The organism is Pseudomonas sp. PA-6-3C, from assembly GCF_021605825.1.
Taxonomy (GTDB): Bacteria; Pseudomonadota; Gammaproteobacteria; order Pseudomonadales; family Pseudomonadaceae; genus Aquipseudomonas; species Aquipseudomonas edaphica.
Genome location: NZ_WKDV01000004.1, coordinates 114273 through 171130, shown reverse-complemented (window position 1 = coordinate 171130; position 56858 = coordinate 114273). Strand labels below are relative to the sequence as shown.

The 56858-nt window shown below is 60.7% G+C and carries 50 protein-coding genes and 2 tRNA genes (1 of these 52 only partly in view); 27 read left to right on the top strand and 25 right to left on the bottom strand.

Annotation, left to right across the window (positions count from 1 at the left end; all coding sequences use genetic code 11):
• On the top strand, positions 1-41 hold the 3' end of the coding sequence (locus tag GIW48_RS05075) for a DUF6124 family protein (RefSeq protein ID WP_170040770.1). The gene continues 223 nt to the left of window position 1, outside the view; only the last 41 of its 264 coding nucleotides appear in the window; its start codon lies off the left edge, out of view; its stop codon occupies positions 39-41.
• 170 nt (positions 42-211) lie between these two features.
• On the opposite strand, the gene nagE is transcribed toward GIW48_RS05075, so the two are convergent.
• The 7 genes from nagE to GIW48_RS05040 form a co-directional block, all read right to left on the bottom strand.
• Positions 212-1909 carry an N-acetylglucosamine-specific PTS transporter subunit IIBC gene (gene nagE, locus GIW48_RS05070; RefSeq protein ID WP_138449454.1) on the bottom strand — a complete coding sequence of 566 codons (1698 nt, stop codon included), beginning with the start codon at positions 1907-1909 and terminating at the stop codon, positions 212-214.
• A gap of 26 nt (positions 1910-1935) precedes the next feature.
• Complete coding sequence (ptsP, locus tag GIW48_RS05065) at positions 1936-4446, bottom strand: phosphoenolpyruvate--protein phosphotransferase (protein WP_236460755.1); 2511 nt, start codon at positions 4444-4446, stop codon at positions 1936-1938.
• Between the two features lie 29 nt (positions 4447-4475).
• Positions 4476-5486, bottom strand: coding sequence for an SIS domain-containing protein (locus GIW48_RS05060; protein ID WP_419789490.1), 1011 nt, complete (start codon positions 5484-5486; stop codon positions 4476-4478).
• Positions 5479-6585: an N-acetylglucosamine-6-phosphate deacetylase gene (nagA, locus tag GIW48_RS05055; RefSeq protein ID WP_138449460.1), complete on the bottom strand. Its 1107-nt coding sequence runs from the start codon at positions 6583-6585 to the stop codon at positions 5479-5481. The genes GIW48_RS05060 and nagA overlap by 8 nt, the downstream gene beginning before the upstream one ends.
• Positions 6586-6595: 10 nt before the next feature.
• Positions 6596-7354 (bottom strand): GntR family transcriptional regulator, encoded by a 759-nt coding sequence (locus GIW48_RS05050; protein WP_099549346.1) that lies wholly within the window; start codon positions 7352-7354, stop codon positions 6596-6598.
• Positions 7355-7625: 271 nt separating this feature from the next.
• Positions 7626-8129: a L,D-transpeptidase family protein gene (locus GIW48_RS05045; protein ID WP_099485500.1), complete on the bottom strand. Its 504-nt coding sequence runs from the start codon at positions 8127-8129 to the stop codon at positions 7626-7628.
• Positions 8130-8165: 36 nt separating this feature from the next.
• A complete protein-coding gene (locus tag GIW48_RS05040) occupies positions 8166-8714 on the bottom strand; it encodes an NUDIX hydrolase (RefSeq protein WP_017139715.1) in 549 nt (182 codons plus the stop codon).
• Between the two features lie 146 nt (positions 8715-8860).
• Here GIW48_RS05040 and GIW48_RS05035 point away from each other — a divergent pair, with 146 nt between their 5' ends.
• The 5 genes from GIW48_RS05035 to purT all read left to right on the top strand — a co-directional run bounded on the left by GIW48_RS05035 (position 8861) and on the right by purT (position 12103).
• Complete coding sequence (locus GIW48_RS05035; protein WP_017139716.1) at positions 8861-9463, top strand: CoA pyrophosphatase; 603 nt, start codon at positions 8861-8863, stop codon at positions 9461-9463.
• Between the two features lie 35 nt (positions 9464-9498).
• Positions 9499-10023, top strand: a complete 525-nt coding sequence (locus GIW48_RS05030) for a gamma carbonic anhydrase family protein (RefSeq protein WP_017139717.1) — start codon at positions 9499-9501, stop codon at positions 10021-10023.
• Entirely contained in the window at positions 10020-10235 is a 216-nt protein-coding gene (locus GIW48_RS05025) for a DUF1289 domain-containing protein (protein WP_017139718.1), read from the top strand. The genes GIW48_RS05030 and GIW48_RS05025 overlap by 4 nt, the downstream gene beginning before the upstream one ends.
• Before the next feature lie 149 nt (positions 10236-10384).
• On the top strand, positions 10385-10852 hold the full coding sequence (locus tag GIW48_RS05020) for a VUT family protein (RefSeq protein ID WP_056858699.1): 468 nt from the start codon (positions 10385-10387) through the stop codon (positions 10850-10852).
• Between the two features lie 69 nt (positions 10853-10921).
• Positions 10922-12103: a formate-dependent phosphoribosylglycinamide formyltransferase gene (gene purT / locus GIW48_RS05015; RefSeq protein ID WP_236460759.1), complete on the top strand. Its 1182-nt coding sequence runs from the start codon at positions 10922-10924 to the stop codon at positions 12101-12103.
• Between the two features lie 120 nt (positions 12104-12223).
• Here purT and GIW48_RS05010 read toward each other — a convergent pair whose 3' ends face one another.
• The 3 genes from GIW48_RS05010 to GIW48_RS05000 all read right to left on the bottom strand — a co-directional run bounded on the left by GIW48_RS05010 (position 12224) and on the right by GIW48_RS05000 (position 15987).
• Positions 12224-13534, bottom strand: a complete 1311-nt coding sequence (locus GIW48_RS05010; RefSeq protein ID WP_017139721.1) for an MFS transporter — start codon at positions 13532-13534, stop codon at positions 12224-12226.
• A gap of 389 nt (positions 13535-13923) precedes the next feature.
• Positions 13924-15162 carry a transporter associated domain-containing protein gene (locus tag GIW48_RS05005; RefSeq protein WP_170039940.1) on the bottom strand — a complete coding sequence of 413 codons (1239 nt, stop codon included), beginning with the start codon at positions 15160-15162 and terminating at the stop codon, positions 13924-13926.
• A 12-nt stretch (positions 15163-15174) separates the two neighbouring features.
• Positions 15175-15987 carry a cytochrome C assembly family protein gene (locus GIW48_RS05000; RefSeq protein ID WP_017139723.1) on the bottom strand — a complete coding sequence of 271 codons (813 nt, stop codon included), beginning with the start codon at positions 15985-15987 and terminating at the stop codon, positions 15175-15177.
• A 233-nt stretch (positions 15988-16220) separates the two neighbouring features.
• Between GIW48_RS05000 and ffh the strand changes: the two genes are divergently transcribed.
• The 6 genes from ffh to GIW48_RS04970 all read left to right on the top strand — a co-directional run bounded on the left by ffh (position 16221) and on the right by GIW48_RS04970 (position 20290).
• Positions 16221-17597, top strand: coding sequence for a signal recognition particle protein (ffh, locus tag GIW48_RS04995; protein ID WP_017139724.1), 1377 nt, complete (start codon positions 16221-16223; stop codon positions 17595-17597).
• Between the two features lie 252 nt (positions 17598-17849).
• Positions 17850-18101 (top strand): 30S ribosomal protein S16, encoded by a 252-nt coding sequence (gene rpsP / locus GIW48_RS04990; RefSeq protein ID WP_003175899.1) that lies wholly within the window; start codon positions 17850-17852, stop codon positions 18099-18101.
• A 5-nt stretch (positions 18102-18106) separates the two neighbouring features.
• Positions 18107-18643 carry a ribosome maturation factor RimM gene (gene rimM, locus GIW48_RS04985; RefSeq protein ID WP_003175898.1) on the top strand — a complete coding sequence of 179 codons (537 nt, stop codon included), beginning with the start codon at positions 18107-18109 and terminating at the stop codon, positions 18641-18643.
• Complete coding sequence (gene trmD, locus GIW48_RS04980; RefSeq protein WP_170875847.1) at positions 18625-19398, top strand: tRNA (guanosine(37)-N1)-methyltransferase TrmD; 774 nt, start codon at positions 18625-18627, stop codon at positions 19396-19398. Before rimM ends, trmD begins: the two co-directional genes overlap by 19 nt.
• Positions 19399-19443: 45 nt before the next feature.
• On the top strand, positions 19444-19794 hold the full coding sequence (rplS, locus tag GIW48_RS04975) for a 50S ribosomal protein L19 (RefSeq protein WP_003175895.1): 351 nt from the start codon (positions 19444-19446) through the stop codon (positions 19792-19794).
• 82 nt (positions 19795-19876) lie between these two features.
• Positions 19877-20290, top strand: coding sequence for an acyl-CoA thioesterase (locus GIW48_RS04970; protein WP_016977715.1), 414 nt, complete (start codon positions 19877-19879; stop codon positions 20288-20290).
• A gap of 1 nt (position 20291) precedes the next feature.
• Here GIW48_RS04970 and GIW48_RS04965 read toward each other — a convergent pair whose 3' ends face one another.
• Positions 20292-22100, bottom strand: a complete 1809-nt coding sequence (locus GIW48_RS04965; protein ID WP_099549351.1) for a cation:proton antiporter — start codon at positions 22098-22100, stop codon at positions 20292-20294.
• Positions 22101-22207: 107 nt separating this feature from the next.
• Here GIW48_RS04965 and xerD point away from each other — a divergent pair, with 107 nt between their 5' ends.
• From xerD to GIW48_RS04935, 6 genes are all read left to right on the top strand, one after another.
• Entirely contained in the window at positions 22208-23104 is an 897-nt protein-coding gene (xerD, locus tag GIW48_RS04960) for a site-specific tyrosine recombinase XerD (RefSeq protein ID WP_099549352.1), read from the top strand.
• Between the two features lie 140 nt (positions 23105-23244).
• Complete coding sequence (locus tag GIW48_RS04955; protein ID WP_017139728.1) at positions 23245-23976, top strand: thioredoxin fold domain-containing protein; 732 nt, start codon at positions 23245-23247, stop codon at positions 23974-23976.
• A 129-nt stretch (positions 23977-24105) separates the two neighbouring features.
• A complete protein-coding gene (locus GIW48_RS04950) occupies positions 24106-25410 on the top strand; it encodes a homoserine dehydrogenase (RefSeq protein ID WP_017139729.1) in 1305 nt (434 codons plus the stop codon).
• 66 nt (positions 25411-25476) lie between these two features.
• A complete protein-coding gene (gene thrC / locus GIW48_RS04945; RefSeq protein ID WP_236460761.1) occupies positions 25477-26886 on the top strand; it encodes a threonine synthase in 1410 nt (469 codons plus the stop codon).
• A gap of 111 nt (positions 26887-26997) precedes the next feature.
• Positions 26998-30576 (top strand): transporter substrate-binding domain-containing protein, encoded by a 3579-nt coding sequence (locus tag GIW48_RS04940; protein WP_236460763.1) that lies wholly within the window; start codon positions 26998-27000, stop codon positions 30574-30576.
• 233 nt (positions 30577-30809) lie between these two features.
• Positions 30810-32054, top strand: coding sequence for an EAL domain-containing response regulator (locus GIW48_RS04935; protein WP_236460764.1), 1245 nt, complete (start codon positions 30810-30812; stop codon positions 32052-32054).
• Here GIW48_RS04935 and GIW48_RS04930 read toward each other — a convergent pair.
• Positions 32023-32685 carry a response regulator transcription factor gene (locus GIW48_RS04930; protein WP_017139733.1) on the bottom strand — a complete coding sequence of 221 codons (663 nt, stop codon included), beginning with the start codon at positions 32683-32685 and terminating at the stop codon, positions 32023-32025. The two genes, GIW48_RS04935 and GIW48_RS04930, sit on opposite strands and share 32 nt — an antisense overlap.
• Positions 32686-32892: 207 nt before the next feature.
• Between GIW48_RS04930 and GIW48_RS04925 the strand changes: the two genes are divergently transcribed.
• The gene (locus tag GIW48_RS04925) at positions 32893-33177 is read left to right on the top strand and encodes a DUF3509 domain-containing protein (protein ID WP_026013896.1); all 285 of its coding nucleotides are present in this window, start codon (positions 32893-32895) and stop codon (positions 33175-33177) included.
• Between the two features lie 196 nt (positions 33178-33373).
• Here the strand turns inward: GIW48_RS04925 and GIW48_RS04920 are convergent, their stop codons facing one another.
• A complete protein-coding gene (locus GIW48_RS04920; RefSeq protein ID WP_236460765.1) occupies positions 33374-34246 on the bottom strand; it encodes a TIGR02285 family protein in 873 nt (290 codons plus the stop codon).
• Positions 34246-35445: a CaiB/BaiF CoA transferase family protein gene (locus GIW48_RS04915; RefSeq protein ID WP_099549356.1), complete on the bottom strand. Its 1200-nt coding sequence runs from the start codon at positions 35443-35445 to the stop codon at positions 34246-34248. The genes GIW48_RS04920 and GIW48_RS04915 overlap by 1 nt, the downstream gene beginning before the upstream one ends.
• 148 nt (positions 35446-35593) lie before the next feature.
• On the opposite strand from GIW48_RS04915, the gene GIW48_RS04910 reads away from it, so the two are divergent.
• Both GIW48_RS04910 and recJ read left to right on the top strand, forming a co-directional pair.
• Positions 35594-36136, top strand: coding sequence for a YaeQ family protein (locus GIW48_RS04910; protein WP_099549357.1), 543 nt, complete (start codon positions 35594-35596; stop codon positions 36134-36136).
• 209 nt (positions 36137-36345) lie between these two features.
• Positions 36346-38055 carry a single-stranded-DNA-specific exonuclease RecJ gene (gene recJ, locus GIW48_RS04905; protein WP_236460766.1) on the top strand — a complete coding sequence of 570 codons (1710 nt, stop codon included), beginning with the start codon at positions 36346-36348 and terminating at the stop codon, positions 38053-38055.
• Positions 38056-38219: 164 nt separating this feature from the next.
• On the opposite strand, the gene GIW48_RS04900 is transcribed toward recJ, so the two are convergent.
• The 4 genes from GIW48_RS04900 to GIW48_RS04885 form a co-directional block, all read right to left on the bottom strand.
• Entirely contained in the window at positions 38220-39506 is a 1287-nt protein-coding gene (locus GIW48_RS04900; RefSeq protein WP_138452077.1) for a virulence factor family protein, read from the bottom strand.
• Complete coding sequence (gene mprF, locus GIW48_RS04895; RefSeq protein ID WP_017139740.1) at positions 39506-42148, bottom strand: bifunctional lysylphosphatidylglycerol flippase/synthetase MprF; 2643 nt, start codon at positions 42146-42148, stop codon at positions 39506-39508. The genes GIW48_RS04900 and mprF overlap by 1 nt, the downstream gene beginning before the upstream one ends.
• Before the next feature lie 280 nt (positions 42149-42428).
• Positions 42429-42505 (bottom strand) — tRNA-Met (locus tag GIW48_RS04890).
• Between the two features lie 207 nt (positions 42506-42712).
• Positions 42713-42789, bottom strand: a tRNA-Met gene (locus GIW48_RS04885).
• A 280-nt stretch (positions 42790-43069) separates the two neighbouring features.
• Here GIW48_RS04885 and dinB point away from each other — a divergent pair.
• Entirely contained in the window at positions 43070-44128 is a 1059-nt protein-coding gene (dinB, locus tag GIW48_RS04880) for a DNA polymerase IV (protein WP_099549358.1), read from the top strand.
• Positions 44129-44260: 132 nt separating this feature from the next.
• Here dinB and GIW48_RS04875 read toward each other — a convergent pair whose 3' ends face one another.
• The 4 genes from GIW48_RS04875 to GIW48_RS04860 form a co-directional block, all read right to left on the bottom strand.
• The gene (locus tag GIW48_RS04875) at positions 44261-45214 is read right to left on the bottom strand and encodes a hypothetical protein (RefSeq protein ID WP_017139742.1); all 954 of its coding nucleotides are present in this window, start codon (positions 45212-45214) and stop codon (positions 44261-44263) included.
• A 20-nt stretch (positions 45215-45234) separates the two neighbouring features.
• Positions 45235-46950 carry a proline--tRNA ligase gene (locus tag GIW48_RS04870; RefSeq protein ID WP_017139743.1) on the bottom strand — a complete coding sequence of 572 codons (1716 nt, stop codon included), beginning with the start codon at positions 46948-46950 and terminating at the stop codon, positions 45235-45237.
• Positions 46951-47222: 272 nt separating this feature from the next.
• Complete coding sequence (locus tag GIW48_RS04865) at positions 47223-48755, bottom strand: AmpG family muropeptide MFS transporter (RefSeq protein WP_017139744.1); 1533 nt, start codon at positions 48753-48755, stop codon at positions 47223-47225.
• 43 nt (positions 48756-48798) lie between these two features.
• Positions 48799-49161, bottom strand: a complete 363-nt coding sequence (locus GIW48_RS04860; RefSeq protein ID WP_099549362.1) for an MGMT family protein — start codon at positions 49159-49161, stop codon at positions 48799-48801.
• A 148-nt stretch (positions 49162-49309) separates the two neighbouring features.
• Between GIW48_RS04860 and GIW48_RS04855 the strand changes: the two genes are divergently transcribed.
• The 5 genes from GIW48_RS04855 to groL all read left to right on the top strand — a co-directional run bounded on the left by GIW48_RS04855 (position 49310) and on the right by groL (position 53957).
• Positions 49310-50317 (top strand): DUF481 domain-containing protein, encoded by a 1008-nt coding sequence (locus GIW48_RS04855; RefSeq protein WP_017139746.1) that lies wholly within the window; start codon positions 49310-49312, stop codon positions 50315-50317.
• 125 nt (positions 50318-50442) lie between these two features.
• Complete coding sequence (locus GIW48_RS04850; RefSeq protein ID WP_138813989.1) at positions 50443-51174, top strand: HugZ family pyridoxamine 5'-phosphate oxidase; 732 nt, start codon at positions 50443-50445, stop codon at positions 51172-51174.
• Between the two features lie 66 nt (positions 51175-51240).
• Entirely contained in the window at positions 51241-51717 is a 477-nt protein-coding gene (locus tag GIW48_RS04845; RefSeq protein ID WP_236446496.1) for an FxsA family protein, read from the top strand.
• Positions 51718-51964: 247 nt separating this feature from the next.
• Positions 51965-52261: a co-chaperone GroES gene (locus GIW48_RS04840; protein WP_017139748.1), complete on the top strand. Its 297-nt coding sequence runs from the start codon at positions 51965-51967 to the stop codon at positions 52259-52261.
• A gap of 49 nt (positions 52262-52310) precedes the next feature.
• Entirely contained in the window at positions 52311-53957 is a 1647-nt protein-coding gene (gene groL / locus GIW48_RS04835; protein ID WP_017139749.1) for a chaperonin GroEL, read from the top strand.
• A 194-nt stretch (positions 53958-54151) separates the two neighbouring features.
• Here the strand turns inward: groL and GIW48_RS04830 are convergent, their stop codons facing one another.
• The 3 genes from GIW48_RS04830 to GIW48_RS04820 form a co-directional block, all read right to left on the bottom strand.
• Positions 54152-54529, bottom strand: a complete 378-nt coding sequence (locus GIW48_RS04830; RefSeq protein ID WP_138454142.1) for a hypothetical protein — start codon at positions 54527-54529, stop codon at positions 54152-54154.
• A gap of 321 nt (positions 54530-54850) precedes the next feature.
• Entirely contained in the window at positions 54851-56146 is a 1296-nt protein-coding gene (locus GIW48_RS04825; RefSeq protein WP_236460396.1) for a sensor histidine kinase, read from the bottom strand.
• Complete coding sequence (locus tag GIW48_RS04820; RefSeq protein ID WP_017139751.1) at positions 56139-56834, bottom strand: response regulator transcription factor; 696 nt, start codon at positions 56832-56834, stop codon at positions 56139-56141. The genes GIW48_RS04825 and GIW48_RS04820 overlap by 8 nt, the downstream gene beginning before the upstream one ends.
• Positions 56835-56858 lie beyond the last annotated feature (24 nt).

Sequence of the window (56858 nt, the reverse complement as noted above, 5' to 3'; positions counted from 1 at the left end):
ACCGGGTGTTGGATCTATTTGAGGTGCCTGATCAGAAGTAATCAGGCGCCTGTAAGGGCCAATCGCAGGCAAGCCAGCTCCCACATTGATCGTTCCCACGCTCCGCGTGGGAATGCATCCTGTGACGCTCCGCGTCACCCTTGTGCAGGGCGACGGCTTGGACGCGGAGCGTCCGGGGCGGCATTCCCACGCAGAGCGTGGGAACGATCGGTCAGGCGTTGATTGGGCGGGTAACCAGCCGCTCCAGCGCTTCGCCCAATCCAGTGGCCTTGTCACCAATCAACAAATGCCAAACCCCGCTGTCCAGCTGGCTCACACCCTGGCAACCCAGCGCAGTCAGGTCCGCTTCAGACAGCACCGAATCATCCCCCAGTTCCACCCGCAATCGGGTCATCGCCACCGCTTCCAGCTGGCGCACATTCGTGCGGCCGCCTAAAGCATTCAGCCACTTCTCGGCCTCTTGCACATTCACCGCGACCGGTTTATCCACAGGCTGGGCGGCCACCGGCGCACTGGCAACAAACGACGGCATCGCCAGGCGGATCTCATCCGCAATGCTGTCGGCCATCGGCCCTACGACCACCTGCAAGCTCCCGCCGTTACCCGGCCGAACCACGGCCATCGCGCCCAGTGCTTTCAACTGCGCATCCACCGCCTTGTTACGATCCACCATGTCCAGGCGCAGACGAGTCGTGCACGCGCCGACACTCAGCAAATTCTCTGCACCGCCGAGTGCACGGATGTAGGCACTGGCCCGCTGGTTATCGGTCATCACCTCAGCCTGCACCACCTGGATGTCTTCGCGCCCCGGTGTCTTCAGGTTGAACCGACGAATGCAATAGTTGAACACGCTGTAGTAGATCACCGCGTAAGCCAACCCGACCGGGAATACCAGCCAGCCGTTGGTGGATTTGCCCCAACCGAGCACCATGTCGATAAAGCCACCGGAGAAGGTAAAGCCCAGGTGGATATTCAGCATATTGGTCACGGCCATCGACAGGCCGGTGAGCACCGCGTGGATCAGGTACAAAAATGGTGCGAGGAACATAAACGCGAATTCGATCGGCTCAGTCACGCCGGTCAAAAACGAGGTCAGCGCCATCGACAGGAAAATCCCGCCCATGACCTTGCGGCGTTCCGGCAGTGCATTGCGGTACATCGCCAAACACGCGGCGGGCAGGCCGAACAGCATGACCGGGAACATGCCGGTCATGAACTGGCCGCCTTTCGGGTCGCCGGCAAAATAACGGGTCAGGTCGCCGGTGACGATGGCGCCGGTGGTTGGGTCGGTAAAGCTGCCGAACACAAACCACGCCATGTTGTTGAGGATATGGTGCAGGCCGGTGACGATCAGCAGGCGGTTGAACACGCCAAACACGAATGCGCCAAAGCTGCCGCTTTCCATCAGCAGCACGCCGAAACTGTTGATGCCGTGCTGGATCGGCGGCCAGATCAGGCCGAAGATCACGCCCAGAGCGACCGCCGAAAACCCGGTGACAATCGGCACAAACCGTCGCCCACCAAAGAAGGCCAGGTACTCCGGCAGCTTGATGTCCTTGAAGCGGTTATACAGCCCACCGGCCATCAAGCCGCTGGCGATACCGGCGAGCATGCCCATGTTGATGGTGGTGTCCATCACCTTGAGCGTGGAAATCATCACCAGGTAACCAATCGCCCCGGCCAAACCTGCCGTGCCGTTATTGTCGCGGGCAAAACCGACGGCAATACCGATGGCGAAGATCAGCGCCAGGTTGGCGAAGATTGCTTGCCCGGCATCGTGCATCACCGCGATGTTCAAAAGGTCGGTGTCGCCCAGACGCAGCAAGAGGCCGGCGATCGGCAGAATCGCGATCGGCAGCATCAGTGCGCGGCCGAGGCGTTGCAGGCCTTCGATGAAATGTTGGTACATGGCGTGTCTCCCTATTCTTGTTGTTTTCAGCTCAGCGGCCAGTGGTGTTGACAGGCTTGGCGAACGGCCTTGGCGCTGCTCAGGTCGAGCAGGCCTTGGCTCAATTGCCGGCATTGCGCCGCGTCCAGGTGACGGACGCGGTCCTTGATTTCTCCGATTTGCGGCGGGCTTACCGACAGTTCACTCACACCCAGGCCAACCAACACCGGCGTGGCCAGCGGGTCGGACGCCAGGGCGCCGCACACACCCACCCAGCGCCCATGCTTGGCGGCGCTGGCGCAGGTTTGCGCGATCAAGCGCAGCAGCGCCGGGTGCAAGGCATCCACCCGTGCGGCGAGGCCCGCGTGGTCGCGGTCCATGGCCAGGGTGTACTGGGACAGGTCATTGGTGCCGATGGATAAAAAGTCCGCGTGTTTGGCGAGTTGCTCAGCCATCAGCGCGGCGGCGGGCACTTCGATCATCACGCCCAGTTCCGGACGCTGGGTCAGCTCCAGCTCCGCGCAGAGTTCATCCAGGCGCTGGCGGATCTGCAGCAGTTCATCCACCTCGCTGACCATCGGCAGCAGGATGCGGCAACGCGCCAGCGGAGACACTTGCAGCAGCGCGCGCAGTTGCTGGTCGAGCACGTCCGGGCGCACCTGCGCCAGGCGAATGCCGCGCAGGCCCAGCACCGGGTTGGCTTCGACGGGCAGCGGCAGGTAGTCGAGCTGTTTGTCGCCGCCCACGTCGATGGTGCGGATGATCACCGACTTGTCGCCCATGGCATCCAGCACGGCCTGGTAGGCCTGGCGTTGCTCTTGCTCATCCGGCGCGGTGCGGCGGTCGACAAACAGGAATTCGGTGCGCAGCAGGCCTACACCATCGGCGCCGTTTTCAAACGCCACTTGGGCCTCGGCACTGGAGGCGACATTGGCCGCCACTTCAATGCTCACGCCATCGCGGGTGTGCGCCGCTTGCCGGGCTTGGGCCTGCTGTTGCTGACGGCGCAGTTTCTGCGCATCGCGAATCTGGTGCACTTCGGCGTGGCGCGCCTCGCTGGGTGCCAGTTCCAGGCGACCGTTGGCCGCGTCCAGCACCACGCGTTGGCCTTGGGGCACGTCGAGCACTTCGGCGCCCAGCGCGACCACGCACGGCAAGCCTTTGCCTCGGGCCAAAATCGCGACGTGAGACGTAGCGCCGCCTTCGGCCATGCAAATACCCACGGCGTTTTGTGCGCTCAGTTGCAGCAGGTCGGAGGGGGTCAGTTCATGGGCGCTGACAATCGCGCCGGCCGGCAATTCGAAGTGCCAGGCTTCCCCCAACAGCGCACGCAGTACTCGCTGTTGCAGATCGCGCAGGTCGTTGGCGCGCTCGGCAAACAGCGGTTTACCCAGGGCCAGCAACACCGCGCATTGCGCCTGGATCGCATCGCGCCAGGCGTGGGTAGCGGCGCTGCCTTGCTCGATGGCACGGGTGGCGGCATCCAGCAGCGTGGGGTCTTCCAACAGCGCAAGGTGGGCGGCGAAGATGTCTTCTTCTTCGACGTTCTTGCGTTGGCGTGCGTGTGTCAGGGTGCTGCGGATTTCTCCGCGCACTTGCTCCAGCGCGGTGTCCAGGCGTTGCAGTTGTTCGTCGGCGATATGCTTGCCCGTGTCTTGCGGCAGTTCGATACCGGTGAGGCGAAACAGCGGCCCGCAGACCAGGCCGGGCGCGGCGCACACGCCTTGCAACACACCGGCTTCGGTGTTCGCCCGACGCGGTGTCACGGCTACCGGCGCGTGGTGTTCTTCACTCACAGCAACCGACAGTGCGGCCACCAACGCCTGCAACGCCGCCTCGCAATCCTTGCCGCGACAGGTGATGCGCACTTCATCACCTTCACCAATGCCCAACCCCATCAAGCCAATCAGGCTGTCGCACGGCGCCGACTTACCGGCGAAGTGCAACTCTGCATGGCTGCTGAAACCTTGCGCGGTCTTACGCACCAGCGCGGCGGGGCGTGCATGCAAACCGCCACGGTGGGTAATGCGCACGCTGGCGCGCACTTCGGTGACAGAGTTATCCACAGCCGCCTGCAACGGCGCTACCGAACGCGCGGCAATGTGCAGCAACGGCTCACCCACCTTGACGGTTTTTCCTGCAACCGGCCGTAGCTCAAAACCCTCGCCATTAGTCAGGATAATCAGGCTGACCAGGCTTTTGCACTGGCGCGCAATGCGATCCAGATCAAACTGCACCAGTGCCTGGCCCTGGCTCACCCGTGCGCCTTCCTTCACCAGCAGGGCAAAGCCTTCGCCGTTCAATTCCACGGTGTCGATGCCCACATGCATCAACATTTCGGCGCCGTTGTCGGCACGAATCGTCAGTGCATGCCCGGTGCGGGCGACGTGGATGATCACGCCATCACAGGGGGCGTGCAGGCAATCGTTCAGTGGGTCGATGGCAATACCGTCGCCCATGGCGCCACTGGCGAACACTTCATCGGGAACGTTGCCCAGGGTCAGCACCGGGCCACTGAGTGGGGCGCTTAGGGTCAATTCATTATTGTTGTAGGACATGGGCACGGTACTCATCAGGAAAACGCGACTCAGTGAGTGCGGGTAACTTTGCTCAGGTGGCGCGGCTGGTCCGGGTCCATGCCCCGGGCCTCCGCCAGGCCTGCGGCCATCACGTAGAAGCTTTGGATCGCCAGGATCGGGTCCAGGCTTGGGTGTTCGGCGCGGCTCAGGGTCAGGTCGCGTTCGACGATATCGTCCGGCGCGGCCAGCAAAACGCGGGCGCCGCGTTGACGCATATCGGCGGCCAGGCTCAGCAAACCGGCTTGTTCGGCGCCGCGTGGGGCGAACACCAGCAGTGGGTAGTTTTCATCGATCAAGGCCATCGGCCCGTGGCGCACTTCGGCGCTGCTGAAGGCTTCGGCCTGGATCGCCGAGGTTTCCTTGAGCTTGAGCGCGGCTTCCTGGGCGATGGCAAAACCGGCGCCACGGCCAATTACAATCAGGCGTTGGCTGCTGCGCAGGGCTTCGATGGCTGGCGTCCAGTCCTGGGTGGCGGCTTCGCGCAAGCCGTCGGGCAAGGCCTGGCAGGCTTGCAGCAGCAACAGGTCCTGGTTCCAGTGGCCGATCAACTGCGCGCTGGCGCTTAAAGTGGCGATAAAGCTTTTGGTCGCTGCGACACTCTGCTCCGGCCCGGCACACAGTGGCACATGGAATTCACACGCGGCTTCCAGTGGTGAGTCTTCGGCGTTGACCATCGAAATGCTCAAGACCCCGCGTTTGCGCAGCAGGCGCAGGCTGTTGACCAAATCCGGGCTTTGCCCCGACTGGGAGAAACCGAACGCCACTTGGCCGCTGACCTTTAACGGCGCTTGCAGCAAGGTCACCACCGACATCGGCAACGACGCCACCGGAATGCCCACATGCTGCATGGCCAGGTAGGCGAAGTAACTGGCGGCATGGTCTGAACTGCCACGGGCGATGGTCATCGCCACTTGCGGCGGCTGGCGGCGCAGACGCCCGGCAACTTCCTCCAGCATCGGGTTGAGGCGCTGCAGTTGGGCCTCCACGGCGTCACAGGAGGCCAGGGCCTCTTCAAGCATTTTTGAAGTCAATGGTTTCTCCTTCGACCATTACGTCGGTGAGTGTAAGGGAGCGGTCCATGCGCACGCAGTCGGCAAAGCTGCCGGGTTGCAGGCGCCCGCGTTCTTCCAGGCCCAAATAGTCCGCAGGAAATTGCGACAGGCGTTGTGAGGCTTCGCTGATCGGCAGGCCGATTTTCACCAGGTTGCGCAGCGCCTGGTCCATGGTCAGGGTGCTGCCGGCCAAGGTGCCGTCGGCCAGGCGCACGCCGCCCAGGCATTTGGTGACGGTGTGGCTGCCCAGCTTGTATTCGCCGTCGGGCATGCCGGCGGCAGCGGTGGAATCGGTGACGCAGTACAGGCACGGGATCGAGCGCAGCGCCACGCGCATGGCGCCGGGGTGTACATGCAGCAAATCCGGGATCAATTCGGCGTACTTGGCGTGGGCCAACGCGGCGCCGACGATGCCGGGTTCGCGGTGATGCAGCGGGCTCATGGCGTTATACAAATGCGTGAAGCTGGTGGCGCCGGCGGCGAGGGCAGCGACGCCTTCTTCGTAGCTGCCCAGGGTGTGGCCGATTTGCATGCGCACGCCGCGTTCGCTGAGGGCGCGGATCAAGGCATCGTGGCCGGCGATTTCCGGAGCAATGGTGATCACCCGGATCGGCGCCAGGCGCAGGTAGGCTTCGACTTCGGCCATCAGTGCGGTGTGGGCAAAGTTGGGCTGCGCGCCGAGTTTTCCCGGATTGATGTAGGGGCCTTCCAGGTGTACGCCGAGCACCCGTGCGCTGCCTGTAGGGCGCTGCTCGCAGAACGTGCCGAGTTCGCCGAGCACGCGGGAAATTTCATCCACCGGTGCGGTCATGGTGGTAGCCAGCAGCGAGGTCGTACCAAAGCGCACGTGGGTGCGGGTGATGGTCTCGAAGGCGTCGGTGCCTTCCATGATGTCTTTGCCGCCACCGCCGTGAACGTGCAGGTCAATAAAGCCTGGCAGCAAGTAGGGCAGGTCATTGTCGTTCGGGTCGCACGGCGTGCCGTCGATGGCGACCACCTTGCCGTGTTCGTGCACCAGGCGGCCGCGAATCCAGCCGCCGGGCGTGAGGATGTTGTCTTCGGACATGGGCAGTTCTCTAAACCCGCAGTTCAGCGGAGTAGTCATTGCGGCGCAGCTCTGCGACGAAGTCGTAGTAGTCGTTGCGGCAGTAGGTGTCGGTGATTTCAATCGGCGTGTTGTCGGCGGTGTAGCCGACTCGGGTCATCAGCAGCATGGCGGTGCCGGGGGCGATGCCGACCAGTTTGGCGAACTCATCGGAGGCATTGATCGCCTGGATATGTTGCAGTGCGCGCACCACCGGTTTGCCGATGCTTTCCAGGTATTCGTACAGCGAATTGCCGATGGCTTGCGGGTTTGGCAGCACGGAGGCGGGCATGGCGGTCATTTCAATTGCCATTACGGTGTCGTCAGCCTTACGCAGGCGTTTGAGCCGCGCCACTTTGTCGGTCGGCGACAGGCCCAGGCGGATCAGTTCTTCGTGGGTCGGCGGGGTGATGTCGCGCTCAAGCCACTGGGACGTTGGCACAAAGCCCTTGAGGCGCAACATCTCGCTGAACCCCGACAGGCGCGACAGCGGCTGCTCCAGACGCGGGGTGATAAAGGTCCCCGAGCCTTGGCTACGGCGAATCAAGCCTTGGGCAAACAGCACTTCCAGGGCTTTGCGCGCGGTGACGCGGGAAATGCTCAGTTGCTCACTCAGGACCCGTTCCGACGGCAACGCCTGTTCGGATTTCCACTCGCCGGCATGGATCGCCGCTTCGAGCTTGCGGGCCAATTGCAGGTACAGCGGCGTGGACTGTTTGTCGTCGGGGCGCAGCGCCAGTATGGGATTCATCTGTCAGGTTTCCGATGCGTTATTGGAATGTTGTCGCCCGGTATTGGCCGGAAATTAATACCACTTAAATACCATGTCAATGCAGCGAAAACAGTGCGGTAGCCTGTTTCAGCGCACATTAAGGGTGCCTGGTATCAAGTGGTATTAGAGAGGTCTTGAGTGCGCGCAGAATTGCGCAGCCCGCGCAGTGAACTGGTATTCACCGGCAGGCGCTGCCATGGGCAGGGATTTTTTTTAATTATTTTTGAGTTATTTTACAAACGGTAGGCGATTACGGACGAATCTCGATCAGGGTGCCGTCTTTGACCAGGTTCCAGACTTCGCGCATGTCCACGTTGCGCATGCCGATGCAACCGTCGGTCCAGTCCAGGGTGTGAAACCACTGTTCCGGGTATTCCTCGGTGTCGGGCGTGCCGTGGATCATGATCATGCTGCCCGGTTTCACGCCTTCGCGGCGTGCGCGGGCCGAGTCACTGATATTGGGGTAGGAGATGTGCATGGCCAGGTTGAAGCGGTCGCTGGTCTTGCGCCAGTCGATCCAGTAGAAGCCCTCTGGCGTGCGGCGGTCGCCTTCCATCAGTTTGGTGCCCTTGGGGTTTTTACCGAGCGAGATGCGGTAGGTCTTGAGCGGTTTGCCGTCGTTGATCAATTGCAACTGATGGGCGGACTTGAGCACCAGGATTTTCTCGACCGGTTTGCCGCCGAGGGTTTCCACCGTGGAGGCCGAAGACAGGCTAGCGAACGACAGGCAGATCAGAGCGAGCAACCAACGCATTAAAACGGTTTCCCTTGTAAAAGGTGCTGCCTGGAGTTATTTGGCCGGCCGCGTCATCGGCGGCACCGACTCGCTGCGCACCGGGAACAGCTGTTGCCTGCGGTCAGCGAAGAAGCATTCTAAGGTACGCCCGACCGTGCGGAAAGCCAGCTCGGACCAAGGGATGTCGGCCTCATCAAACAGCTTCACTTCAAGGCTCTCGGGGCCTGCGGCGAAGTCCAGGTCGACCAGTTCGGCGCGGTAGAAGATATGCACCTGGCTGATGTGCGGTACATCGATCAGGGTATAGATGCTCAGGTTGCGCACGCGGGCGCAGGCTTCTTCCAGGGTTTCGCGGGCGGCGGCCTGTTCGACGGTTTCGCCGTTTTCCATAAAGCCTGCGGGCAGGGTCCAGTAACCCAGGCGCGGTTCGATGGCGCGACGGCACAGCAGCACTTTGTCGCCCCACACCGGCACGGTGCCGGCGACGATATTGGGGTTCTGGTAATGAATGGTCGAGCAGTGATCACACACGTAGCGCAGGCGGCCGTCGCCTTCGGGAATGCGTTGGGTAACCGGTTTACCGCACTGGCTGCAGAAATTCATGCTGGGGTTCCTGGAAAGTGCGTCTATCTTGGCGTGGCGGGCAGGGCGCTGCAAGTTGTCGTTTAGCGACACGCCGGTGGTTTTGGGGTTGGGCGCCTGCCTGCTTTGGTGCATGATACAAGGTAGCCAACAGACCGAGATGACTCATGCTGGACGAGCTACTTCGCCGGGTAACCAATCACACCCCCCACACCTTGGAAACTGACGGGCGTTTCCCCGAGGCCGCCGTGTTGGTGCCGATCACCCGCAGCGACGAACCCGAGCTGATCCTGACCCTGCGCGCCAGCGGTCTGTCGACCCACGGTGGCGAAGTGGCGTTTCCTGGCGGGCGGCGCGACCCCGAAGACCCGGACCTGATTTTTACCGCACTGCGCGAAGCCGAAGAGGAAATCGGTCTGCCGCCCGGTCTGGTGGAAGTGGTCGGCCCGTTAAGCCCGTTGATTTCCCTGCATGGCATTCGTGTAACGCCCTACGTCGGTGTGATCCCCGATTACGTCGAATACCTGGCCAACGATGCCGAGATCGCCGCCGTGTTCAGCGTACCGCTGGAGTTTTTCCGCCAGGACCCGCGCGAACACACCCACCGCATCGATTACCAGGGCCGCAGTTGGTATGTGCCCAGCTACCGATTTGGCGAATACAAGATCTGGGGGTTGACGGCAATCATGATCGTCGAGCTGATCAACCTGCTCTATGACGACGCCCAGATCAGCCTGCACCAGCCGCCTAAAAGCTTTATCAATATCTAAGCCATCGCTTGAATGGCCAGCCGTGAGGACACACCATGAAATACCGCCTGGGCGACGCCCGCGTCGAGACGCACCCGCACAGCTGGGTGGCGCCGAATGCCACGCTGGTCGGCAAGGTCAAGCTGGAAGAGGGCGCCAACGTCTGGTTCAACGCGGTATTGCGTGGCGATAACGAGCTGATCCTGATCGGCAAGAACAGCAATGTGCAGGACGGCAGCGTGATGCACACCGACATGGGCTACCCGCTGACCCTGGGCACCGGCGTGACCATTGGCCATAACGCCATGCTGCACGGCTGCACCGTTGACGACTACAGCCTGATCGGCATCAACGCGGTGATCCTCAACGGTGCCAGGATCGGCAAGCATTGCATCATCGGCGCCAACTCGCTGATTGGCGAAGGCAAGGAAATCCCCGATGGCTCGCTGGTGATGGGGTCGCCGGGCAAGGTGGTACGTGAGCTGACCGAGGCGCAAAAGCGCATGCTCGAAGCCAGCGCCGCGCACTATGTGCATAACGCGCAGCGGTATGCGCGTGACCTGGTTGAGCAGGAAGAATGAACCCGGTTGAACGCCCCGTCGCCTCGCCGTGCGTGAGTATTTGTGCGCTGGACGATGACGATATTTGTACCGGCTGCCAGCGCACCGTGGATGAGATTACGCGCTGGAGCCGCATGGACAATGCCGAGCGCCGGGTGGTGCTGGGGTTGTGCCATGAGCGGGCGAAGGCAAGTGGGTTGGTGTGGATGATGCCTGGTAAATCTGGCACCTGAGCGACCGCTATCGCAGGCAAGCCAGCTCCCACACTTGATTTGTGAATACCTTCAAATGTGGGAGCTGGCTTGCCTGCGATGAGGCCCGCCCAGACGACATATTTCAAAATGTGAAGTACCCTGTGCCCCTTGCCCACAGGTCCTCCCCCATGCTCTTCCTGATCGCCTACATCAGCAGCGTCGTGCTGATCAACTTCGCTTTCTCCACCGCCCCGCACCTGGATGTCATCTGGTCCGCCTGGGGTGGCCTGGTGTTTATCCTGCGTGACATGGTGCAAACCCGCTTCGGCCATGGCGCAATCATCGCCATGCTGGCAGCGCTGGTGCTGTCGTATATCACCTCTGACCCGTCCATCGCGCTGGCCAGCGCCACGGCGTTTGCGGTGTCCGAGTGCATCGACTGGCTGGTGTTCAGCATCACCAAGCGCCCGCTGCACGACCGCCTGTGGATAAGTTCGGCGCTGAGCATTCCCCTCGATACCTTTATCTTCTTCGGCTTGATCGGCGCGCTCACACCGGCAGTGGCCGGCACCGCGCTGGTGTCCAAATTTGCCGGGGTCACGGTGGTGTGGCTGATCATGGCCTGGCGTATGCGCAAACGGGCTGTCGCCAACTGAGGCCAATTTTTACAGTTCATGTAAAATGCCGGCCTTTCTCCCCATGATCCGCTCCCCTGAGGACCTGAGATGACCCGAATCGGAACTCCATTGTCGCCAACCGCGACCCGCGTTTTGCTGTGTGGCTGCGGTGAGCTGGGCAAGGAAGTGGTAATCGAACTGCAACGCCTGGGCGTTGAAGTGATTGCCGTGGATCGCTACGCCAACGCGCCGGCCATGCAAGTGGCGCACCGCAGCCACGTGATCAACATGCTCGACGGCGCCGCCCTGCGTGCCGTGATCGAGGCCGAAAAGCCGCACTTCATCGTGCCGGAAATCGAAGCCATCGCCACTGCAACGCTGGTGGAACTGGAAGCCGAAGGCTTTTCCGTGATCCCGACCGCGCGTGCCACGTCGCTGACCATGAACCGTGAAGGCATCCGTCGTCTGGCCGCTGAAGAGCTTGACCTGCCGACTTCGCCGTACCACTTCGCCGACACCTTCGAAGACTACAGCAAGGCCGTGCAAGACCTGGGCTTCCCGTGTGTGGTCAAACCGGTGATGAGTTCGTCGGGCAAGGGCCAGAGCCTGCTGCGCGGCGCCGATGATGTACAAAAAGCCTGGGATTACGCCCAGGAAGGCGGGCGTGCCGGCAAAGGCCGCGTGATCATCGAAGGTTTTATCGACTTCGACTACGAAATCACCCTGCTGACCGTGCGTCACATCGGTGGCACCACCTTCTGCGCGCCTGTAGGGCACCGTCAGGAGAAGGGCGATTATCAGGAATCCTGGCAGCCGCAAGCCATGAGCCCGATTGCCCTGGCTGAATCCGAGCGTGTAGCCAAAGCCGTGACCGAGGCGCTGGGTGGCCGTGGTCTGTTTGGCGTTGAGTTGTTCATCAAGGGCGATCAGGTGTGGTTCAGCGAAGTGTCGCCACGCCCGCATGACACCGGTCTGGTGACCCTGATTTCCCAGGACCTGTCGCAGTTTGCGCTGCACGCGCGCGCCATCCTGGGCTTGCCGATTCCGTTGATCCGCCAGTTCGGGCCTTCGGCTTCGGCGGTGATTCTGGTGGAAGGGCAGTCGACTCAGACAGCGTTCGCCAACCTCGGCGCTGCCTTGAGCGAACCGGACACGGCGTTGCGTCTGTTTGGCAAGCCGGAAGTAAACGGCCAGCGCCGCATGGGTGTGGCGTTGGCGCGGGATGAGTCGATTGAGGCTGCCCGAGCTAAAGCGACCCGTGCTTCGAAGGCTGTTGTTGTAGAGCTGTAAACCCAACCCGATCGTTCCCACGCTCTGCGTGGGAATGCAGCCCGGGACGCTCTGCGTCCCAAAGCGTGACGCGGAGCGTCACAAGAGGCATTCCCACGCGGAGCGTGGGAACGATTGGCTTCAGGCGACCTTGTTCAAATCATTATCCCGCGTCTCTTTCAGGCACAGCACAGCAATCAAGCTGAGCAACGCTGCCGCCGACACATACCCGCCGACATAACTCAGCCCACCCATCGCCACCAGCTTGGTTGCGAAAAACGGTGCGGCCGACGCGCCGACAATCCCACCGAGGTTATACGCCGCCGAAGCGCCGGTATAACGCACGCGGGTCGGGAACAGTTCCGGCAGCATCGCGCCCATCGGGGCAAACGTGATGCCCATCAGGAACAGTTCCAGCGCCAGGAACAACGCCACCGCCCAGGTTGAACCGTGGGTCAGCAGCGGCTCCATGGTGAAACCCGACAAAATCGCCAGCACCGCGCCGACGATCAGCACCGGCTTGCGCCCGTAGCGGTCGCTGGCCAAGGCTGCCAGCGGCGTGGCCAGCCCCATGAACAGCACCGCAAAGCACAGTAAACCGAGGAACATCTCACGGCTGTAGCCCAAGGTCGAAACCCCGTAGCTCAAAGAAAATGCGGTGGTGATGTAAAACAGCGCATAGCACACCACCATCGACGCGGCGCCCAGCAGCACCGGCAGCCAATGCTGGCTGAACAGTTCTACCAATGGCACTTTCACCGGCGCCTCTTTGGCCACGGCGTTGGCGAATACCGGCGTTTCGTGCAGCTTGAGCCGCGCATACAGGCCGACCATCACCAGCGCTGCGCTGAGGATGAACGGGATGCGCCAGCCCCAGCTGCGGAACTGCTCGTCGTTGAGGCTCATGGCCAGGATCAGGAACAGGCCATTGGCTGCCAGAAAACCAATTGACGGACCCAGTTGCGGGAACATGCCGAACCAGGCGCGCTTGCCCTTGGGGGCGTTCTCGGTGGCCAGCAGCGCCGCGCCGCCCCATTCGCCGCCAAGGCCCAGGCCCTGGCCGAAGCGCAGCACACACAGCAGGATCGGCGCCCAGGCACCGATGCTGTCATACCCCGGCAGCAAGCCGATCAGGGTGGTACACACGCCCATCAGCAGCAGCGAGGCGACGAGGGTGGATTTGCGCCCGATACGGTCGCCGAAGTGGCCGAACAGCGCCGAGCCCAGCGGGCGGGCAATAAAGGCGATACCGAAGGTCAGGAACGACGCCAGCATCTGCGCGGTGCCGGAGGTCTGTGGGAAGAACACCGGGCCAATCACCAGTGCCGCAGCGGTGGCGTAGATATAGAAATCGTAGAACTCGATGGCAGTGCCGACGATGCTTGCAGTGGCAACCCGTGCGGTCGAGTTGAGCGGGGCGGCGGGTGCGGCCTCGTTGTAGGTGGTGCTCATGGCAGTATCCCTGACGGTCATTGCGCGTTTGGACGCGGATTATTATTGGTCGAACACCCATGGATCAGGGTTGTAGGCGGAGCGGCTCGGGATGGGAGCAAACACCGGTCAGACACGGTAAGGCGGTGCCTGGACGCGCTGAGTGCGGGTAGCACGCGGTCGGGCGGGGCTTGGGTAAGCCGAGCCGATTATAGGAAGGGGTTTGTAGATCCAACAAGGGGGCGTTGGCAGGCAAATAATCTAAATGTGGGAGCTGGCTTGTGTGGGGATTGGCTTGTGTGGGAGCTGGCTTGCCTGCGATGGCATCACCTCGGTTCAACTGAATGACCGAGGTGCCTGCATCGCAGGCAAGCCAGCTCCCACATCGGATCGAGTGGTGTCAGGGGAAGTTATGCAGCTACCGGCACGCGGCTGGTATGCCAGATCAGCACCTTGCTCACGCGGTTGTCCTCGGTCTCGAGGATTTCCAGGCGGTAGCGGCCGATTTTCAGGCACACCGCACAGTCCGGAATAGTCTCCAGCGCCTCGGTAACCAGGCCATTGAGGGTCTTGGGGCCGTCACTGGGCAAGTGCCAGCCCAGGCTTTTGTTCAGTTCGCGGATCGAGGCGGCGCCGTCGATGATGTAGCGGCCATCAGGTTGGGCTTCGATGTGCGGGTTATCCACAGCCTGGTCGCTTTCGAATTCGCCGACGATTTCTTCGAGGATATCTTCCAGGGTGACGATGCCCAGCACTTCGCCGTATTCGTCCACCACCATGCCCAGGCGCCGTTGCTGTTTATGGAAGTTCAGCAGCTGCAATTGCAGTGGCGTGCTTTCCGGCACGAAGTAGGGTTCGTGGCAGGCGGCGAGCAAGGCTTCTTTGGTCAGGCTGGCGTCGGGCAGCAAGTGCTGGATCTGGCGAGTGTTGAGCACCGCTTGCACCTGGTTGATGTCGCTGTGAAACACCGGCAGGCGCGTGCGCTGGGACGTGCGTAGTTGCTCGATGATGGCTTCGACCGAGTCATCCAGGTTGATGCCATCCACTTCACTGCGCGGCACCAGGATGTCGTTGACCGTGATGTTGTCCAGGGCGTGGATGCCTGGCAGGCCGGGCGTGCGATTGTCGTTGGCCTCGGGCTCCGGTTCGTCGTCATGCTCGGGCAACGGCTCGTCGCTCTTTTTCACCACGCCGGATTTGCGCGCGAAGGGGCGTAACAGCAACAGGCTGATGCCGTTGAGCAGCCAGGCCAGTGGATAAAGGATTTTCAGCGGGACGCCCAGCAGCGTATTACCGAAACCCAGCACGGCTTGGGGGTGACGAACGGCCAGCGCACGGGGCAGATAGTCGGCAAGTATCAGCAGGATGGCGCAGGAGATCAGCCAGCCGAGCCACGGGCCGTTTTGCGCCCAGGCATAAATCGCCAGCAACGTGCACAGGATCACCACGGCCGCCCGGCACAGGCTGTTGCACAGGATCAGGCTGTTACGTGGGAAGTTCAGGCGGGCGGCGGCCTTGTCGCCTTGGCGTGTGCCAGGGCGTATGGCCAGTAGGTGTTGTTGTGCGGCTTCGATGGCGGTAAACAGCGCCGCCCATAAGATCAGCAGGGCGATTACCGCGAGCATCGGCCCAAGGGGCAAGTTGTCCATTATTGCTGCCCGTCAGATATGCAGGATGTATTCGCGAACCAGCTTGCTGCCGAAGTAGGCCAGCATCAGCAGGCAGAAACCGGCCAGGGTCCAGCGGATCGCCTTGTGCCCGCGCCAGCCGAGACGGTTACGCCCCCACAACAGCACGCTGAACACCACCCAGGCCAGGCACGCCAGCAGGGTTTTGTGCACCAGGTGCTGGGCGAACAGGTTCTCGACGAACAGCCAGCCGGAGATCAGCGACAGCGACAGCAGCGTCCAGCCGGCCCAGAGGAAACCAAACAGCAGGCTTTCCATGGTTTGCAGTGGCGGGAAGTTCTTGATCAGCCCGGACGGGTGCTTGTTTTTAAGTTGGTGATCTTGCAGCAGCAGGAGCAAGGCCTGGAACACCGCGATGGTGAACATGCCGTAGGCCAGGATCGACAACAGGATGTGCGCCAGGATGCCCGGCTCTTCGTCGATGACCTGCACGGTGCCTGTTGGCGTGAATTGCGCCAGCAGCACGGTCAGCATTCCCAGCGGGAATAGCAGCACCAACAGGTTTTCGACCGGGATGCGGTAGCAGGCCAGCAAGGTCAGCGCGATAACGGCAGCGGCGATCAGGCTGGCGGCGCTGAAAAAGTCCAGGCCCAAGCCGACCGGCGTCATCAGGTGGGTGAACAGGCTCGCGGCGTGAGCCAGCAGGGCGACGACGCCCAGGCCCACCAGCAGACGTTTGTCCGCTTTAGTGCCTTGGGCCAGACGAGTGCCCTGATAGAGAGTCGCAGCGGCATATAAAAGGGCGGCGGCGAGGCTGGGTAGCAAACTGGGTGACAAGGGGACCATAAATCCTGATAGACAAGCCCGAAAGGCGCTGAGTTTGGCACACACCTGCGCTGCACGAAAGACTCCCGGGCCAGACAGCGCGTGTGCAGCGGCGCAGTCTTCGCTATAATCCGCGACCTGCCCACGCCGCAGGCTTGCTGAGCGCTGTTTTTAATAGCGATTTACCACAGCCTGGGCCGCCATTACCTCGGTCACCACTGCATTTCGATGAATAGGGCCTGAAAGGATCGCGCATGTTTGAAAACTTGACTGACCGTCTCTCGCAGACGCTGCGCCATGTCACCGGCAAGGCCAAGCTGACCGAGGACAATATTAAAGACACCCTGCGTGAAGTGCGCATGGCGTTGCTGGAAGCCGACGTGGCCTTGCCTGTGGTCAAGGACTTCGTCAACTCGGTCAAAGAGCGCGCAGTGGGCACCGAAGTGTCCCGCAGCCTGACGCCGGGCCAGGCATTTGTGAAGGTCGTCCAGGCCGAACTCGAAAGCCTGATGGGCGCAGCCAACGAAGACTTGAACCTCAGCGCCGTGCCACCGGCCGTTGTGCTGATGGCCGGTCTGCAGGGCGCGGGTAAAACCACCACCGCCGGCAAGCTGGCGCGCTTCCTTAAAGAGCGCAAGAAGAAGTCGGTCATGGTGGTATCGGCTGACGTCTACCGTCCGGCCGCGATCAAGCAGCTGGAAATGCTCGCAGGCGAAGTCGGTGTGACCTTCTTCCCGTCCGACCTGAGCCAGAAGCCGGTCGACATTGCCAACGCGGCTATTAAAGAAGCCAAGCTCAAATTCATCGACGTGGTCATCGTCGATACCGCCGGTCGCCTGCACATCGACGAAGAGATGATGGGCGAGATCAAGGCGTTGCATGCCGCGATCAACCCGGTCGAGACGCTGTTCGTGGTCGACGCCATGACCGGCCAGGATGCGGCCAACACCGCCAAGGCTTTCGGCGATGCACTGCCGCTCACCGGCGTGATCCTGACCAAGGTCGACGGTGACGCCCGTGGCGGTGCCGCGCTGTCGGTACGCGCCATCACCGGCAAGCCGATCAAATTCATCGGTATGGGCGAGAAGAGCGATGCGCTCGAGCCGTTCCACCCTGAACGTATCGCCTCGCGCATCCTCGGCATGGGCGACGTGCTCAGCCTGATCGAGCAGGCCGAAGCCACGCTCGACAAAGACAAAGCCGACAAGCTTGCTAAAAAGCTGAAGAAGGGCAAGGGCTTCGACCTCGAAGACTTCCGTGACCAGCTGCAACAAATGAAGAACATGGGCGGCCTTGGCGGCCTGATGGACAAGCTGCCGAACATCGGCGGTGTGAACCTGGCGCAAATGGGCAATGCCCAGGGCGCGGCAGAGAAGCAGTTCAAGCAGATGGAAGCCATCATCAACTCCATGACCCCGGCCGAGCGCCGCGACCCTGAGCTGATCAGTGGTTCGCGCAAACGTCGGATCGCCATGGGCTCCGGCACCCAGGTGCAGGACATCGGTCGCTTGATCAAGCAGCACAAGCAGATGCAGAAGATGATGAAGAAATTCTCCGCCAAAGGCGGGATGGCCAAGATGATGCGCGGCATGGGCGGTATGTTGCCCGGCGGCGGCATGCCGAAAATGTAAAAAGTATTCGAGCGCAAGCTTGCTTGCGCTCCGACCCACAGGGACGTGGGATCTCCAGCAAACCCGCGGTTAGCGGGAGCTGACTCGCCGTTTTAACCGACGGCTCTATAGCAGATCTGAGTGGCACGCTGATAGGCGCCAGAAAAAGACATTTGCAAAAGTCCGGATATTCCTTAGAATATGCGGCCTTTCGGGCACCTATGCCCGCTGTGCATTTAGATTTGCAGCACCGACTACAGGAACGATGTTCACATGCTAACAATCCGTCTTGCCCTTGGCGGCTCCAAAAAGCGCCCGTTTTACCACTTGACCGTAACCGACAGCCGCAACCCGCGCGACGGTTCGCACAAGGAACAGGTTGGTTTCTTCAACCCTGTTGCTCGTGGTCAAGAAGTTCGTCTGTCCGTGAACCAAGAGCGCGTAGCCTACTGGCTGAGCGTTGGCGCACAGCCATCCGAGCGCGTTGCAAAACTGTTGAAGGACTCGGCTAAGGCCGCAGCCTGAGCAATATGAACGCGACGCCAGCTGTTGCTGATGATTTGATCGTTATCGGCAAGATTTACTCTGTTCATGGCGTTCGCGGCGAAGTGAAGGTGTATTCCTTTACTGATCCGACTGAAAACCTGTTGCAGTACAAAACCTGGACGCTCAAGCGCGAAGGTAGTGTGAAGCAGGTCGAGCTGGTCAGTGGACGCGGGAGCGATAAGTTCCTGGTCGCAAAGCTCAAGGGTCTTGATGACCGTGAAGAAGCTCGTCTTCTGGCCGGTTATGAGATCTGCGTGCCGCGCAACCTGTTCCCTGAATTGACCGACGGCGAGTACTACTGGTACCAGCTGGAAGGTCTGAAGGTTATTGATCAACTGGGGCAATTGCTCGGGAAAATCGATCATCTTCTGGAAACCGGCGCCAATGATGTAATGGTGGTCAAGCCTTGCGCTGGCAGCCTGGATGATCGCGAACGCCTGTTGCCCTATACCGAGCAATGCGTGTTGGCCGTCGACCTGGCCGCGGGCGAGATGAAGGTGGAATGGGACGCGGACTTCTAAGCGTGGCTAATTTGCGCATTGAAGTGATCAGTTTGTTTCCCGAGATGTTTTCCGCCATCAGCGAGTACGGCATCACCAGTCGGGCGGTGAAACAGGGGCTGTTGCAGCTTACCTGTTGGAACCCGCGAGACTACACGACGGATCGACATCACACTGTGGACGATCGCCCATTTGGCGGTGGCCCGGGCATGGTGATGAAGATCAAGCCCCTGGAAGATGCGTTGGTCGAGGCCAAGGCAGCAGCCGGGGAGAAGGCGAAGGTAATTTACCTGTCCCCTCAAGGCCGTCAGCTGAAACAGGCTGGCGTGCGCGAACTGGCGAATGAGGAGGCCTTAATCCTGATTGCCGGTCGCTATGAAGGCATTGACGAGCGTTTTATTGAAGCGCATGTCGATGAAGAGTGGTCGATTGGGGACTATGTCCTGTCTGGCGGCGAGCTGCCGGCGATGGTCCTGATAGATGCGGTTACACGACTGCTGCCTGGAGCTTTAGGGCATGCGGACTCCGCGGAGGAAGATTCCTTCACGGATGGTTTGCTGGATTGCCCGCACTACACCCGACCGGAGGTGTATGCGGATCAGCGTGTTCCCGACGTATTGCTAAGTGGCAATCACGCACACATCCGGCGTTGGCGTTTACAGCAGTCCCTTGGTCGGACCTATGAACGACGCGCCGATCTTCTGGAAAGCCGCTCGCTTTCTGGAGAAGAGAAGAAGCTGCTCGAGGAATACATCCTCGCGCGGGACGATAGTTAACAACGTATCGATGGTAGGTCCATTGACTTACCTTAGGAGCACAGCATGACTAACAAAATCATCCTTGCACTCGAAGCAGAGCAGATGACCAAAGAGATCCCTACCTTTGCCCCGGGCGACACTATTGTCGTTCAGGTGAAAGTGAAGGAAGGCGACCGTTCGCGTCTGCAAGCGTTCGAAGGCGTGGTAATCGCCAAGCGTAACCGTGGTGTGAACAGTGCTTTCACTGTTCGTAAAATCTCCAACGGTGTTGGCGTAGAGCGTACTTTCCAGACCTACAGCCCGCAAATCGACAGCATGGCCGTTAAGCGTCGCGGTGACGTACGTAAAGCCAAGCTGTACTACCTGCGTGACCTGTCCGGTAAAGCAGCTCGCATCAAGGAAAAACTGGCTTAAGTCCAGCTTCCCGATGCAGAAAAAAGCAGCCTACGGGCTGCTTTTTTGTGCCTGAAATTTGTCTGTTTACCGGTATTTGCCCATGACCACCCGCCTCGAAGAAATCCAGCGCCGCACCGACCTGTCCGTCACCCACGTGACCAAAGCCGTGTTCCCGCCGACCACCAACCACCACAACACCCTGTTCGGCGGCACTGCGCTGGCGTGGATGGATGAAGTGTCGTTCATCACCGCCACGCGCTTTTGCCGCTTGCCACTGGTGACCGTGTCCACCGACCGTATCGACTTCAACCACGCGATCCCGGCCGGCTCCATCGTCGAGTTGATCGGCCGCGTAATCAAAGTGGGTAACACCAGCCTCAAGGTCGAGGTTGAAGTATTCGTCGAGAGCATGAGTGCCGATGGCCGTGAAAAGGCGATCCAGGGCGTGTTCAGTTTTGTCGCGATTGATGCTGACAAACGCCCTGTGCCGGTATTGCCGGGTTTTGCCGACTGACTTATTCGGCTGTGTTGTTTTCTGGTTGAATCACGGCCAGCAAGGTCCAGCCAGCTACGGGTTTCAAGCTGCTGTCCGGGGTTACCACGTGTACCCAGCCTGCGGTATCGCGGGCAAACAGCAGCGTCGCGCGGTCACCATGCAGCGCCTGGTACTGTTCCCAGCTGAAGCCTTCGGTCAGGTTGGTGCTATACAGCTCTGCACCTTGGCCCAGCAGGCTCGCAAGTTTGGTGTAGCTCAGGGGTTGGCTGCCCAGCAAATGGCCACGGTGCTCGTGGCTGGCCCGGTGCTTATCGGTGCGACGGCTTTCCTGGCTGCTGGCCAGGGCGAACAGACGATGCCCAAAATCGTGGCGAAAGCGCATGGCGGCCAAAGTGTTCAGTTCGCCCGAAGGTGAGAGCGCCAGCAAATGCCCGAGGCCGACCAGATCCAGATGCGATTCGGCATGCTGTGATGCCGGGTTGCCGAAGTAAGTGGGTAGCCCTTCCATTCGGCTGGCGCGGATGTTTTCCCAGCTGGAGTCGGTCAGCAGCACTCGGCTGCCCAGTTGTTGCAAGGCTTTGCCCAGGATGCGCGCCGGGCCGTTCGCGCCGACGATCAGGAAGCCGCTGGGCGCAGGCTCGGCGACTTTCAGCAGGCGTGCCAACGGGCGGGCCGTGGCGCTTTGCAGGACAACGGTGCCGATAATCACCGCGAATGTCAGTGGCACCAGTAACAGTGCGCCTTCATGACCGGCCTCATCCAGGCGAATGGCGAAAATCGCCGACACGGCTGCGGCCACGATCCCGCGTGGTGCAATCCAGGACAGCAGGGCACGTTCACGCCAGTTCAGGCCGGAACCAAAGGTCGAAAGCGCGACGTTCAAAGGTCGTGCAATAAATTGAATGATCAGTAACAGGATCAGTACGAACGGCCCCAAGGCAATCAGGGCGTTCAGGTCCAGGCGCGCGGCCAGCAGAATGAATAATCCGGAAATCAGCAGGACGCTGAGGTTTTCCTTGAAATGCAGGATGTGGCGTACGTCAACGCCCTTCATATTGGCCATCCACATGCCCATCAGCGTCACGGCCAGCAGGCCGGACTCATGCATCACCTCGTTGGAGGCGATGAAGATTCCCAGAACGCCAGCCAGCGTAGCCAGGTTATGCAGGTATTCCGGCAGCCATTGCCGGCGCATGATCTGCCCCAACACCCAACCACCGGCGACTCCGAACAGGCTGCCGCACAGGATCACGCCGCCAAAGGTCAGCAGGCTGTGACTCAAGCCGTCGCCTGACGCGCGAGCGATGATAAAGCTGTAGACCACCACGGCGAGCAGCGCACCAATCGGGTCAATGACAATGCCTTCCCAGCGTAAGATATTGGCGATCGAGGCTTTTGGCCGCACGACACGTAACATGGGCACAATCACGGTAGGCCCGGTCACCAGTGTCAAAGTGCCGAAAAGCAGGGCGAGCATCCAGTCAAAACCCAGCAGCCAGTGGGTAGCCAGGGTAATGACGGCCCATGTCGACAGGGCGCCGACCGTGACAAGGCGATGCACGACGCTGCCGATCTCCTTCCATTCCGAAAGGTGCAGCGTGAGGCTGCCTTCAAACAGGATCAGTGCCACGGCCAGGGATACCAATGGCATCAGCAACGGACCGAACATTTCCTGAGGGTTCAGCCAGCCCAGCACCGGCCCTGCCAGGATTCCGCTGACCAGCAGAAACAGAATGGCGGGAAGTTTCAGGCGCCATGCCAGCCATTGGCAGGCCAACGCGGCCACGCCAATGCCACCAAATGCCAGCAGAATCTGTTGTTCGCTCATTGAAGCTTCCTGTTCCTTGAAATAGCGGGCTATGAAAGACTAGTGCCCGTTGTAACAGTTCACTAAATAATTTGCGCAAAGCCCTGTGCTGCGCTGCTTGAGTGCCCATGCCCGCCATTGACCATCCCCTGATCGACCGCTTCCTCGACGCCCTGTGGCTGGAAAAAGGCCTGTCGGACAACACCCGCCAGGCTTATCGCAGCGACTTGGCTTTGTTCAATGGCTGGTTGCAGGACAAAAACCTTGAACTGATCAATGCCGGTCGTGAGTTGATCCTCGATCACCTGGCCTGGCGCCTGGAGCAGAATTACAAGCCGCGTTCCACGGCGCGATTTCTCTCGGGCGTACGTGGGTTTTATCGCTATTTGCTGCGGGAAAAGCTGATTGCTGTCGACCCGACCCTACAAATCGACATGCCCCAGCTCGGTAGGCCATTGCCTAAATCCTTGTCGGAAGCTGACGTCGATGCCTTGCTCGCCGCCCCCGATCTGAGCGAAGCCATCGGCCAGCGCGACCGCGCCATGCTTGAGGTCTTGTATGCCTGCGGTTTGCGCGTGACCGAGCTGATCAGCCTGACCCTGGAGCAAGTCAACCTGCGCCAGGGCGTGTTGCGCGTGATGGGCAAAGGCAGCAAGGAGCGGTTGGTGCCGATGGGCGAGGAGGCGATTGTGTGGGTGGAGCGCTATATGCGTGACGCCCGCAATGAGCTGCTTGGTGGGCGACCCAGCGATGTGCTGTTCCCCAGCCTGCGCGGCGAGCAGATGACTCGCCAGACCTTCTGGCACCGTATCAAGCACCAGGCCAAGGTCGCCGGGATCGGCAAGGCGCTGTCGCCGCATACCTTGCGCCATGCATTCGCCACGCATTTGCTCAACCACGGCGCGGATTTGCGCGTGGTGCAAATGTTGCTGGGACACAGCGACTTGTCCACAACCCAGATCTACACCCATGTGGCACGCGCACGCTTGCAGGAGATGCACGCCAAGCACCACCCGCGCGGTTGAAAGCCGCCAATTTGTCCCGCCACCGGCTGCCCTGGCGCCCAACTGTGGTAGGCTTTGCCGGTTAGCAAAGGGGACGGCCACTGCCCGCGTTTCCAAGCGGTGTTCCACAGCCGTCCCTGCATCTGCCTTCAGGAGTTCCCATGCGCTTGACCCAGATTATTGCCGCCGCAGCGATTGCGTTGGTTTCCACCTTTGTTGTCGCCGATGACGCCGCCGAACAAACCATTCGCAAGAGTTTGGCGGACCTGAAGCTCGACACCCCGATCGAAAGCATCAGCGCCAGCCCCATGGCCGGCCTGTATGAAGTCAAGCTCAAGGGCAGCCGTGTGCTGTACGCCAGTGCCGATGGCCAGTACATCGTCCAGGGCTACCTGTTCCAGCTTAAAGACGGCAAGCCGGTCAACCTGACCGAGAAGGCCGAGCGCCTGGGCGTGTCCAAGCTGATCAACGGCATTCCGGTGGCTGAGACCGTGGTTTACCCAGCCATTGGCGAGACCAAGACCCACATTACCGTGTTCACCGACACCACGTGCCCGTACTGCCACAAGCTGCACGCCGAGGTGCCTGCGCTGAACAAGGCCGGTATCGAAGTGCGCTACGTCGCGTTCCCGCGCCAGGGCCTGGGTTCGCCGGGTGACGAGCAACTGCAAGCCGTATGGTGTTCGGCCGACAAGAAATCGGCCATGGACAAAATGGTCGATGGCAAGGAAATCAAGGCGGCCAAATGTGCCAACCCGGTTTCCAAGCAGTTCGCCCTCGGCCAGTCGATTGGCGTGAACGGTACACCGGCCATCGTTTTGGCTGACGGCCAAGTGATTCCGGGCTACCAGCCGGCGCCACAAGTTGCCAAACTGGCACTGGGTGCGAAGTAAGCAGTCATCGTCGAGCCTTTGACGATCATGCCCCGTCGAACAGTCGACGGGGCATTAATTGAGAGCCGCAGTTGTGCGGCTGTTTACCACGGCCGACCTTGAGTCGGCCGTTTCATGGGGAGTTCTTCAGTGAAACCGGTCAAAGTAGGCATCTGTGGGTTAGGGACCGTCGGTGGCGGCACCTTGAACGTACTTCAGCGTAATGCTGAAGAAATTTCCCGCCGTGCAGGGCGTGGGATTGAAGTGGCGCAAATTGCCACGCGTACGCCAAAGCCTCAGTTCCAAACGACCGGTATTGCGATTACCAACGATGTCTTCGCCGTGGCCACCAACCCTGAAATCGATATCGTCATCGAGCTGGTTGGCGGTTATACCGTGGCCCGCGAGCTGGTGCTGCTGGCCATCGAAAACGGCAAGCACGTGGTCACCGCCAACAAGGCGCTGATCGCCGTACACGGCAACGAGATCTTCGCCAAGGCGCGTGAAAAGGGTGTGATTGTCGCGTTCGAAGCCGCCGTGGCCGGTGGCATCCCGGTGATCAAGGCGATCCGTGAAGGCCTGTCTGCCAACCGTATCAACTGGGTGGCCGGCATCATCAACGGCACCGGCAACTTCATCCTCACCGAAATGCGCGAGAAAGGCCGCACCTTCGAAGACGTGCTGGCCGAAGCTCAAGCCTTGGGTTACGCCGAAGCCGACCCGACCTTCGACGTAGAAGGCATCGACGCGGCGCACAAGCTGACCATTTTGGCGTCCATCGCCTTTGGCATTCCGCTGCAGTTCGACAAGGCCTACACCGAAGGCATCACCAAGCTCACCACCGCCGACGTGAACTACGCCGAAGCCCTGGGCTACCGCATCAAGCACCTAGGTGTGGCGCGCAGTACCCCGGCCGGTATCGAGTTGCGTGTACACCCGACGCTGATCCCGGCCGACCGCCTGATCGCCAACGTCAATGGCGTGATGAATGCCGTGATGGTCAACGGTGACGCCGCCGGCTCCACCCTGTTCTACGGCGCTGGCGCCGGCATGGAGCCGACCGCTTCGTCGGTGATCGCCGACCTGGTGGACGTGGTTCGCGCCATGACCAGCGACCCGGAAAACCGCGTGCCGCACCTGGCCTTCCAGCCGGATTCGCTGTCGGCCCACCCGATCCTGCCGATCGAAGCCTGTGAAAGCGCTTACTACCTGCGCATCCAGGCCAAGGATCACCCAGGCGTGTTGGCCCAAGTGGCCAGCATCCTCTCGGAGCGTGGCATCAACATCGAGTCGATCATGCAGAAGGAAGTCGAGGAACAAGACGGCCTGGTGCCGATGATCCTGCTGACCCACCGCGTGCTCGAGCAGCACATCAACGATGCCATTGCCGCGCTTGAAGCGTTGCAGGGCGTGGTTGGGCCGGTGGTGCGCATCCGTGTTGAACACCTGAACTAATCGTTTAGCGGCAAGGGCCCCACACGTTCGGCGGCCCTTGTTCAGAATGCTCTAGAGGAGCCAGTCATGCGTTATATCAGCACCCGCGGCCAGGCACCGGCCCTGAACTTCGAAGACGTTTTGCTCGCCGGCCTTGCCACTGACGGCGGCCTGTACGTGCCGGAAAACCTGCCACGTTTCACTCAGGAAGAGATCGCCTCGTGGGCCGGCCTGCCGTACCACGAACTGGCGTTCCGGGTGATGCGCCCGTTTGTTACCGGCAGCATTCCTGATGCGGACTTTAAAAAGATTCTGGAAGAAACGTATGGCGTGTTTTCCCACAACGCCATCGCACCCCTGCGTCAACTGAACGGCAATGAGTGGGTGCTGGAGCTGTTCCACGGCCCGACCCTGGCGTTCAAGGACTTCGCCCTGCAACTGCTCGGTCGCCTGCTCGACTACGTGCTGGAAAAACGCGGCGAGCGTGTGGTGATCATCGGTGCCACCTCCGGTGATACCGGCTCGGCGGCCATCGAAGGTTGCAAGCACTGCGAGAACGTCGACATCTTCATCCTGCACCCGTACAAGCGCGTGTCGGAGGTGCAGCGTCGCCAGATGACCACCATCTTCGGTGAGAACATCCACAACATCGCCATCGAAGGCAACTTCGATGACTGCCAGGAAATGGTCAAGAACAGCTTCGCTGACCAGAGCTTCCTCAAAGGTACGCGTTTGGTGGCGGTGAACTCGATCAACTGGGCGCGGATCATGGCCCAGATCGTCTACTACTTCCACGCCTCCCTGCAGTTGGGCGGCCCGGCGCGTTCGGTGTCGTTCTCGGTGCCGACCGGCAACTTTGGCGACATCTTCGCCGGTTACCTGGCGCGCAACATGGGCCTGCCGATCAACCAGTTGATCGTCGCCACCAACCGCAACGACATCCTGCACCGCTTCATGAGCGGCAACCAGTACGTCAAGGAAACCCTGCACGCCACGCTGTCGCCATCGATGGACATCATGGTCTCGTCGAACTTCGAACGCCTGCTGTTCGACATGCATGGTCGCAACGGCGCAGCCATTGCCGGCTTGATGGACACCTTCAAAAGCGGTGGCGGTTTCAGCGTTGATGAAGAGCGCTGGACCGAAACCCGCAAGCTGTTCGACTCCCTGGCCGTGGACGATGCGCAAACCTGCGAAACCATCGCCGAAGTCTATGCGCAGACCGGCGAGCTGCTCGACCCGCACACCGCTATCGGTGTGAAGGCAGCACGCGAATGCCGTCGCAGCCTGGACATCCCGATGGTGATTCTGGGCACCGCCCACCCGGTCAAATTCCCGGAAGCGGTGGAGAAGGCCGGCGTTGGCAAGGCGCTGGAGTTACCGCAGCACCTGGCTGACCTGTTCGAGCGCGAAGAGCGCTGCACCGTGCTGGCCAATGACCTGAAAGCTGTGCAGGCGTTTGTCAGCCAGCATGGCAATCGCGGCAAGCCACTCTGATTCATCAGTGGCTGCGCGGCAGATCAAGCCCGTCTTCGTGACGGGCTTTTTCATTCTGGCGGGCCATACTTGCGCAGGCGCTTAACCCGAACACTCAAGGAAACCCAATCGGTGCATGCAGTAATCCAATGGACGGTGCGTTTGGCGTGTGTGCTCTTGCTTGGCCAAGTGCCAATGGGCCTGGCCGCCGTCAGCCTGCCTTTCAAACTGGTGCCGGCGTTTATCCCGCTGGAGCCGTTGCCGCTGGCGCCGGCGCAGCAGCAGTGGCTGGCAGCCCATCGGACCTTGAAGGTGGGGATTTCCATTGATGACTATCAGCCGATTGATATCACCCGCGACCGCAATCGCTACCAGGGCATCAGTGCCGATTACCTGAGCCTGGTCGGTGCGCGCCTGGGTGTGTCGATGCAGGTGCTCGGTTTTGCCGAACGCGCCCAGGCGGTCGAGGCGTTGCGCAACGGTGCCATTGACATTCTCACCAGCGCCAATGGCTATGAGCGTGATGTACCCGGTTTGCAGTTTACCCGCGACTACATGCCCGACCGGTCGGTAGTAGTACTGTGTCGCGACGATAGCCAGGGCGACGATCTGACGGGCAAGAAGCTGGTGTTGCTCGATGGCTATGCCAACGTCAAGAACGTGCATGCCGCCTACCCCGGCAGCCACATCATGCTTGCGCCCGACCTCTACAGTGGGCTGGAGGCGCTCAATCAGGGCGACGCCGATGCGTTTATCGGCAACGAAGTCATCGTGCGCGCCTACAAGTCGCTGCGGCCTTACCTGAGGTTGCAGATCAAAGAAGAAAGTCGCTTGCCCCCGATCGGCTTCGCGTTTGCCACTCGCCAGGCCGACCCGTTGCTCGGTGCCATGATGGACAGCGCGCTGGCGAGCATCGATGAGTCGGTGCAGCGCGAAATTCTCGCGCGCTGGACCACCGGACTGGGTGTCGGTTTTGGTGTTGAGCGCATTGCGCTGTCGGCCTCGGAGCGGGCGTGGGTGTTGCAGCACCCGCATGTGGTGGTGGCGGCCCAGCAAATGTCGCCTTACGTGTTCAGGGACAAGGACGACCGCTGGGTGGGCTTGAACGTTGACCTGCTCAACCGGATTTCGCGCATGACCGGTTTACAGTTTGTCTTCGAGGAGGCGCATTCCACTGCGCAAACCCTGAGCTGGCTGGAAACGGGCAGGGCGGACATGAACACCACCTTGGCCGAGAATCAGGAGCGCCAGGCGCTGCTCAACTTCAGCCACAGTTTCGGTGGCTCTGGCTGGGTGTTTGTCGAGCCTGCTGATGCGGCGCCGCTGACCGGCCTGGATCAGTTGGCCGGCAAGGTGCTGGTGCTGCCGGCACGGCATGTACTTGAGCCCTACATTCGCCAGGCGTACCCGCAGATCAACCTGCGCTTGGTCACTGATTACACCCAGGCCCGTGATTGGGTAAGACGCGGCGAAGCGGCTGCCACGCTGCAGACAGAAGTGGAAGTGCAGAGTTACCCACAGGATGGCCTGCGCATTGGCCGCAGCGTCGATGGCAAGTGGTCGGCCAACAGCCTGTCGGTGCGCAAGGACCAGCCTGAACTGTTGAGCATTCTGAACAAGGCGCTGGAAGCCTTGCCGGTCGCCGAGCTGAGCGCCTTGCGCCTGCGCTGGATCGGCGCGGTGGCGATTCCGGTGCCGGCCTGGCAGCGTGTCCCTGCCTGGGCTTACTGGACGGTGGCCATGGCGATCCTGTTTGTGCTGGTGTCGCTGGTGTGGAACAGCCGGCTCAAGCGCCAGATCCACCAGCGGCTGGAGGCTGAACGTCGGCTCAATGACCAATTGGCCTTCAAGCGCGCCTTGCTCGACGGCATGCCCAACCCGCTATTCGTGCGCGACCTGGCCGGGCGCCTGGTGACCTGCAACAAAAGTTATGAACAGCAATTGGCAACTCGCCTTGAAAAGATCCAGGGCCTGACCTTGATGGAAAGCGCGGTGATGCCCGAACTCACCGCCGCGCGCCTGCATGCAGGCCATATGGTGCAACTGGCCACGCAACAACCGCTGTTTGTCGACCGGGAGCTGGAACTCAACGGCGGCAGCGTTCACGTGTACCAATGGACTGTGCCGTTCTTTGACGCCGAGAACCGTTTGCAGGGGTTGCTGGGTGGCTGGATCGACATCAACGAGCGCAAAGTCCTGGAGCATCAATTAATGGACGCGCGTCAGGCCGCCGACGAAGCGAACTACGCCAAAAGTGGCTTTCTCTCAACCCTGAGCCACGAGATTCGTACACCGATGAACGCCATCATCGGCTTGCTCGAACTGGAGCAGGAACGCAGCCTGGCAGCCGGCCAGCCGGTGTCCGACGCGTTGCAGGTAGCCCATCGCTCGGCCCGTGAGCTGATTGCGTTGATGGGCGACAGCCTGGACCTTGCCAAGATTGAGTCGGGCCATATGCAACTGGCACCGCAATCGACTGAGCTGAAGGGCTTTTTCGAAGGTATCCAGCGCTTGTTCGAGGCCACGGCGCAAAAAAAGGGCCTGCACCTGACCCTGGCGTTTGACCCGGCAGCCCAGGGTTATTACTGGTTTGACCCGCTGCGCTTGCGCCAAGTGATGCACAACCTTTTGGGCAATGCGCTCAAGTTTACTCAGCACGGCGGGGTGCGTATCAGTGTCGATTGCCGGCACGATGAGGCCGGCGCCGAATACCTGCACCTGTGCGTGGAAGACAGCGGTCCGGGGATTGGGGCCGATCAGCAAGCGAGGATGTTCAAGCCGTTTGTGCAGATGAGCGCTTCGACCGCGGCCGAGCATGGCGGCACTGGCCTGGGTTTGAGTATCTGCCAGCAGTTGGTGGAGTTGATGGGCGGTAGCATTCACCTCAACAGTGTCGTGGGCGCAGGTACGGTGGTGTGCATCGACCTGCACCTGGCGCGGATCAGCACTGACGACGTACCGGCACCCGTCGGTGCTTCATTGCCGCCTGCCGGTCGCAGCCTGTCGGTGCTGGTGGTCGATGATCTGGCGGCCAACCGTCTGGTACTGGTGCAGCAGTTGGAGTTCCTCGGCCATCAAGTGGTCGCCGTCGATTCAGCGCAGGGCGCGTTGCAGGCATGGTCGCAGCAACGCTTTGACGTGCTGGTCACCGATTGCCAGATGCCGGGCATGTCCGGCTATGAGCTGAGCCAGGCGATCCGACGGATTGAAGCCACTGAGCAGTTACCGCGTTGCGCAGTGATCGGTTGCACCGCGAATGCCATGCAGGATGAACAACAGCGTGGCAACGAAGTCGGCATGGATGAGCTGTTGGTCAAGCCGATCACGTTGCAGCGCTGGGCTCAGGTGCTGGCAGAACGGGCGGCGCCACGCTCTTTTGATATCCAGACCCTGCGCACCATGACCCAGGCTGAAGGGCCGGTGCTGCACAGCATGCTGCAAGAGTTGGCCAGGAGCCTGGACCGCGAGCATGAAGTGATGGAGGTGGCCTTGGTCGAGCAAGACATGGCGCGCTTGAATGCTGCGTTGCATCGGCTCAAGGGCATTTGCTCTCTGGTCGATGCGCTGCCGCTGGCCAAGGCGTGCATGGCCCTGGAGAGCTGCGCACGTGAGGCGCGCGGCAGCGAACTTGAGGCGCCGTGGTCAAGGTTGTCCCAGGCGTTGATGGTGTTCCGTCGCGACCTGCAACCCTACCTGGACGCTCGCATTTAGGGTCATGGCTTTCAGCTGTTTGGCTAATCCCCCTCATTCGAGGACGAACCCTTTCACTGTGGCAAGCCTGCTCGCCACAGGTTGCCTTTTGCCGGTTCCATTTCTCAATTGCCTTACTTGACTGCGTCAGCCCAAAGACCTTGAACGGCATAACGTTTAGGACACGTCCTATGGGGCGCCCTGCAGCTTTTGGTTACTGTGCCGGTCTTTGCCCGCTGCCGACAGAGTTGCCCATGCGTTCCCTCAAAGTGCTGATCCTTGAAGACAACCCGTTTCAACTGATGGCACTGCACCAGATGCTCAATGCCAACGGCGTGTTCAACGTACTCACCGCCGAAACGGTCGACGCCGCCCGCCAGTCCCTGGACAGTGCCGGCCCGGTGGACATTGCCATTTGCGATCTGTACCTGGAGCAGGGCGATGGCCTGGAGTTGATCCGCGAACTGGCCGAGCGCAGCCTGGCCCAGGTGCTGATCCTGCTCAGCAATGCCGAACCGGACGTGCTCGAAGGCGTGGCCAATATGGCGCGGCAACAGGGGCTGAATGTGCTGGCGTGCTTGCCCAAGCCGGCGTCGGCCAAGCTGGTCGGGCAAGTGTTGACGGATTGCCAGGCGCGCTTGCGTGCGGGGCCGCCGGTGACCTCATGGGCGCGGGTGCGTCATCTGCTCGACCTGAACGAGCGCGAGCCGTTGCCACCCTCGGCGGACGTCAGCCAGGCCAGCATCGCGCGCTGTGGCCGGGTTTGGTATCAGCCTATCGTCAGCCAGGCCGGCGTGCTGCAACGGGTCGAGGCCCTGGCCCGTTGGCAATCTAATGAAAATGAGCTGCTGTTGCCTGACGACTTTTTGCCGGTGCTGGAGTTTGCCGGCATGGAAGAGGCCTTCACTTGGCACGTACTGGAGCAGGCACTGGGCCTGGCTGGCCAGGTCATGGGCCAGACCGGGCAACTGCTGCCTGTAGCGGTGAATATTCCCGGGCGCATGCTGGAGCGACCGCACTTTCCCCAAGTACTGCAAGGCCTGCTGCAACTGCACGGCGTGCCGGCCCATGGGCTGACCCTGGAGTTGGTGGAGACCTCACGGTTAAAAACCGACAGTGCCCACCTCACCGGGCTGCTGCGCTTGCGGATGATGGGGTGCAAGTTGTCCATTGGTGATTTCGGCGTCGGCGGCACCAGCCTGCAGAGCCTGCTGGCGTTGCCCTTCACTGAGCTGAAGATCCCTCCGGTGTTTGCCAGTGGCATGGCCGAGGATGATCGCAAGGCTGCCGTGGTGGCGGGTGCCATGAGCATGGCTGCGCACTTGGGCATTGGCGTGGTGGTGACCGGGGTGGAAAGCGCCGCCGATTACCATGCCGTTGGAGAATTGGGCGCGGCCTGGCTGCAAGGCTGTTTTATCGCGCGGCCAATGGAGGTCGAGGCGCTCAAGCAATGGATCGCGTTTCAGGCTATGCCAGTCCGTGTTCCTGCACATAGATAAACAGCGCGGCATCGTTGCCCAGGCCCAGCTTGCGCATGGCGCTGACCTTGTGCGCGCTGACCGTCTGCTTGCTGCGATGCAGTTGCGCGGCGATCTCGCCCACCGCCAACCCGGCAGCCAACAGGCGGATCACCTCCAGTTCCCGAGGTGACAGCTGTTGCTGCGACTGCAGGTGGTCAGCGCCGACTTCGCCGGCAAGGCTCAGTGCCTGGCGAATGGCGTGGGCCACATAAGGACGCCCTTGCCGCACGTGGTGAATTGCTTGCGGCAGCTCATCGGCCAAGCTGGCCTTGCTCAGCAGGCCCATGACCCCCAGTTTCAGAATGGAATGAAACAAGCCGGCGTTATTGAGCATGGTCACCACCACAATCGGCAGTTCGGGATGGTGCCGACGCAGCTGTTCTATCAGGCGCAGCCCGTCGGCCTGAGGCTCGGCGGGCATCATGAAGTCGGTCACCAGCACATCACAGGCACAGGTGTTCAGCTGTTCAATCAGGGCTTGGGGCGAATTGGCCTCGGCGACGATGCGTACCCGTTCGTCACGCTCCAACACGGCGCGCAAACCAATCAGAAAAATCGGGTGGTCGTCGGCGAGGACGATGCGCAGTGGCGCTTCAGACGCGGCTTTCAAGGCAGGCTCCCAGGATAATCCAGGGATTCTAGCCTGTTGGAGGTTGTTTTCTCTCTGTCATCTTTGCCGTGCATGCTCGGTTGACTCGGGCAGACGACGATACAAAAGGTCGAACTTTCTGCTGCGGGCACGGGTCACTTGAATGTCAGCACCTTGGTGACATTTTTGTTTTTCGAACTTTATTCGAATGATTGAGTGGTGATCGAGATGGAAAGTATCAGCCTATTGCTCGAAGAAGCACTGAGCCCTTATCAGGTTACGTTGACCACCTCGGGTGTGCAGGGCGAGTGCCTGGTGACCGTGAAGAACCCGGCTGGCGCTATTGTCGTCGAGCGGGAAGTCGATCGCGCGCAATTGACCGATAAGCGCGTGCTGGTGGATGTGGTCGATTGCCTGCTGCGCGACCTTAAAATCGCCGAAGGGCGCCTGGAACCCTCGGTTATCGCCGCCTTGCGCAACGCCGCACAGACTCGCGGCAGCGTGATCGCATGAAGAATTGTTTAATTGGCGAAACTTCCTACGCCATGCCCGGTCAGATTTTTTAACGGCAAGAGCAAACATTGTGCTCCGGTGTTTGTGGCTTGTTGTACTGGTCTTTGTAGGCCACGTTTAACCCCGAAGTGTCTCCCCACTCTTCGGGGTTTCTTTTTGCCTGGGATTTGCCTCGCTGAGGGTCAGGTCTCGGTGCTCAGGGCTCGGGAGAGTCTAGGAAGAAACTCGGGTTGTGCGACAAATACTGTTCACGCATCACTGGGTCCAGCCACGAGGCGTAGGACTGTTGCACCTGCTCCAGTGGAATCTCGCCCAATGCCTGATCGATTCGCTGCATGGCCTGGCGACCTTGCGGCGTGTTGGAGCAAGCGATATGCGTGCGTTGGTAAGGCGCTGAGCCCTTGATGGGAAAGAACAGCAGGTCGTGGGCCGCAATTCCCTGTTGCTGGGCGTGATAGCGGATTTCCGGCGGGTAACCCAGCACCGCCTCCAGCCGCCCCAGGCGCTGCATCTGCAACAGGCTGCCAAGGGCGTCATTGCCGTAATGCAGGGCCAGGGTGTGCGGGTCGGCGTGCTTTAGCTGTTCATCGACGGCGGGGCCGTAACTGCGTTCGGCCGTGGCGCCAATGCGCGCCGTATGGGATTTGAGAAAGGCTTGCAGGTCAAACTGACCCTCGACGATATAGGGCGCCATGGCCGCCTGGTGGCTGCGCTGGATCGTCACCCCATTGCTGACCGTCACGAATGCCTGGGCGGAAAACACCACGTACTGGGCGCGCTCCGGCGTCCACAGCAGCGATGGGTCACAGGTCAGGGATTGAGCACGCAACATTTGAATGCCGCGCGCGCGGTTGACGTGCATCACTTGATGACGATACTCCGGCAGGTGCTCCATGAGCATCGGCAACAGTTGGTCGAGTGCGCCCTGGTTTTTTTGCGGGCCTTCGAAGATGGTCATTGGCGGCAGGTCGCGCAGCAGCCAGGTCAGTGTGTCCTCGGCCTGAGCCGAGAGCGACCAGCCGCCGAGCAGCGTGCTTACAAGGAGCAGGCGGACGTACGGGCGAACCATCAGATCGCGCCATCCTCACGCAAACGGGTGATGGCGGCGGCGTCGTAACCCAGCTCATTGAGCACCGTGCTGTTGTGCTCCCCTAACTGCGGCCCAACCCATTCGCAACTGCCCGGCGTCTCGGAGAGCTTGGGCACGATGCCTGGCATCTTGAAGTCCTTGCCACCTGGCAGCTGCGCCTTGAGGAACATTTCCCGGGCCAGAAACTGCGGGTCGCCGAGCATGTCTTCGGCGCTGTAGATACGGCTGGCGGGTACTTCGGCCTTGTTCAGTTGCTCGACCACTTGCTCCAGCGGCAGCGAGTTGACCCACCGATCAATCACCCCGTAAAGCTCGTCACGGCGGCTGTCGCGCCCGTCATTGCTGGCCAGGGCCGGGTCATTGGCCAAATCGTCGCGGCCGATGGCGCTCATGAAGCGCTTGAAGATGGCATCGCCATTGGCGCCGATCTGCACATGCTTGCCGTCAGCGCTGGTATGAATCGAGGAAGGCGTGATGCCGGGCATGATGTTGCCGGTGCGCTCGCGGATAAACCCGAACACGTCGAACTCCGGGATCATGCTTTCCATCATCGCGAAGATGGCTTCGTACAGCGCCACATCCACCACTTGGCCGAGCCCGCCGTTGACCTCACGGTGACGCAACGCCATCAGCGCGCCGATCACCGCCCACAGAGCCGCGATGGAGTCGCCGATGGAAATCCCGGTGCGCACCGGCGGGCGATCTTCAAAGCCTGTGATGTAGCGCAGACCGCCCATGGACTCGCCCACCGCGCCAAAGCCCGGCTGGTCTTTCATCGGGCCGGTCTGGCCGAAACCGGAGAGGCGCACCATCACCAGCTTGGGGTTCAGCGCGTGCAGGGTTTCCCAGCTCAAACCGAGTTTTTCCAGCACGCCGGGGCGGAAGTTTTCGATCAGGATGTCGGCGTCCGCCAGCAGCTGTTTAAGAATCGCCAGGCCATCCGGGTGCTTGAGGTTCAGGGTCAGCGACTTTTTATTGCGCGCCTGCACAAACCACCACAGCGACGTGCCTTCGTACAGCTTGCGCCACTTGCGCAGCGGGTCGCCGCCATCGGGGGATTCGACCTTGATCACCTCGGCACCGAATTCGGCGCAGATACGTGAGGCAAACGGTCCGGCGATCAGGGTGCCCAGTTCGATGACTTTCAGGCCGGCGAGCGGTTTGGCATTAAACGACATGAGGATCCTTAGCAAGCAGGGGCGGTGGTGTCATGCCTTTTAACATAGGCGAGCGGCCCAGGGATAAGCATGATGCAGCGCAGTATTCGTTCAATGGCTGCCCCATCGGTTAGACTGGCGACCTTTCCCTGTCTTTAGAAGCCCGTTCATGGCCCAGCCGTCCACGACCTACAAATTTGAACTGAACCTCACCGACCTCGATCGCTCGGTGTACGAGAGCGTCAAGCAGACCATCGCCCGCCACCCTTCGGAAACCGAAGAACGTATGACCGTGCGGCTGCTGGCCTACGCCCTTTGGTACAACGAGCAGTTGGCGTTCGGGCGTGGCCTGTCAGATGTAGACGAGCCAGCCCTGTGGGAAAAAAGCCTGGATGATCGGGTTCTGCACTGGATTGAAGTCGGCCAGCCCGACGCCGACCGCTTGACCTGGTGCTCACGCCGCACCGAGCGCACCAGCCTGCTGGCCTATGGCAGCCTGCGCGTATGGGAAGGCAAAGTGGTGCCGGTGGCCAAGAACCTCAAGAACGTCCACATCGCCGCCGTGCCGCAGGAAGTCCTCGAGACCCTGGCCAAGGACATGCCGCGCGTGATCAAGTGGGACGTGATGATCAGCGAAGGCACTATTTTTGTGACTGACGACCGTGGCCAGCATGAAGTGCAGCTGGAGTGGCTGGTCGGCGAACGCGGCTAAAAAGTAAAACTGTGAAAAGCTGGCTTCTGTGGGAGCTGGCTTGCCTGCGATAGCATCACCGCGGTATGTCTGATGGACCGAGGTGCCTGCATCGCAGGCAAGCCAGCTCCCACACAAGCCAGCTAGACAAACAGGTTCCAGCGTTGATCTGTGTTGATTGCTCAATTGTCGTTTAACCGTTGTATCTGAAGAGAAGCTTCCGTTACCCCATGCGTATCGATCCTCGCCCGTTGCCCGCTGTCCTGCCGTTTCTCGGTGAATTGCCACCGCTGTTGACCCGTCTCTACGCCGCACGCGGGGTGCAGTCGGAGGCTGAGCTGGACAAGAGCCTGGCGCGGTTGATTCCCTACCAGCAACTCAAGGGCATCGACGCGGCGGTAGACCTGCTGGTGACGGCCCTGGAGCAGCGCCAGCGCATCCTCATCGTCGGTGACTTCGACGCCGATGGCGCCACGGCCAGTACCGTGGGCACGTTGGGCCTGCGTTTGCTCGGTGCGGCGCATGTCGATTACCTGGTGCCCAACCGTTTCGAATACGGCTACGGGCTTACTCCGGAAATCGTCGCTGTGGCGCTGCAGCGCGAGCCGCAGCTGCTGATCACCGTGGATAACGGCATCTCCAGCGTTGAAGGCGTGGCGGCGGCGAAGGCCGCCGGGTTGCAGGTATTGGTCACTGACCACCACTTGCCGGGTGATGAATTGCCGGCGGCGGATGCCATTGTCAACCCGAACCAGCCTGGCTGCGAGTTCCCCAGCAAGGCGTTGGCCGGCGTGGGTGTGATCTTTTACGTGCTGATGGCCCTGCGCGCGCGGTTGCGCAGCCTGGGCTGGTACGACAACAAACCCCAGCCAAATATTGGCGAACTGCTTGATCTGGTCGCCTTGGGCAGCGTCGCTGACGTGGTGCCGCTGGATGCCAACAACCGCATTCTGGTGCATCAGGGCCTGGAGCGTATTCGTGCCGGGCGTGCGCGGCCGGGGATCAAGGCGATTCTCGAAGTGGCCAAGCGCGATGCGGCGCGTATCACCTCCACCGACCTCGGTTTTATCCTCGGGCCACGCCTCAATGCGGCCGGGCGTCTGGATGATATGAGCCTGGGCATCGAATGCCTGCTCACCAGCGACGTGGCGGCGGCGCGGGAAATGGCCGCGCAGCTGGACGGCATGAACCAGGACCGCAAATCCATCGAACAAGGCATGCAGCGCGAGGCCCTGGCCCAGCTCAAGGACTTGCCCGTGGAGTCGATGCCTTACGGCTTGTGCCTGTTCGACCCTGAATGGCACCAAGGTGTGATCGGTATTCTGGCCTCGCGTATGAAAGAGCGGTATTTCCGCCCGACCATCGCCTTCGCCGATGCCGGTGACGGCCTGCTCAAGGGCTCGGGGCGCTCTGTGCAGGGTTTTCACATCCGTGATGCCCTCGCGGTGGTCGCCAGCCAGCATCCCAACCTGATCTCCAAATACGGCGGCCATGCCATGGCCGCCGGCCTGACCTTGCCCGAGGAAAACTTCCCGCTGTTTGCCGAAGCCTTTGATGCCGAAGTGCGCCGGCAGCTGCGTGAAGAAGACCTCACCGGTCGCCTGCTGACGGACGGCACGTTGGCGGTGGAAGAGTTTCACCTCGAGTTGGCGCGCGCACTGCGCCATGCCGGGCCATGGGGCCAGCACTTTCCCGAGCCGTTGTTTCACGGTGTGTTTCAGTTGGTTGAACAGCGTGTGGTTGGCGAGCGGCACCTTAAAGTGGTGCTCAAGAGCGAATGCGGGTCAGTGAAGCTCGACGGCATTGCGTTTGGTGTGGACCGTGAGGTGTGGCCGAACCCGACGGTGCGTTGGGTGGAATTGGCCTACAAGCTGGATGTGAACGAGTTTCGTGGCAATGAGACTGTGCAGTTGATGATTGCGCATATCGAACCGCGCTGAGTCTGGGCCACACCACAAAACAATTGTGGGAGCTGGCTTGTTGTGGGAGCTGGCTTGCCTGCGATGCAGACGCCTCGGTCTATCAGACATACCGAGGCGTCTGCATCGCAGGCAAGCCAGCTCCCACAGAGGTGCCCACGTTCAGCTTTGTGGGCAGCCTTGGATTACTCGGCTTTGTCTTTAGCCTGGTGCTTCACAATGATATCCACCAAGCGCTGAGCCAGCGCCGGGTAGTTCTCATCAAAGTGATGCCCGCCCGGCAGCTTCACTGCCTCGCCCACAGCCGTGGTATCGGTGCAGCCACTCTCGTTGACTTCTTCAGCACCGTAGATGCACACCACTTTGTCCGCCGGCAGCTTGGCCATTTCCGGGCCGGTGGCGGCTTCTTTGCCGGCGTTGCCCAGCCAGCCTTCCACTTCGATTTCAAAGCTGCCGGTGCGTGCAAAGGCGAGCAGGATAATGGCGTCGACACGCTGCTGTTCGCTTTCCGGCATGCGGTTGTAGATCGCCGGCAGTACGTCGGCGCCGAATGAATAACCGGTCAGCACGAAGCGCTTGGTGCCCCACTTCTGGCGGTAGTGCTGCATCAGCTCGGTGAGGTCTTTGGCGCTTTGTTCCGGGGTCTTGTGCTGCCAGTAGTAGCGCAAGGTGTCGATGCCGACCACCGGGTAGCCGATCTTGGCCATTTCACCGGCCACATCGCGGTCCAGGTCACGCCAGCCGCCATCACCGGAGAGGAACAAGGTAACGGTGTCCTTGGCTTGGCCAGCCGGTACTTCGACCACCGGAATCGCCAGGCCGCCGTTGTCCGAACCGACCAATTGCTTGCGCAGTTCGTTGTTCAGTACTTGTGGGTAGTGAATGTCGTAGTCGCTGATGCTGGTAGTCGCGCGCGGTGTATCGCGTACGAAACTGGCGCTTTCATCGTCAGGGTTATCGTTCCACGCCACCAGCCAATTGCCATGGGCAGAGGTCTTCGGCAGTGGGTCCTTGCAACCTTCCTGAACCAGGGCGAAGCCGACGGAGATGGCGTTGGCCTTGTCGTCGTTCTGTGTGGCCAGCCAGCGCCAGGCGAGCGCGGCGCCAGGGCCGATGCCGCTGACCAGCGTCGCCGGGCCTTTAAGCTGGGCCAGGGCGCTTTGCAGGGCTTGTTCCTGCAACTTGCAGTCATCTTTTGGCAGGATCACCTGAACGATTTGCGCCGAGCCGCCCTGGCTCAGGGCAATCAGTTGGCTGTCGCTCAAGGTCTCATCGGCCATTACAGCCACGGCCACGCGGGCCTTGGCCGAGCCGTTAGGCGTCACACGGGTCATCACCGAACCGTCGGCCTGGGGCAGTTGTTCCAGGATCGGTTGCGGGGCAGGGCGGTTCCAGTACCAAAAGCCACCCGCCGCGATCAGCGCGAGCAGCACTACTAAGGCCAATACATACCGCCAGGAGCGTCGAATCATCAGCGTTTCACCAATCCAGTCAAGCCGCCCGCAATCAGGGCGGCGGTATCGGCCAGTGCCACCAGCGGATCAAGTCCTGCGGGCACGGCCATATAACGGGGTTCCCAGTCAGGCTGGAACTTGTCTTTGAAGCGGCGCAAACCTTGGAAGTTATACAGTTGCTCGCCGCGGCGGAACACCATCGAGCCCAGGCGTTGGGTCAGCGGCGCACCACGGCGCGGTTGCAGGCCCGACAACGGCACCATGCCGAGGCTGAAGCGGGCGTAGTCATGGTTCTTATAATGTTGAATCAGGCCAACCATCATGAATTCCATGGTCAGCTTCGGCGCGTCCGGGTGCGCACGCATCAGGTCGAGACTGGCCAGGTCATGGTTGTAGGTCTCGAGCAGGTTGGCGAAGGCTACCGGGCGCCCTTCGAAGCGAATGATCGCGATGCGAAAGTGCTTGAGGTAGTCGTCACTGAAACGTCCGAGGGAGAAGCCCTTTTCCCGCACGTTCTTGCCGGTCAGCCACGCATCGGAAATGACTTTGAGCTCATCCATCGGCGCCTGGCCCGGGTCGCAGATCTCCAGGGACAGGCCGTCCCGGGTGCCACGGTTCCAGGTGTAGCGCAGGTCCTTCATCTCTTTGCCCTTGGCTTCCAGGTCAAAGCGTTTGAGGTCGACGCGGGCTTCTTCGCCCAGCTTGATCGCGGTGAGGCCAATGTCCATGTAGTACGGCAGGTTCTCGGCGCGTACTTGATAGAACACTGGGCGCGCGTGATGGATATCGCACAGGTCGCGGAACTGCCAGATCATCTCCGCGCGGGGCTGAGTCGGGCCGATCGGGTCGTACAGGGCCACCAGGCTGCGCCCGCGACGGGCGTACATCAGGAAGGCTTCATCGTTGGGGTGGAACAGCAACGCCTTGTCGCCGGTCAGCGCCAGGCCGCCGTCGGGTTGCGAGGAGGCCATCAGGATCTTGGTGGCACGCTCCAGCTCATCCGGTGTCGGCAAGTGAATGACCGGGCGCGCAGTGCGCAACAGCCAGGTCAACGACACGATCACCAGCAACACCGCCGCACCCAGCAATGAACGCAGGCCCCGTGGGGCGTTGGCGTCCAGGGTGAACTGCCACCACAGCTGATGGCTGTACGGCACGTCTTGATAGGCAAACAGCAGCAGCCAGATCGAGGCGCCCAGCACACAGACACTGGCCACCAGGTACAGCGGCGAGAACGGCAGCTCAGTCAGGCGGCTGGCGCGGTAAAACGAGCGACGGAAGATCGCCAGCAGCACCGCCGTCATGATCATCAGGCTGGCTTCTTCCCAGTCGAAGCCTTTGAGCAGCGAGAGCAGGGCGCCGGTCAGCAGCAGCACCATGGTCAGCATCCAGGCCGCCGACAAACGTCGACGCAGGCCTTGGGCGAGCAGCAGGCACAACACGCCGATCAGGCTGGCACCGAAGTGCGAGGCATCAATCAGGCGGTGGGGAATCAGGAAGCCGATGTTTTCCAGGCGTGAGTCGATTTCCGGCGTGGCGCCGGAAAACAGCAGGACCACGCCGGACAAAAAAACCAGTACGGCCAGCACCGGCGCCGCCAGGCCCGAAGCAACCCGCAGGCTTTGCTGGGTCTGGAACAGACGCTGGGCTTCGTTGACCAACAGGAAGATACAGGCGATCAGCAGCGGCAGAACCACGTAGATCATCCGGTACAACAGCAGGGCGGCGGCCAATGGCGCGGCGCCGAGTTTATCGGCAAACGCGGCCAGCAGAATTGCCTCGAACACGCCCACGCCACCCGGCACATGGCTGAGTACACCGGCAGCCAGGGCCAGCAAATACACCAGCAGGAACGGGCCGAACGGCGGCGCTTCCGGCAGCAACATATAAAGGACGGTGGCGGCAGCGGCCACATCCAGCGCGGTGATGATCAGTTGCAGGAAGGTCAGGCGGCGGCCCGGCAGGCGCAGCGTGCGACGCCCGGCCTTGACCAGCAGGTTGTCCGGGTAAGGTTGTTCCGGCAGGCGCCGGCGATAAATACCGATGCACAGTGCGACTGACAGCAGCAATACCGCGCCGGCGATGCCACCGAGCAAACCTTGGGACAAATGCAGGTAGGTCGAGGCCGCGGGCAAGTTGCTCAAGGTGGCCAGTGCGGCCAACGGCGGCAGGGCGGTACCCAAGGCCAGGCTGGCAAACACGGTCATGTGCGCCACTTCCGAGGCACCGATGCCATGGCGTGCATATAAACGGTAGCGTACTGAACCGCCCGAAAGCATCGACAACCCAATGGCATTGCCGATGGCAAAGGCGGTGAAGCCACCCATGGCCAGGGTCTTGGCCGGCAGCTTCACGCCGGCATAACGTGCGCCGGAGAATTCGTAGCCCAATAGAATGATGAAACCTGCGACCGCGGCGGCAAATGCGCCGAGCAAGGCAGGCTTGGGCACTTCCAGGATCGAGTCGTGGAGCGCGTAAAGGTCCAGTTCCAGCAGCAAGTGTCGGCAGGCGATCAGGGCGATAGCGAACAGCAACAGGGTGACGGCCAGCCCAATGGGTTGACGGTATTTGCTCAACAGATCCAGCCATCGCAAACGGGTGGGAGTGATCGGTTGTTCCGCTGTGACGGTGTCTTGTGGTTCAGACGAGTTGGCGCGCATCAATCACCTCGTGGATTGTGCGCGACAGGATGGAGGTATCCAGCCAAGTTACCAATCCCTATGGACAAAATAATTACAAATATTAACGCTTATCGTCGGGGGCGGCGACAGCGGCCAATTGGTCGTAGAGGGTCGAGCTTGAGCACTGAGCATAGCTTGCAATGACATGGACTCTGCAAACCGAATACGGTTTCATGAAAGATGCCATACCATTGTTTCAGAAGAACTTTTTCACCGGATACAAAAAAGGCCACTCTTTCGAGTAGCCTTTTTTGATGTTTGGTTGCGGGAGCCGGATTTGAACCGACGACCTTCGGGTTATGAGCCCGACGAGCTACCAGACTGCTCCATCCCGCGTCTGTGGGCGGCATTCTACAGCCCAACGGCGAGGTGTCAACCGTTAATAGTCTGATGGGTCAAATAAGTGGAAATTAGTCACTCCACAGCCACCTTGTGCGGTAAGTGCAGGGTGGGCAACGTTTTTTCTGTCTTACAATTTTCATACAGGGCTAAAACAGGCACGCACAAAAAAGGCCACTCTTTCGAGTAGCCTTTTTTGATGTTTGGTTGCGGGAGCCGGATTTGAACCGACGACCTTCGGGTTATGAGCCCGACGAGCTACCAGACTGCTCCATCCCGCGTCTGTGTGTCGGCATTCTACAGAGGAACGCAGGTGTGTCAACCTGTGAATTGAAGAAAAGCGCTTGTGGTTCAAGCGGTTAGCTCTCCAAAGTGGGCTTCAAACGGCCTCGGGGCCAGTCTGGCCAAGGGTTTTGGCTCTATTGGTGGGTAGATTTCGATTGAGAAAATAAATTCATCTGGGAAATTTCCTACCGCTCAAACGGCAGATTCAAACTACTGGTGCTATATACAGGAGTGAGTGCGATACTGGCCGCCCGTTGGATTACACCCTCTGTTTATATGACGCAGCGCAAAATCATCCACGTCGACTGTGATTGCTTCTACGCCGCCATCGAGATGCGCGACGACCCGAGCCTGGCGCAAAAGCCACTGGCGGTCGGCGGCTCGGCAGACAGGCGAGGGGTGATTGCAACCTGTAACTATGAGGCGCGGGCCTATGGCGTGCGCTCGGCCATGTCATCGCGCCACGCCTTGAAGCTGTGCCCGGACCTGACCATCGTCAAGCCGCGCATGGATGCTTATAAAGAAGCGTCGAAGGAAATCCAGACGATCTTTCGCGACTACACCGACCTGATCGAGCCGTTGTCGCTGGACGAAGCTTACCTGGATGTCTCCGACAGCCCGCATTTTGGCGGCAGTGCCACGCGCATCGCCCAGGACATCCGCCGGCGCGTCTCCAACCAGTTGCACATCACCGTGTCGGCCGGCGTGGCGCCGAACAAGTTTCTGGCCAAGATCGCCAGCGACTGGAAAAAACCCAACGGCCTGTTTGTGATCACCCCGGATCAGGTCGAAGACTTTGTGTCGCAGTTGCCAGTGAAAAAGCTGCACGGTGTCGGCAAGGTCACCGCCGACAAGCTGGCGCGCCTGGGCATCGAAGACTGCCTGCAACTGCGCGAGTGGAACAAGCTGGCGCTGGTGCGTGAATTCGGCAGTTTTGGCGAGCGGCTCTGGGGCCTGGCTCGTGGGATTGATGACCGTGTGGTGCAGAACGACAGCCGCCGACAATCGATCAGTGTGGAAAATACCTACGACGTGGACCTGCCGGATCTCTCAAGTTGCCTGGCGAAGCTGCCTGAGCTGATGGAAACCCTGGCAGGGCGCATGGCGCGTATAGACAGTAGCTACCGCGCGGGCAAGCCGTTCGTTAAGGTGAAGTTTCATGACTTTACCCAGACGACGCTGGAGCAGGCCGGGGCAGGGCGGGATCTGGAGAGTTATCAACAGCTGTTGACCCAGGCGTTTAACCGGGGCGGGAAGCCGGTGCGGTTGTTGGGGATTGGGGTGCGGTTGCTGGACCTGAGCAGCGGTAACGAGCAGCTTCAATTTCCCTGGTAGAAACCGGATCAAAAAAATGTGGGAGCTGGCTTGCCTGCGATAGCGCAGTGTCAGTCACTGATGTTGTGACTAATACACCGCTATCGCAGGCAAGCCAGCTCCCACATTTTGATTTTTATCCAGCCTGAAGTCTCAGCGTGCCCCAGGATCTGCGACGAGTCTTCCCGCATCCTTGGTCAGCGCCTGCAGAAACTCCTGCTGCAACTCCGGATCATTGCGCGTCAATTCGATCAGGCTTTGTTCCAGCTCGCTGGCTTCTTCCTCCAGGCCCAGCTCCGACAGGCGCTTGACCCGGTGCACCCATTGGTTCACTTCGTCATCTTCCAAGTCGTCGTAGATCAGGCCATGGGCTTCGAGCAACTTGCCGCGCAGGGTGTTGCTGATCGCCAGGGTCGAGTCGGAATGCACATCGTCCTGGCCATCTTCCACGCTGATCTTCAAGGTGCTGACGCGGTTCAGGTCCTGCTCGGCAAATGGGCTGTCCAACAGGTTCAGGCGCAGTACGCCATCGCGGTCGGTGGTCAGCTCATGGGTCTGCTTGCCGGCGGTAACTTGCACCGGGCGCTCGCTCCAGGGAAGGCTCGAATACTCCGTGCGCTTGTCGCGCTGCACTTCATCGATACCCGCCAGGTTCTGTTGCGCACGGCCGTGGGATTGCACGTTCATGAACGGGTTGATGCCGTCCACGCCGTAGCTCAGCCAGTCACGCGTCATGCTGGTGGGCAGGTTGCCGAGGGCGAAGATATTCACCACGTTGGCGCCCGCGCCCGCTACCAGTGCAACGGCACCCAAAGGCATCTCATAGAGTTTGCGCCAGGGCTGGTAGGGGGTGTAGCGATCGTAACGGCGGGTGACTTCGAACTCGGTGACCTCAAAGGTCTTCTGCTCGTGAATGCGAACCCGGCGTTGCGGTAGTTCCAGCACTTTGGGTTCGCCTACATCGATTTGCAGGCTGTGATCGAGCAACTTTCGCTCGACCCGCTCCTCGTGCTCGCTGCGTTGCGACATTTGATTGGCGCAGCCGCTGACCAGCAGGGCGCCGCACAAGGCGGCGCCCCCCAGGGCTCTGGTGTTTCGCTTGAACATGACTTCTCTTGATCTGGTTTTCAGCGACGAATACGCGCCTGAAGGAAAGACAGCACGTCAGCCACCGGCAACGGTTGGGCTTCGGCTTCGGTCCGGCTCTTGTATTCCAGATTGCCATCCGCCAGGCCGCGGTCACTGACCACGATACGGTGCGGGATGCCAATCAGTTCCATGTCGGCGAACTTGATGCCCGGGCTGGTTTTCTTGTCTCGGTCATCGAGCAGCACTTCAAAACCGGCAGCCGTCAGTTCGGCATACAGTTTGTCGGTGGCTTCGCGCACTTGCTCGTTGTCGTAGCGCAGCGGTACCAGGGCGATCTGGAACGGTGCCAGGGCGTCGCTCCAGATGATGCCTTTCTCGTCGTTGTTCTGCTCGATGGCAGCGGCAACCACGCGCGATACGCCAATGCCGTAGCAGCCCATGTCCAGGGTGATCGGCTTGCCGTTCTCGCCCAGCACTTCGCACTTCATCGCCTTGCTGTACTTGTTGCCCAACTGGAAGATGTGCCCGACTTCGATGCCGCGCTTGATTTCCAGGGTGCCCTTGCCATCCGGGCTTGGGTCACCGGCCACCACGTTACGCAGGTCGGCCACGGTCGGAACCGGCAAGTCACGCTCCCAGTTCACGCCGAAGTAGTGCTTGTCATCAATGTTGGCGCCGATACCGAAGTCGCTCATCAGCTCGACCGAACGGTCGATGATGATCGGCAACGGCAGGTTCAGCGGGCCCAGCGAACCAGCACCGGCGCCAATGGCGTCGCGCAGTTCGGCATCGGTGGCCATGACCAGCGGGCTGGCCACGCCAGGTTGCTGGGCAGCCTTGATTTCGTTGAGTTCGTGGTCGCCACGGATCACCAGGGCGATCAGCTTGCCTTCTTCTTCGGCGCGCACGATCAGGGTCTTGATGGTCTTTTCAATCGGCAGATTGAATTTTTCCACCAGGGCCGCGATGGTCTTGGTCTCTGGCGTGTCCACCAGGCGCAGTTCTTCAGCCGGTGCGGCGCGGGACGTTTCCCGTGGCACGGCTTCGGCTTTCTCGATGTTCGCCGCGTAGTCGGAACCGTTGCTGAACACGATATCGTCTTCGCCGGACTCGGCCAGCACGTGGAACTCGTGGGAGCCGGCGCCGCCGATGGAGCCGTTGTCCGCTTCAACCGGACGGAACTTCAGGCCCAGGCGCGTGAACACGTTGCAGTAGGCGGTGTGCATGCGGTCGTAGGTGGCCTGCAGGGACGCCTGGTCGGCGTGGAACGAGTAGGCGTCTTTCATGATGAATTCGCGGCCGCGCATCAAACCGAAGCGTGGGCGAATTTCGTCACGGAACTTGGTCTGGATCTGATACAGGTTCAACGGCAGCTGCTTGTAGCTGCTCAACTCGTTGCGCATCAGGTCAGTGATCACTTCTTCATGGGTCGGGCCGGCGCAGAAATCGCGGCCATGACGGTCCTTGAAGCGCAGCAACTCAGGGCCGTACTCTTCCCAGCGCCCGGATTCCTGCCACAGCTCAGCCGGTTGGGTGCTCGGCATCAACACTTCCAGAGAGCCGGCGGCGTTCATTTCTTCGCGAACGATGGCTTCGACCTTGCGCATCACCTTCAAGCCCATGGGCAGCCAGGTGTACAGGCCGGAGGCCAGTTTGCGGATCATGCCGGCGCGCAGCATCAGCTGATGGCTGATCACAACCGCGTCGGAAGGCGTTTCTTTCTGTGTGGCGAGCAAATATTGACTGGTACGCATGGTAGGCCGTTGTCGGTTGCTTGGACTTGAAATGACTTGGGATTGTACGGGCGGTTGTCGCTGGAGTACAGGCGTGAGGTCGTGGCGGTGTTTCTGGTGGAGTAGAGCGTGTGTGGGAGCTGGCTTGCTATGGAGAGGGCGCTTGCTGTGGCGAGGGAGCTTGCTTCCGTTTGACTGCGCAGCAGTCACCGGCATTTTGGGGGCGCTTCGCACCCCAGCGCAAGCAAGCTTGCTCGCCACAACCAGCCAGCTCCCACATTGGCTGAGGTGGGTCAGTCTTCTGCGGGAGGATTCAACCGCGCCCGTCGGCTTTCCTGAAACCAGTGCAGCGCAATCAGGAACAGCGTCGGCACACCCAGCAGGCAAGTGATGATGAAGAAGTTGTGATAACCGAACTTCTCTACCATCACGCCCGAGTAGCCACCAATCAGGCGCGGCAGCAACAGCATGATCGAGCTGAGCAGCGCGTATTGGGTGGCGGAGAACTTGAGGTTGGTCAGGCTCGACAGGTAGGCGACAAACGCCGAAGTGGCCAGGCCCGAACTGAAGTTATCCAGGGAGATGGTGAAGATCAGCATCTGCAGGTCCGGGCCCATGTCGGCAAGCATCACGAACAGCAGGTTGGTGGCCGCCGAGGCAATGCCGCCGATAAACAGGATCGGCAAGATGCCGAAGCGCACAATCAACAGGCCGCCCATACCGGCGCCGAGCAGGGTCATGATCAGGCCGAAGATCTTGCTGACCCCGGCGATCTGGTCCTTGGTAAAGCCCTGGTCGATGTAGAACACGTTGGCCATCACGCCCATTACCGTGTCGGACATGCGATAGGTCGCAATCAGCCCGAGCAGCAGCAGCGCCTGCCAGCGATACCGCAGGATAAAGTCGTTGACCGGCGTCAGCACCGGTGCCAAACCCCGGCGGCCCATGGCCGAGAGGCACAGGGTAGTGAGGATGATGTACAGGATGGCGCGCAGGAACGCGCGATCTTCCATCAGCAGCTCCCACAGGCTCACGCCGTGGAACAGCACGCTGGCGAAATCGGTGTTGTACAACTGGGTGAACATCGCCGGGACCGACACCAACAGCACGATCAGCACAAAGACCGAGACAAGCTGATGCGCAAAGCTGTAGCGCCCGGCCTGCAATTGGGTGCGCAGTGGCACATCGGGTTCACGCATGAAGAAGGTGGTCAGCAGTGCCGGGATCATCAGCACGCCGAACAGCACGTAAGTACCGGTCCAGGCCGAGTGTTTATAGTTGAAGCCGGTGGAACCGAAACCTTCGGCAAAGAACAGCGCGCCGGCGGTGGCCAGCAGTGCGGCGATGCGATAGCCGGACATATAGCTGGCAGCCAGCGCGGCCTGGCGGCTGTCGTCGGCTATTTCCAGGCGATAGGCGTCTACCGCAATGTCTTGGGTGGCGGAGGCAAAGGCTACGATAACGGCAATGGCGATCAGCCAGGACAAGTGCTTTTGCGGGTCGCAGAAACCCATGCCGATCAACCCGAGGATCACCAGCGTCTGGGCAAGTACCAGCCAGGAGCGACGTCGTCCCAGTTTGCCGAGCAGCGGCAGGCGCCATTGGTCGAGCAGCGGCGACCAGACCCATTTAAACGCATAGGCCAGGCCGATCAGGCTCGCATAGCCGATGGTCTCGCGGGCCACACCGGCCTCGCGCAACCACACAGATAGCGTCGAAAACACCAACATGTAAGGCAAGCCGGCGGCGAAGCCGAGCAACAACAGGACTAACGTCGAAGGGCTGGCATAGGCGGCGAGCGCGGCGCGCCAGGTTTTACGGGGCATGGGCTGGAGTCTGCCTCAGATTTGCGGAAACAAAGCGCGCACTCTAACCGCTGTGCTCTACCGGGCGCCAGCCATGACGCTGAATATCAACGCGATTGTTCAGGATACTGACGCCTTCACTGCGCAAACGCGCACGTTGTTCGTCGCCTGAAGCGCTGCCCACCGGCAGACTTATCCGACCACCGGCACCCAATACCCGATGCCAGGGCAGACGGGTGTCCTCCGGCAGTTGGCTGAGCGTGCGCCCGACCCAGCGGGCAGCGCGGCCCAGGCCGGCCAGGTGCGCCAACTCGCCGTAACTCACCACGCAACCTTCGGGCACTTGCGCCAGGGTCAGGTACAGGGCCGTTCGGCGCATGTCTGCGGGGCTTTGGGGGGCGTCTTCGGGTGAGTGAGGTGTGGGCATCGCCGCGTCTTTATAAAGAGGTGTTTTTGTAAGAAACGTCTGTAATCATGCCGTTGAGAATTGAACTCAATATAAATCCTTGAGTCAGTCCAAGCTATCTAACACGATAACGCCCCTTTTTCGCCATTTTCGAGCCTCGAATTCGCTTATGTTGTCCAGAACCCTGCTCTGCCTTGCTGTTCTCAGCGCCTCCACGCCCCTGCTCGCCGACACCATCTGGTTGAAGAACGGTGACCGCCTGACCGGCAAGATCAAAGTCTTCGACGGTGGCAAATTGCTGATTCAGACCAACTACGCAGGGGCCATCCCGGTGGATTGGAAGCAGGTCAAGACCCTGGAAAGCGACCAGGAACTGCTGGTCAAGCAGGACGCTTACACCGGTGAAAAGGCCAAATCCCTGAAAGCGGCGGAGGATGGCAAGGTCACCCTGACCAATGGCGAAGCGCCGAAAACCGTGGACTTGGCCAGCATCCAGCAGATCATCAAGCCAAAGCCTGTGATCGAAGACCTGGTGTGGAAGGGCAATGTCGACCTGGCGCTGGACTACAAACGCGCCGACAAGGACACCAACGACTACGACATCGACTTCAAGACCACCGCGCGTCACGGCCAGTGGCGGCATACCGCCCAGGGCGAATACAACCGCGAGTTCCAGGATGACGTGACCACCACCGACAACTGGTCGCTCGAATATGACCTGGACCGCTTCATCACCGAGCATTGGTACTGGCAGGGCCGCCTGACCTACAAGCGTGACAAGGTTGAAGACCTGTCCCGCCAGCGCACCGTCGGTACTGGCCCTGGCTACCAGTTCTGGGACGATGAGCTGGGCGCGTTCTCCCTCGGCTCGCTGGTCAACCGCACCGATTACCAGTATTCGGACGATCGCAAGAGCAACTTCTATTCCCTGGCCATGAAGTGGAGCTACAACCGCTACTTGGTGGGCAAGACCGTGGAATTCTTCACCAACGGTGAAGTGGGCAAGCCGCTGGCCGGGCCGTCCGATTACTCCCTGGATGCGGAAATGGGCCTGCGCTACAAAGTCACCGAGTGGGCGTCGCTCAACCTCAAGGCCGAGCGCGACATCATTAATGGCGAATCGCAAAGCAGCTTGGACAAGACCCGTTACACCGCAGGCTTCGGCGTCGCCTGGTAAAGCAGCCCGGTAAAACCAGCAACGGACACTCTGGCAACCCGCGCCGATATTGATTACCTTGTGTTGAGATTCATTCCCATAGACGCCATAGGCTGTGGGCGGCTGAACACCCGAGGAGTCATACCGTGAGCACGCAGGTTGCCAAGAACGCCCGAGAGCTGTTGCTCAAGGAATACCGTGGAGCGCTCTCCACATTGTCCAAAGCCATGCCGGGTTTTCCCTTCGGCTCAGTGGTGCCGTACTGCCTCGACGCGCAGGGCCAGCCGATCATCCTGATCAGCCGCATCGCCCAGCACACCCACAACCTGCAGAAAGACCCCAAGTGCTCGCTGCTGGTGGGTGAGCGCGAAGCCGATGACGTGCAAGCGGTAGGGCGCCTGACCTATCTGGCCGAAGCCGAAAAACTTGAGGATGAGGCTGCGATTGAAGCCGCCGCCGAGCGCTATTACCGCTACTTCCCGGATTCGGCCAACTACCACAAGGCCCACGATTTCGACTTCTGGGTGCTCAAACCGGTGCGTCACCGTTACATCGGCGGCTTTGGCGCGATTCACTGGGTCGACCAGCTCACCCTGGCCAACCCGTTTGCGGGCAAAGCCGAGCGCAGCATGATCGAGCACATGAACAGCGACCACACCAAGGCCATCGCCCACTATGTCGAGCTGACCGGCCTGCCGACCACCGAACCTGCGCAACTGGCCGGTATCGACAGCGAAGGCATGCACCTGCGTATCGGCCAGTCCTTGTATTGGCTGCCGTTTGCCGAGCCTTGCAACACGCCGACACAAGTGCGCGAAGCCCTGGTTTCATTGGCTCACGCTGAGGTCTGGCCGAAAAAAGAAGCCGTCAGCGCTTGAATTCACGAAACGGCGACGTCATTTAAGGTGGACTGGCAAGGCATTCTTGCGTTGAGGAACCATTTGATGCGCCCTTTTTTATTGCTCTTTCTGCTGTTCCCGGTGTTGGAGCTGTTCGTATTTGTTCAAGTCAGCAGTGCCATCGGGTTTTTCCCGGCACTGTTGCTGATTATTCTCGGCTCGATGCTCGGCGTCCTGGTGCTGCGCGTCGCCGGCCTGGCCACGGCGCTGCGTGCGCGTGAAAGCCTGAACCGCGGCGAACTGCCTGCTCAGACCATGCTTGAAGGCCTGATGATGGCCTTGGCCGGTGGCCTGTTGATCCTGCCAGGCTTTATCAGCGACGTGGTCGGCATGGTCATGCTGCTGCCGTTCACCCGCAAGCTGCTGGCCGGCAAGATGCGCCAGCGTGCTGAAGAAGCGGCGATCCGCCAGCGTGCCTTCGCCGATGACCTGCAACCCCGTGGCGGCCCGGCGCCACGCCAGCCGTTGGGGCGTGAAGGGGATGTGATCGAAGGCGAGTTCGAACACCGCGACAGCAAATAACCGCATGACCTGCACGGCGCCTTTGGGTGCCGTGCTGCTTTTGCCGCCCGGCATTCGTAAAAAATTTCCGTCGCGGCCTCTTGTAATAAGCTTATGCGCCCTTATGTAACGGTCACCGCAAGGTTTCTGGTGGCGACACCAGACAGACTTCCGCGTCTTGCTTGGCGAGGCGCGACCGGCACCGCCGGAATACAACTTGCCGGTATCGATACCGGCCGATGAAAAACACAATTAGGAGAGATCGACAATGAGCAAGCTTCGTCCTCTGCACGACCGCGTCGTAATCCGTCGCAGCGAAGAAGAAAAGAAAACCGCTGGCGGTATCGTTCTGCCAGGTTCGGCTGCTGAAAAAGCCAACCACGGTGTGATTCTCGCTGCAGGCCCGGGCAAGACGCTGGAAAACGGTCAAGTACGTGAGCTGGCCGTAAAAGTGGGTGACAAGGTTGTTTTCGGCCCTTACTCCGGCAGCAACACTGTGAAAGTCGACGGCGAAGACCTGCTGGTCATGGCTGAGAACGAGATTCTCGCCGTTCTGGAAGACTGATTCCCCGCTCATTTTCCCGTTACTACAAAGTATTTAAGGAATATCGATCATGGCTGCTAAAGAAGTTAAATTCGGCGATTCCGCCCGCAAGAAAATGCTCACCGGTATCAACATCCTGGCCGACGCGGTAAAAGCGACCCTGGGTCCTAAAGGCCGTAACGTGGTTATCGAGAAGAGCTTCGGCGCTCCGACCATCACCAAGGACGGCGTTTCGGTAGCCAAAGAAATCGAACTGGAAGACCGTTTCGAAAACATGGGCGCGCAGCTGGTCAAAGACGTTGCCTCCCGTGCCAACGATGACGCAGGCGACGGCACCACCACCGCTACCGTACTGGCTCAGGCCATCGTCAACGAAGGCTACAAGGCCGTCGCTGCCGGCATGAACCCGATGGACCTCAAGCGCGGCATCGACAAGGCGACCATCGCCATCGTTGCTGAGCTGAAAAAGCTGTCCAAGCCATGCGCCGACACCAAGGCTATCGCTCAGGTAGGCACCATCTCCGCCAACTCCGACAACTCCATCGGCGACATCATTGCCGAAGCCATGGAAAAAGTCGGTAAAGAAGGCGTGATCACCGTTGAAGAAGGCACTGGCCTGGAAAACGAACTGTCGGTTGTAGAAGGCATGCAGTTCGACCGTGGCTACCTGTCCCCGTACTTCGTCAACAAGCCTGAGACCATGGTTGCCGAGCTGGACAGCCCGCTGATCCTGCTGGTCGACAAAAAGATCTCGAACATCCGCGAAATGCTGCCAGTGCTGGAAGCCGTTGCCAAAGCCGGCCGCCCACTGCTGATCGTTTCCGAAGACGTTGAAGGCGAAGCCCTGGCGACTCTGGTTGTGAACAACATGCGTGGCATCGTTAAAGTCGCCGCCGTCAAGGCGCCAGGCTTCGGCGACCGTCGCAAGGCCATGCTGCAGGACATCGCCGTTCTGACCGGCGGTACCGTTATCTCCGAAGAGATCGGCCTGAGCCTGGAAAGCGCCACCCTGGAAAACCTGGGTAGCGCCAAGCGCGTGACCATCTCCAAAGAAAACACCATCATCGTTGACGGTGCTGGCGTTGAGCAGGACATCCAGGCTCGCATCACTCAGATCCGTGCCCAGGTTGCCGAGACTTCGTCCGACTACGACCGTGAAAAACTGCAAGAGCGTCTGGCCAAGCTGTCCGGCGGCGTTGCAGTGATCAAGGTTGGCGCCGGTTCCGAAGTTGAAATGAAAGAGAAGAAAGCCCGCGTTGAAGACGCCCTGCACGCAACCCGTGCAGCCGTTGAAGAAGGCGTGGTACCTGGCGGTGGCGTTGCGCTGATCCGCGCTCTGGAAGCACTGGCTGATCTGACCGGCGACAACGCTGACCAGAACGTCGGTATCGCTGTTCTGCGTCGCGCCGTTGAAGCGCCGCTGCGTCAGATCGCTGCCAACTCCGGCGACGAGCCAAGCGTTGTGGTCAACGAAGTCAAGAACGGCAAAGGTAACTACGGTTACAACGCTGCGACTGGCGAATACGGCGACATGATCGAAATGGGCATCCTGGACCCTACCAAGGTGACTCGTTCCGCGCTGCAAGCAGCGGCCTCGATCGGTAGCCTGATCCTGACTACCGAAGCTGCAATCGCTGACAAGCCAAAGGCTGAAGGCGCAGCTGGCGGCGGTATGCCAGACATGGGCGGCATGGGTGGCATGGGCGGCATGATGTAAGCCAGCCTTACCCAGCTATTAAAAAGCCCCGCCTGCAGTGATGCAGGCGGGGCTTTTTTGTGCAGTATTCAAAATGCAGGAGAACCCATGTGGGAGCTGGCTTGCCTGCGATGGCATCACCTCGGTGCACCAGACATACCGAGTCGCCTGCATCGCGGGCAAGCCCGGCTCCCACATGGCTGCCTGTGTTGATCTCAACCCAATGTACGACGTCGCAACAGCTTCCTGAAGGTCATGCCCCTTGCCAGGGTTACTTGGGCAGCCGGCATAAGTGCCACGGGTTGCGGTGCAGCAGCTTGGTTGAGTGGGCCAGGGACAGGCAGGTGCGTGAGTTTCTCAACGCCGGCGGCTCGGGGCCACCTCCGAGGTGGCGGGGTGAGGAGCGCATCCTGCGCCGTTGGCCGACGTGCCGTATTGGCGGTGTGATCGCCAGCGTGTTTGTCTTCCATCCGTGGTGATGGCTTGTCCGTAACCGCCAGGCGCGAGGCCGACGCATTACCGGGCACGAACACGCCGGCAACGATGCACAGCGACAGCATCAAGGTGGGCAAATGCTTCTTACGGGGATGCATGACAGGGCTCTCCAACCGGGATTCAGTTGGCGAGGTTACGGGCGATGCGCAGGCTGCGCTGTCACAGGCTGTAACAGCGCTACAACCGGCGATACCCTTCAATAAGGACGAACACTGTCACTGTGGCGAGCAGGCTTGCCCTGCGTTGGGTGGCGAAGCCGCCCCAAATCAGGCGACTCGGTGAGCCAGTTATAACGGACTGGGGCTGCTGCGCAGCCCAACGCAGGGCAAGCCTGCTCGCCACGGGTTACTTTTCTCCAGTGCGATTTCTGACTCGACTTACTTGAACGCATCAGCCCAAAGACCTTGAAAGGCATGGCTCTAAAGAGGGCGCAACGGCAGTATCAGGCTCATGCGTGCGCCGCCCAGCGGGCTGCGGGTTACCGACAACTCACCGTGGTGCCACTGGGTTGCGCGCTTGGCCAGCGCCAGGCCGAGGCCGAAGCCACTGGGTTCGTCGCCGCCCATGGCAAGCCGCACAAAAGGCTCGAAAATCTTTTCACGGTTCTCCGCCAATATACCGGGGCCATCATCGTCGACATGCAGCACCAAGTGCTGCTCGCCCTGATAGGTGGCGCTCACGCACACTCGATTACGCGCATAGGTGATGGCGTTGCTCAAGAGGTTGCGCACGATCAAGTGCAGCAGGGCACGGTCGCCGATCAGTTCAAGCTGTGCAGGCTCGGTTTCCAGGCTTAATTGACGGTGGTGCCCATCCAGTAAGGCGAACTCCTGGTGCAGCCAATCACGCAGGTTGATGGGTTCGTGCTGCAAATCGGTCGGCGCGCCGGCCATTCGCGCAAAGGCCAAGCTGGCGCGAACCAGGGCTTCGAGTTCTTCGACATCGGTTTGCAAGCGCTCCTGAAGGCGTGCGCGGGTCGGCGGGTCTTCGCTCTTGCTCAGCAACGTAAGGGCGAAACGCATGCGCGCCAGCGGTGTGCGCAGTTCGTGGGAGACGGCTTGAGAGACTTCGCGATGGCGTTCGCTCATGGCGCTGATGTCCCGCGCATGCTGTTGCAAGGTCAGCAGCAACGGCGTCCATTCCTTGCCCAGGGCGGGCAGCATCACGTTTGGCGTACGTGCCAGCGTGCCCAGGCACGTGTTGAGTGTGGCCAGGTCTTTGTTATGCCGTCGGTACGCACGCAAACCGAGGCCGAGCAACAGCAAAACCGGCAAGCCGGCGACACAGGCGGTCATCCAGAAAATCGGAAATTTCAGCAGGTCCTTGACCTCGGCACTACCCCACATAGGGCCGAATCGGATCACGGTTTCGTCGTCCAGCGGGAAGTAGCTGATGTCTTCGTCGCTGTTCAGTGCCGGCTGCTGGTGTTCGAGCATGACCATGGCTTCGGGCGGCAGTTCGACGTCGTCATAGGGGATCAGCTCTACCGGGTACTGGAAGTGCGCGCGCAGGATGTCCATGCGCGCTTCACGTTTCTCGGCAGGCAAGCCTTTGAGCTGCTCGGCCACCAAATAGCCTGGGCCGGCCATCAAACGCAAAAAACTGTCCTCGCCGACAAACACCGAGGCGTTGGTGCACAGCCACAACAGATAAAGGGTCAAGCTCGTCCAGCCCGCGCCCGCCACGGCCACCATCCAGGGGCGCAGTTTAAACATGCTGGGCCGCCTGGGGGATTTCGACAAACAGGTAGCCTTGGGCCGTGATGGTCTGGATGGTCACCGGGCAGGCCAGGGTCATCAGCTTTTTGCGCAGGCGCGACACACGCATATCAATGGAGCGGTTAAGCCCGTCGTATTCCAGGCCGCGTAAGCTTTGCAGGAGTTTCTCGCGGGTCAGTAACACGCCGCTATGGCGGGCGAAAATCGCCAGCAGTTCGAACTCGGCCACCGAGAATTGCAATGGCGTACCGTCGAGCCAGGCGAAATGGCTATTAAGGTCCAACCGAAACGCACCCCACTGATAAGACGCATTGGGCGCCTGGCGGTGACGACGCAGCAACGAGCGCACCCTGGCCAGCAACAGCAGCGGGTCGACGGGTTTGACCACGTAGTCGTCGGCGCCCACGTCGAATCCGGTTAATTGCTCGGCGTTTTCATCCAGCGCGGTCATCATCAGGATCAGCCCGGGGTAGCTGTCGCGAATCTGGCGGCACAGGGTAAAACCGTCGATGCCCGGCAACATGACATCGAGGATCAACAGTGCCGGTTTTTCATCAAGAATGCGCTGTGCGGCGCGATCACCACGGTGCTCCACGGCGACGGTAAAACCCTCCGCGCGCAGGAACTCGGCCGTCAGCGCGGCCAATGGGCGGTCATCTTCAATCAGCAACAGGGAGTCGGACATGCAAAGGCGCCATCGCCGGAGGAT

Bases quoted from the DNA above. Each gene is read 5' to 3' on its own strand.
- GIW48_RS05030 (WP_017139717.1), top strand. From the start codon at position 9,499: ATGAAATACCGCCTGGGCGACGCCCGCGTCGAGACGCACCCGCACAGC.
- recJ (WP_236460766.1), top strand. From the start codon at position 36,346: ATGCGTATCGATCCTCGCCCGTTGCCCGCTGTCCTGCCGTTTCTCGGT.
- GIW48_RS04900 (WP_138452077.1), bottom strand. From the start codon at position 39,506: ATGATTCGACGCTCCTGGCGGTATGTATTGGCCTTAGTAGTGCTGCTC.
- GIW48_RS04955 (WP_017139728.1), top strand. From the start codon at position 23,245: ATGCGCTTGACCCAGATTATTGCCGCCGCAGCGATTGCGTTGGTTTCC.
- GIW48_RS05045 (WP_099485500.1), bottom strand. From the start codon at position 8,129: ATGCGTTGGTTGCTCGCTCTGATCTGCCTGTCGTTCGCTAGCCTGTCT.
- GIW48_RS04965 (WP_099549351.1), bottom strand. From the start codon at position 22,100: ATGAGCGAACAACAGATTCTGCTGGCATTTGGTGGCATTGGCGTGGCC.
- GIW48_RS05010 (WP_017139721.1), bottom strand. From the start codon at position 13,534: ATGAGCACCACCTACAACGAGGCCGCACCCGCCGCCCCGCTCAACTCG.
- GIW48_RS04970 (WP_016977715.1), top strand. From the start codon at position 19,877: ATGACCACCCGCCTCGAAGAAATCCAGCGCCGCACCGACCTGTCCGTC.
- GIW48_RS05020 (WP_056858699.1), top strand. From the start codon at position 10,385: ATGCTCTTCCTGATCGCCTACATCAGCAGCGTCGTGCTGATCAACTTC.
- GIW48_RS05005 (WP_170039940.1), bottom strand. From the start codon at position 15,162: ATGGACAACTTGCCCCTTGGGCCGATGCTCGCGGTAATCGCCCTGCTG.
- GIW48_RS05035 (WP_017139716.1), top strand. From the start codon at position 8,861: ATGCTGGACGAGCTACTTCGCCGGGTAACCAATCACACCCCCCACACC.
- GIW48_RS04915 (WP_099549356.1), bottom strand. From the start codon at position 35,445: ATGTCGTTTAATGCCAAACCGCTCGCCGGCCTGAAAGTCATCGAACTG.
- GIW48_RS05050 (WP_099549346.1), bottom strand. From the start codon at position 7,354: ATGAATCCCATACTGGCGCTGCGCCCCGACGACAAACAGTCCACGCCG.
- GIW48_RS04910 (WP_099549357.1), top strand. From the start codon at position 35,594: ATGGCCCAGCCGTCCACGACCTACAAATTTGAACTGAACCTCACCGAC.
- GIW48_RS04935 (WP_236460764.1), top strand. From the start codon at position 30,810: ATGCGTTCCCTCAAAGTGCTGATCCTTGAAGACAACCCGTTTCAACTG.
- GIW48_RS04870 (WP_017139743.1), bottom strand. From the start codon at position 46,950: ATGCGTACCAGTCAATATTTGCTCGCCACACAGAAAGAAACGCCTTCC.
- ptsP (WP_236460755.1), bottom strand. From the start codon at position 4,446: ATGTCCTACAACAATAATGAATTGACCCTAAGCGCCCCACTCAGTGGC.
- rpsP (WP_003175899.1), top strand. From the start codon at position 17,850: ATGCTAACAATCCGTCTTGCCCTTGGCGGCTCCAAAAAGCGCCCGTTT.
- nagA (WP_138449460.1), bottom strand. From the start codon at position 6,585: ATGTCCGAAGACAACATCCTCACGCCCGGCGGCTGGATTCGCGGCCGC.
- GIW48_RS04865 (WP_017139744.1), bottom strand. From the start codon at position 48,755: ATGCCCCGTAAAACCTGGCGCGCCGCGCTCGCCGCCTATGCCAGCCCT.
- GIW48_RS05060 (WP_419789490.1), bottom strand. From the start codon at position 5,486: ATGCTTGAAGAGGCCCTGGCCTCCTGTGACGCCGTGGAGGCCCAACTG.
- rimM (WP_003175898.1), top strand. From the start codon at position 18,107: ATGAACGCGACGCCAGCTGTTGCTGATGATTTGATCGTTATCGGCAAG.
- GIW48_RS04820 (WP_017139751.1), bottom strand. From the start codon at position 56,834: ATGTCCGACTCCCTGTTGCTGATTGAAGATGACCGCCCATTGGCCGCG.
- mprF (WP_017139740.1), bottom strand. From the start codon at position 42,148: ATGCGCGCCAACTCGTCTGAACCACAAGACACCGTCACAGCGGAACAA.
- purT (WP_236460759.1), top strand. From the start codon at position 10,922: ATGACCCGAATCGGAACTCCATTGTCGCCAACCGCGACCCGCGTTTTG.
- thrC (WP_236460761.1), top strand. From the start codon at position 25,477: ATGCGTTATATCAGCACCCGCGGCCAGGCACCGGCCCTGAACTTCGAA.
- nagE (WP_138449454.1), bottom strand. From the start codon at position 1,909: ATGTACCAACATTTCATCGAAGGCCTGCAACGCCTCGGCCGCGCACTG.
- GIW48_RS04855 (WP_017139746.1), top strand. From the start codon at position 49,310: ATGTTGTCCAGAACCCTGCTCTGCCTTGCTGTTCTCAGCGCCTCCACG.
- GIW48_RS05025 (WP_017139718.1), top strand. From the start codon at position 10,020: ATGAACCCGGTTGAACGCCCCGTCGCCTCGCCGTGCGTGAGTATTTGT.
- GIW48_RS05040 (WP_017139715.1), bottom strand. From the start codon at position 8,714: ATGAATTTCTGCAGCCAGTGCGGTAAACCGGTTACCCAACGCATTCCC.
- rplS (WP_003175895.1), top strand. From the start codon at position 19,444: ATGACTAACAAAATCATCCTTGCACTCGAAGCAGAGCAGATGACCAAA.
- GIW48_RS04920 (WP_236460765.1), bottom strand. From the start codon at position 34,246: ATGGTTCGCCCGTACGTCCGCCTGCTCCTTGTAAGCACGCTGCTCGGC.
- trmD (WP_170875847.1), top strand. From the start codon at position 18,625: ATGGGACGCGGACTTCTAAGCGTGGCTAATTTGCGCATTGAAGTGATC.
- GIW48_RS04830 (WP_138454142.1), bottom strand. From the start codon at position 54,529: ATGCATCCCCGTAAGAAGCATTTGCCCACCTTGATGCTGTCGCTGTGC.
- ffh (WP_017139724.1), top strand. From the start codon at position 16,221: ATGTTTGAAAACTTGACTGACCGTCTCTCGCAGACGCTGCGCCATGTC.
- GIW48_RS04860 (WP_099549362.1), bottom strand. From the start codon at position 49,161: ATGCCCACACCTCACTCACCCGAAGACGCCCCCCAAAGCCCCGCAGAC.
- groL (WP_017139749.1), top strand. From the start codon at position 52,311: ATGGCTGCTAAAGAAGTTAAATTCGGCGATTCCGCCCGCAAGAAAATG.
- GIW48_RS05000 (WP_017139723.1), bottom strand. From the start codon at position 15,987: ATGGTCCCCTTGTCACCCAGTTTGCTACCCAGCCTCGCCGCCGCCCTT.
- xerD (WP_099549352.1), top strand. From the start codon at position 22,208: ATGCCCGCCATTGACCATCCCCTGATCGACCGCTTCCTCGACGCCCTG.
- GIW48_RS04825 (WP_236460396.1), bottom strand. From the start codon at position 56,146: ATGTTTAAACTGCGCCCCTGGATGGTGGCCGTGGCGGGCGCGGGCTGG.
- GIW48_RS04840 (WP_017139748.1), top strand. From the start codon at position 51,965: ATGAGCAAGCTTCGTCCTCTGCACGACCGCGTCGTAATCCGTCGCAGC.
- GIW48_RS04925 (WP_026013896.1), top strand. From the start codon at position 32,893: ATGGAAAGTATCAGCCTATTGCTCGAAGAAGCACTGAGCCCTTATCAG.
- dinB (WP_099549358.1), top strand. From the start codon at position 43,070: ATGACGCAGCGCAAAATCATCCACGTCGACTGTGATTGCTTCTACGCC.
- GIW48_RS04845 (WP_236446496.1), top strand. From the start codon at position 51,241: ATGCGCCCTTTTTTATTGCTCTTTCTGCTGTTCCCGGTGTTGGAGCTG.
- GIW48_RS04875 (WP_017139742.1), bottom strand. From the start codon at position 45,214: ATGTTCAAGCGAAACACCAGAGCCCTGGGGGGCGCCGCCTTGTGCGGC.